We start from the raw sequence: 55,807 nt of genomic DNA, 5'->3' as shown, positions 1-55,807 counted from the left end.
GGCCTGCAGCTCGCGGTTCGAGCCGCGCCCGAAGGCGGCGTCGAGGTCGACGAGGTGCAGCCACTCCGAGCCGGCCTCCTGCCAGCGCAGGGCCGCGGCGATCGGGTCGCCGTAGGCCCGCTCGGAGCCGGCGACGCCCTGGGTGAGCTGGACGGCCTGGCCCTCGGTGATGTCGACGGCGGGCAGGAGCTGGAGGTAGGTCATCGCAAGGTCTTCCTAGGAGCGGCGGAACAGCACGGTGTACAGCATGGGGGCGGCGATCACGGAGACCGCCAGGGCGAGCGCCCGCGGCGCCCAGGTGACGGTGAACGCCACGACGAGCAGGTTGACCAGGACGAGGAGCACGACGAGCGCAGTGACCTGACGACGGCGACGCTGGGCGAGCAGACCCTGGGCCGGTCGGAGCGCCGGACGCGGGAGCACCCGGGCGACGGCGTCACGCCGGGCCTGACGACGCTCTCGTCGCTCGACCTCGGCCGCCCGCGCGGCGGCCAGCACGGCCGCCTGCTCCTCGCGCTCGGCCCGGCGTCGGGCCCGCTCCTTCGACATGGTCCGCGCCGCCGGTCAGAGGGTCGCGACCCAGTTGCGCAGCAGCGCCGCGCCGGCGTCGCCGGACTTCTCGGGGTGGAACTGGGTGGCCCACAGCGGGCCGTTCTCCACCGCCGCGACGAACCGGTCGGACGCGCCCGCGGGGCCGTGCTCGGCCCACACGACCTTGGGCGCCTCGGTGCGGTCGTTGGTGACCAGGGTCCACTCCCGCACGCCGTAGGAGTGCACGAAGTAGAACCGCTCGTGCTCGATGCCGGCGAGCATGCGGGTGCCCTCGGGCGCCTCGACGGTGTTCCAGCCCATGTGCGGCACGACCGGCGCCTGCAGCCGCTCGACGACGCCGGGCCACTCGTCGCAGCCCTCGGTCTCGACGCCGTGCTCGACGCCGCGGGCGAAGAGGATCTGCATGCCCACGCAGATGCCCAGCACCGGGCGTCCGCCGGCCAGGCGACGGCCGATGAGCCGCTCCCCCTTGACCGCGCGCAGCCCGGCCATGCAGGCGGCGTAGGCGCCCACGCCGGGCACGAGCAGGCCGTCGGCGGCGAGGCCGGCCTCGAAGTCGCTGGTCAGCTCGACCTCGGCGCCGGCGCGCTCGACGGCGCGCACGGCCGAGCGGAGGTTCCCGCTGCCGTAGTCGAGGACGACGACCCTCGGGGTGCTCAGAGCGTGCCCTTGGTCGATGGCACGCCGCTCTCGCGCGGGTCGATCGCGACGGCGTCGCGGAAGGCCCGCGCGAAGGCCTTGAACTGGGTCTCGACGATGTGGTGCGGCTCGCGGCCCGCGAGCACCCGCACGTGGAGCGCGAGGTGGGCGTGGAAGGCGATCGTCTCGAAGACGTGGCGCGTCAGGGAGCCGAGGTAGCCGACGCCGGAGCCGCCGAGCACGACGTACTGCTGGCCCTCGGGCTCGCCGGTGTGCACGCAGTAGGGCCGACCGGAGACGTCGACGACGGCCTGCACGAGCGCCTCGTCGAGCGGCACGGTGGCGTCGCCGAAGCGGCGCACGCCGGACTTGTCGCCCAAGGCCTCGCGCAGCGCCTGGCCGAGCACGATGGCGGTGTCCTCGACGGTGTGGTGGGCGTCGATGTGCACGTCGCCCTCGACCTGCACGGTGAGGTCGACCAGCGCGTGGCGGGAGAAGGAGGAGAGCATGTGGTCGTAGAAGCCGACCCCGGTGGACACCTGGTGCCGGCCGGTGCCGTCGAGGTTCACCTCGACGAGGACCTTCGACTCCTTGGTCTCACGCTCGATGCGGGCGGTACGGCTCACAGCTCTCTCCTCACCTCGACCAGCGCCTCACGGAACGCGGCCATCTCCTCCGGGGTGCCGATGGACACCCGGAGCCAACCGTCGGGGCCGACCTCGCGGATGAGCACTCCGCGGTCCAGCAGCCCCGACCACACAGCATGCCGGTCGGCGAAGGTGCCGAACAGCGCGAAGTTCGCGTCGGTGTCGGCCACCTGCAGTCCCTGCTCGCGCAGCCACGCGACGGTGCGGTCGCGCTCGACGCGCAGCGCGTCGACCTGGCTCAGCAGCTCGTCGGTGTGCCGCAGCGCGGCCAGCGCGGTGGCCTGGGTGACCGCCGAGAGGTGGTAGGGCAGGCGCACGACGCGGATGGCGTCGCAGATGGCGGGGGCGGCGGCGAGGTAGCCCAGCCGCAGGCCCGCGCCGGCGAACGCCTTGCTCATGGTGCGCGAGACCACCAGGTTGCGGTGCTCGGGCAGCAGCTCCAGGGCGCTCGGGGTGCCGGCGCGGCGGAACTCCCCGTACGCCTCGTCGACCACCAGGACGCCGTCGTCGCCGACGGCCGCGCACAGCCGGGCGACGGCCTCGGGCGGGAGCGCGGTGCCGGTGGGGTTGTTCGGGCTCGGCAGCAGGACGACGCTGGGCCGCTCGGTGCGCACGAGCGCCTCGGCGGCGTCGAGGTCGATCGCGAAGTCGTCGCTGCGGCGGCCCTGGACCCAGCGGGTGCTGGTGTCGCGGGCGTACTCGGGGTACATCGAGTAGGTCGGCGCGAAGCTGAGCGCCGTGCGGCCGGGACCGCCGAAGGCCTGCAGCAGCTGCAGCATGACCTCGTTGGAGCCGTTGGCGGCCCACACCTGCTCAGGGGTGATCGAGAACCCGCGGGTGGGCTGGGTGTCGCGGCTGAGGTAGGCGGCCAGGCCGGCGCGCAGCTCGACGAACTCGCGGTCGGGGTAGCGGTTGAGGGTCGCGGCGGCGCGCGAGACCGACGCGGCGATGTCGGCGATGCACGCCTCGGAGGGCCCGTACGGGTTCTCGTTGACGTTCAGCTGGACGGGGACGTCCAGCTGCGGCGCGCCGTACGGCTCCAGGCCGCGCAGCTCCTCGCGCAGCGGGGGGAAGACCATGACTCCCCCGCGCTCAGTCGGCGAAGCGGACGCGGACCGCCGCGCCGTGGCCCGGCAGGTCCTCGGCCTCGGCCAGCGTGACGACGTGGTCGGCGACGGCCGCGAGGCCCTCGCGGTCGTACTCGATGACGTGCACCGACTTGGTGAACGCGCGCACCGAGAGGCCCGAGGAGTGGCATGCGCAGCCCGCGGTGGGCAGCACGTGGTTGGAGCCGGCGCAGTAGTCGCCGAGGCTCACCGGGGCGTGGGGGCCGACGAAGATCGCACCGGCGTTGGTGACCCGCGCGGCCCAGGCGGCGGCATCGGCGGTCTGGATCTCGAGGTGCTCGGCGGCGTAGGCGTCGATGACGGCCAGCCCCTGCTCGAGGTCGTCGACGAGCACGATGCCCGACTGCACGCCGGTGAGGGCGGTGCGCACGCGCTCGACGTGCTTGGTGGCGGCCACCTGCGTGTCGAGCTCGGCGAGGACGGCGTCGGCGAGGGCCTCGCTCGGGGTCACCAGCACCGCGGCGGCGAGCGGATCGTGCTCGGCCTGGCTGATGAGGTCGGCGGCGACGTGGGCGGCGTCGGCGGTGTCGTCGGCGAGGATGCCGATCTCGGTGGGGCCGGCCTCGGAGTCGATGCCGACCAGGCCCTTGAGGATGCGCTTGGCGGTGACGACCCAGATGTTGCCGGGGCCGGTGACGAGGTCGACCTTGCGGCACGGCCCGGTGCCGTAGGCGAACATCGCGATGGCCTGGGCGCCGCCGACGGCGTAGACCTCCTCGACGCCCAGCAGCGCGCAGGCCGCGAGGATCGTGGGGTGCGGCAGGCCGCCGAACTCCTTCTGCGGCGGGCTGGCCAGCGCGATCGAGCCGACGCCGGCGGTCTGCGCCGGCACGGTGTTCATGACGACGCTGCTCACCAGCGGCGCGAGGCCGCCGGGCACGTAGAGGCCGACGCGGTTCATCGGCACCTTGCGGTGGGTGACGCGGGCCCCGGGGCCGAGGTCGGTGACGGCGTCGGTCTCGAGCTCGGCGGCGCAGGTCAGGCGCAGGCGGGCGATCGACTCCTCGAGGCCGGCGCGGATGGCCGGGTCGAGCTCGGCGAGAGCCTGCTGCAGGGCCTCGGCGGGCACCCGGACGTCGTCGATGCGGACGCCGTCGAAGCGCTCGTTGAACTCCAGGATCGCCTCGACGCCGCGCTCGCGCACGGCCTCGCAGATCGCGTGCACCGCCGGGACCGCGGCCTCGACGTCGAAGTCGGCACGGGGCACGGCTGCGCGGTAGTCGGTCTCGGGACCGGCCCCTCGCAGGTCGATGCGTCGGATCATGGGGCCAGTCTACGAAGGCGCCGACGCCGCACGAATGCCGGTTCCGTGGGGTGGGAACCCCGTGTCGGACGGGCCACACCGCTGGCGGTGCGCCGGGCGGGCGCTAGGTTGGTGCGGTGATCGCGCGGCTGCCGATGTTCCCCCTCAACTCCGTGCTCTTCCCGGGCATGAGCATCCCGCTGCACGTGTTCGAGGACCGCTATCGCGCGCTCGTGCACCACCTGCTGCGCATCGAGGACCCCACCGACCGCGTCTTCGGCAGCGTCGGCATCCGCGAGGGCTACGAGGTCGGCGACCACGGCGGCCAGTCGGTCTACCGCACGGGCGTGCGGGTGCGACTCACCGAGGTGGAGTCCCACCCCGACGGCACCTTCTCGGTCGTCGGCGTCGGGCTCGACCGCATCGAGATCGAGCGGGTCGACCCCTCGGGTCCCTTCCCCGTCGCCGACGCGCGCGAGATGCCCGAGGCGACCTCCCAGGTCTCCCCCGAGGTGCTCGAGCAGGCGCGGGCCACCTTCACCGCCTACCGCGTCGCGATGGCCGAGCTGGCCGCCGATCCGTTCTCCGGCACCCTCCCGCAGGACCCCGGCGTGCTGTCGTGGGCCCTCGCGGCCTGCGCTCCCCTGCCGATGTCGGAGCGCCAGTCGCTGCTCGAGGCCGAGGACGCCGGCGACCGGCTGGCGCTGGTGACGCAGCTGCTGCGCACCGAGCTGCGCGCGATGAACGTCATCCCCTCGCTGCCGGCCACGCAGGTGGCCCGCACCCGCTGGTCGCCGAACTAGCCCGATGGCCCGACGACGCGAGGCCGGCGGCACCCCGGCCACCGTGCTGCTCGAGCGCGCCGGCGTGGCGTTCACGCTGCACCCCTACGAGCACGATCCCCGCGCGGCCGCGGCCGGCGGCGGCTACGGCCTGGAGGCGGCGGCCGCGCTCGGCGTCGAGCCGGAGCGGGTCTTCAAGACGCTCCTGGCCGCCGTCGACGGCGCGCTCACCGTGGCCGTCGTGCCCGTCACCGGCCAGCTCGACCTCAAGGCGCTCGCCCGCGCCCGGGGCGGCTCGAAGGCGGCGCTCGCCGACCCGGCGGCCGCCGAGCGGTCCACCGGGTACGTCGTCGGCGGCATCTCCCCGCTGGGCCAGCGCCGCCCGCTGCCCACCGTCGTCGACGCCTCGGCGCTCGACCACGCCACCATCCTGGTCTCCGGCGGCCGACGCGGCCTGGACGTGGAGCTGGCCCCGGCGGATCTCGTCGATCTCACCGGGGCCAGCGTGGCCGTCATCGGCCGCTGAGGCCTGCCCGCCCGTGGCGGGCGGGGCTCACTTCGTCGTCAGGCGCAGCCGCAGGTGCACGGTGCCGTCGTCGTCGGTCGTGGTGCCGAGTCCGACGCGGTCGAGCGCGCCGAGCGTGTCGTCCTGGTCGAAGGAGGCCAGGATCGGACCGAGGTCGCCGTAGAGGCCGCCGACCAGGTCGCCCTCGGGGACGACCTTCTTGAAGCCGGCGGCGGAGCCGAGGTCGCCGCCGTCGAGGATCGCGTCGTTGAAGGTCTCGTCCGCGCCGATCACGGTGCGGCCGTCGCGGGTCTCCTGGCGCACCAGCTCGTCGACGGGCACGCCGAACATCGAGCCGACCTGCTTGAGCAGCGCCGCTGCTCCGCTGCCGTCGCCGGGCACCACGAGGGCGATCGGCAGGGTGTCGCCCTGGGTGTCGAAGAACGAGCGTCCGACGGCGAGGGCGAAGCCGCCGCGCAGCAGGTCGAGCACGTCGACGTAGGACGGGCCCTCGGCGACCATGCGGCGGGCCAGGTCCCGCTCGGAGCCGGTCAGGCCGGAGGTGCCGAGGCTGCTCTCCACGCCCTTGCGGTAGGCGCCCTCGACGGCGGCGCGGTCCTCCTCGCTCAGCGGGGGCTGGGCGCCGACCGCGAGGGCGACGGCGGTGTCGTCAGGCAGCCTGCGGAGCAGGTCCGTGGCCCGGACGCCGTCCTCGGGTCGCTTGCTCGTCTCCGTGCCGAACCCGCCCGCGGTGGTGAGCGTGAGCGCGTCGCCGTCGAAGCCGGCCTGGAGGCCGGCGCCCTCGAAGGCCTTCACGGCCCTGCGGACCGGCTCGAGCTCGGTGTCGCCGAGGCTGACGCCGGTGGTGTCGCTGAGGAGGTCGGTGAACGCCGACTCCAGGTAGGTGGCCGCCCGGGGCGCGACGTAGGCGGTGAGCACGCCCTGGTCGCCGGCCTCGGAGGTCCACCGCTGGAAGTCGTCGTCCTCGGCCAGCGAGGAGGACGACGCGTCGGCCAGCGCCTCGCGGGCGTGGGCGTCGGAGTCACTGATGGCCGCCCAGCCATCGGACACGGCGGCACCGAGCTGATCGTCGCCGGAGCAGGCGATGAGGTCCTTCAGGTCGCGGGCGGCGTCGTCGTCGTTGGTGACCTCGAGGGTCAGCAGCGGCGTGACGTCGTCCTTGGAGTCGGCCGGCAGCGCGGCCAGGCCGGCCCGCTCGCCGAGCCAGCCGTCGACGTCGTCGAGGCTGACCTGCGGGCAGTCGAGGTCGCCGAGCACGAGCTTGGCGAGGGTCCGGTTCAGGTCGACGTCGCCGAGGTCCTTGCCGAGGTCGAGCTGGTCGCGCAGCTCGGGAAACCGCTTGAACGCCCGCAGCGCGTCGAGCTTCTGCTCGCCGCTGGGGTCGAGGGTCAGACCGGCGTAGGCGATGGCGTTCGCGGGCACCGCCTCGGCGGCCTGGGCGCCGTCGGACTTGTACCAGGTGACGCCCCAGGCCACGCCGCCCGCGGCGAGGGCGGTGACGAGCGCGCCACCGATCAGCCAGGGGCCACGACGGCCGCCGCGGCGGGCGGGGGTCGGACCGAGGATGTCGACGGTCGGGGTGCCGGGCTCGCCAGCAGCGGTGGGGTCGGTCATGAGGGGAGCCTCCGAGTGGGCCCGGCCCGGAGGCATCGACGTCGACGTCGAGCTGCGCGGCGGGGTCGTGGATGTGGGGTTGGCCCGACGCGATGCGACGAGCAGGCAGAAGCACACCACATCCGCGCGCTCGGCGCAGCCGCTCCTCGCGCCGAGGTGCTCAGTCGAGCCGGACGTCGGCCTGCAGCCGCAGGACGCCGTCCTCGGTGGTGCCGCGCACCGACGCGGCGCTGAGCGCTCCCAGCCCGGCGCTGCGGCCCAGCGCGTCGATGATCGAGGAGAGGTCGGCGACGCCCAGCACCCGGGCCGTGCGGTCATCGAGGACGCCGCGCATGAGCGCGGAGTCGGCGAGGGCACCACCGGCGACCAGCAGCTGCATCCACGACGGCGCGGTGGTCAGCATGGTGCGGCCGTCGACGGTGGCGACCAGCGTGCGGTCATCCGGAGCGCCGAGGGCTCTCGCGGTCGTGAGGAGCACGGTGCGCACCGACGGCTCGGTGGAGCCGACGACCACCGCGACCGGCGGCGTCGTGCCGGTGTCCGGCCCGACGCCGATCGCCACGCCGGAGGTGAGCATCCTCAGCAGGTCGACGGCGTCGGGGAGGGCGCCGAGGCCGGGGAGGGTCCGCAGGAAGGCCAGTGGACGGTCCAGTCGCTGCGCGGCCGCGCTCAGGCGCGCGGCGGACACCCGGCTCGCACCGAGCGCCAGCGCCACACGGGTGTCGACCGGCAGCCGTCGCAGGAGGTCGGAGGCCCCCGGGCCGGCGCGGTCCTCAGGCGTCCCGTGCGGCGGCGCGGTGGCCGCCTCCGCCTGCAGGCCGGAGCCGGAGAAGCGCACCTGCAGACCCACCGCGGGGAGGCGACGCAGGACCGCGAGCGCGTCGTCGTCGGCCGCGCGGCCGACCGGGTCGAGCGCGAGCAGACGACCCGGCGCCCCCGGTGCGAGGTAGCCCGTCAGGACGCCGCGCTCCCCCGCGGCCGTGGTCCAGCGCTGGAAGTCGGGGTCGTCGGCCAGGGAGGAGCGCGCCGCGTCGGCCAGCGAGGCCCGGGCGGTGGCGGCGTCGGCGGCGAGCGCCGCCCACCCGTCGGCGACGTCCACGCCCACCGGATGACCGGCCTCGCGCAGGCACCCGGCGAGCGTGCTCAGGTCCGCGCGAGCCGCGGCGTCGTCGCGCACCTGGAGGGTCAGCACGGTGCGCGCGGTGCCGTCCCGCGGCATCAGTGACACTGCCGCACGGTCGCCCAGCCAGGCGTCGACCTCCGAGGCGGACAGCGCCGGACAGTCCGCCGGCGCGAGCAGCGCGGCGGCGAGCCGCTCGCGCAGGTCCTGGGCGCCGACGTCGCCACCGAGGCCGAGGGGCCGGGTGAGATCGGGGAGTCGACGCAGCGCGCGCACGGCGTCCAGCTTCTGCTCTCCGCTGGGATCGAGGGTGAGGCCGACGTAGGCCAGGGCGTCGGCCGGCACGGCCTGCGCCGCCTGCGGTCCGTCGGAGCGGAACCAGGTCACACCCCAGGCGATGCCGCCGATCGCGAGCGCGAGGACCAGTCCGGCGGGGAGCAGCCAGGGGCGTACGCGGCGGCGGGCCGAGGACGTCGACCAGCGGGGCCTCGAGGAACCGATCGCTCATCGCACCCCCTCGGCGGGACCGCCTGGGCCGTCAGCCCCGGCGGCGCCGGGGCAGGAAGAAGAACACCAGCATCGCACCCAGGCTGGCCGCGGCCGGCCAGAGCAGGCCGACGGCAGGCGAGCCGAGGGTGAGGTCACCGGGGATCTTGGTGCCGTCCTTGGCGGTGCGGGCGACGACGTCGGGGTCGGGGTTGCCCAGGTGCTCCCCGAGCAGGGTCATGATCCAGGCGGCCAGGAGCGCGCCGACCACGAGCGCGGCGAGGGTGATCAGCTCGTCGCGGTCGAGGAGCACCGCGAGCAGCACGCCGAGCACGAGCCCGCCGACGCCGGCGATGAGGGCGAAGAGCGCCGTGCCGCCGAAGAGATCGCGGTAGTCGGTCTCGTCGAGGCCGATCCACTGCTGGCGGATCGCGACGCCCTGGGGGACGTCGTAGAGGTGGTGCCACAGCCATCCGCCCAGCGCCCCGGCCGCGGCGAGCACGACGACGACGATCGCCGCCTGCACCAGGCTCGGCACCCAGCGCTCCCGGAAGGACGGGGCGTCCGGGCGGTCCGCGTCGGCCGGCTCGGTGGGCTCCGGCGTGGTGGCCGGCTGCGCGCTCAGCTCAGACATCCCGGCCCCAGGAGCTGCTTGAGGTCGGCGAACAGCGCCGGCGTGGGCGTGACCCGCAGCCGGTCGTCGAGTCTCATCACCTTGGTGGCCTCCCGTGTGAGCAGCCGCAGCCGCACCTCGGTCAGGCCCGGGTGCGTGATGAGCACGTCACGCAGCTGTTCGACCATGGGACCAGTACACCGGGTGGACGGTAGCGAGATGACCACCGGACCCGATGGGCCGTCGCTGAGGTCGGGGACCGAGACCTCCTGGCCGTGCAGCTCGGGCTGGTCCTTGCTGCGCGAGACCCGGCCCTTGACGGTGATGATGGCGTCCTGGACGAGGTGGATCGAGGCCAGCTGGTAGGCACTGGGGAAGAACAGCACGTCGATGGCGCCGTCGAGGTCCTCGAGGGTGACCATCGCCCACGGGTCGCCCTTCTTGGTGATCTTGCGCTGCACCGAGGTGACCAGGCCGCACAGGACGATGGGGCTGCCGTCGGCGCGCTCCTCGTCGAGCAGCAGCTGGCCGATGGTGCAGTCGGTGCCCTGGGCCAGCACGTGCTCGAGGCCGAGCAGCGGGTGGTCGGAGACGTAGAGCCCGAGCATGTCGCGCTCGTGGGCGAGCAGGGTGGTCTTGTCCCACTCGTCGATGTCGGGCAGGTTCACGGTGACGCCGAAGGAGCCACCGGAGTCGAGGTCGTCGAGGCCCCCGAAGAGGGAGTCCTGGCCGATCGCCTCGTTCTTCTTGATGTCGACGTACTGGTCGACGGCCGTCTCGTGGACCGCGACGAGCGCGCGCCGTCGGTGGCCGAGGTCGTCGAAGGCGCCGGCCTTGACCAGCGACTCCAGGACCCGCTTGTTGCAGGCCTGCAACGGGATCTTGGCCATGAAGTCGTTGAAGTCGGTGAACCGGCCCTTCTCGCGCCGGGCCGCGACGATGTGGTCGACGACGTTCGCGCCCACGTTGCGCACGGCGGTCATGCCGAAGCGGATGTCGGTGCCGACGGGGGTGAAGTCGTGGGAGGACTCGTTCACGTCGGGCGGGAGCACCTGGATCTTCATCCGGCGGCACTCGTTGAGGTAGACCGCCATCTTGTCCTTGTCGTCCTTCACCGAGGTGAGGAGCGCGGCCATGTACTCGGTGGGGTAGTTGGCCTTGAGGTAGGCGGTCCAGTAGGTGATGACGCCGTAGGCGGCGGAGTGGGACTTGTTGAAGGCGTAGTCGGAGAACGGGAGCAGGATCTCCCAGAGCGTGTCGATCGCCTTCTGCGGGTAGCCGCGGTCGAGCATGCCCTGCTGGAACCCGGCGTACTGCTTGTCGAGCTCCTCCTTCTTCTTCTTGCCCATCGCGCGACGCAGGTTGTCGGCGGCGCCCAGGGTGAAGCCGGCGAGCACCTGCGCGATCGCCATCACCTGCTCCTGGTAGACGATCAGGCCGTAGGTCTCCCCCAGCACCGGCTCGAGGGCCTCGGCCAGCGCCGGGTGGATCGGCTCGATCGGCTCGCGGCCGTTCTTGCGGCGGGCGTACTTGTTGTGTGAGTCCGCGCCCATCGGACCCGGACGGTAGAGCGCGGAGACGGCCGTGATGTCGGCGAACTGGTCGGGCTGCATCGAGCGCAGCAGCGCGCGCATGCCGCCGCCATCGAGCTGGAAGACGCCGAGGGTGTCGCCGCGGCCCATCAGCTCGTAGGTGGCGCGATCGTCGAAGGCGACCTCCTCGAGCACGACCTTCTCGCCCCGGTTGGCCTCGATGTTGGCCAGGGCGTCGTCGAGGATGTGGAGGTTGGACAGGCCCAGGAAGTCCATCTTGACCAGGCCCAGCGACTCGCACATGGGGTAGTCGAACTGGGTGATGACCGCGCCGTCCTGGGGCCGGGCCATGATCGGGACGATGTCGATGAGCGGCTTGCTGGACATGATGACGCCCGCCGCGTGGACGCCCCAGTTGCGGATCTGGCCCTCGAGGCCGACGGCGGTCTCGTAGATCTTGCGGACGTCGGGGTCGGCGGCGTGGAGGGCCCGGAACTCCTGGCCGTCGTTGTAGCGCTTGTGCTCGGAGTTGAAGAGCTCCTTGAGCGGGACGCCCTTGCCCATGACGTCGGCGGGCATCGCCTTGGTGATGCGGTCGGAGATCGCGAAGCCGTGGTCGAGGACGCGCGCGGCGTCCTTGATGGCGGCCTTGGACTTCAGCCGGCCGAAGGTGGCGATGTAGGCGACCTTGTCGCTGCCGTACTTGTCGGCGACGTACTGGATGACCTCGGCGCGGCGCTGGTCGTCGAAGTCGATGTCGAAGTCGGGCATCGAGGGACGCTCGGGGTTGAGGAACCGCTCGAAGAACAGGCCGTGCTCCAGCGGGCACAGGTCGGTGATGCGCAGGGCGTAGGCGGCGATCGAGCCCGCACCGGAGCCACGGCCCGGACCGACGCGGATGCCGTTGTCCTTGGCCCACTGGATGAAGTCGGCGACCACGAGGTAGTAGCCGCAGTAGCCCTTCTGGGAGATGACGCCGAGCTCCATCTCGACGCGGTCGCGCACGGCCTGGTCGAGGCGCTCGCCGGGGTAGCGGTGCTCGATGCCGCGCCAGACCTCCTTGGCGAACCAGCTCTCCTCGGTCTCCCCCGCCGGGATGTCGGCGCGGGCCATGTAGCCGCCGGTGGACTCGGTGAACTCCACCTCGCAGCGCTCGGCGATGGCCAGGGTGTTGTCGCACGCCTCGGGCATGCCGAGCTCGTCGGCCCACAGGGCGCGCATCTCGGCGGCCGACTTGATGTAGTAGCCACCGCCGTCGAACTTCAGGCGGTTGGGATCGGAGAGCCGCTTGCCGGAGGCCACGCAGATGAGGGCGTCCTGGGCGTCGGCGTCCTCGGGGTTGTTGTAGTGGGAGTCGTTGGTGGCCAGCGGCGGGATGCCGAGCTCGCGGCCGAGCCGGAGGAGGTCGTCGCGGACCCGCTTCTCGATCGAGATGCCGTGGTCCATCAGCTCGAGGAAGACGCTGTCGCGGCCGAACATGTCCTGCAGCTCGCCGGCCTCGCGGACGGCCTCGTCGTACTGGCCCAGGCGCAGGCGGGTCTGGATGGCGCCGCTGGGGCAGCCGGTGGAGACGATCAGGCCCTTGCTGTGCTCGGCCAGGATCTCCTTGTCCATGCGCGGCTTGTAGAAGAAGCCCTCGAGGCTGGCGCGCGAGGAGAGCCGGAAGAGGTTGTGCATGCCCTCCGTGCTCTCGGCCCACATCGTCATGTGCGTGTAGGCGCCGCCGCCGGCGACGTCGTCGCCGCCCTCCTCGGCGAGGTCGCCCTTGCCCCAGCGCACCCGGCGGCGCTCGCCGCGCGGGGTGCCGGGGGTGATGTAGGCCTCGATGCCGATGATCGGCTTCACGCCGGCCCGCCGCGCCTTGGAGTAGAAGTCGTAGGCCCCGTGCAGGTTGCCGTGGTCGGTCATCGCGATGGCCGGCATCTCGAGGTCGACCACGCGGGAGAACAGGCCGTCGAGCAACGACGCGCCGTCGAGCATGGAGTACTCGGTGTGGACGTGCAGGTGGACGAACGAGTCTCCGGTCGCCATGGGTCGGACGCGCTCCCGCAGGGTGAGGTGGGTGGACAGGGTCGGGTGGCAGCGGCCGCCGCGACCGGGCTCGGGGAAGGACCTGAGTCTAGGCGACCGTCGACCCGGATCGTGTCAGGGGCCGCCGACAGTCCGGGTGTCGGCGAGGGCCGCGAGGCTCTCGGTGATGATGGCGTCGAGGATCCGCGCGACGCCCTCGCCGGGGAGCCCGGGGACCCGCGCCGCCACGCCGGCCGCGCAGGCGGCCTCGCGGTGCGGATCGCGCCCGGCGCCGGGCGCCTTGAGCGGCTGGATCGCGGCCGTGAGCGCCACCCGGCGGGCCAGGAGGTCCCCGAGCAGGGCGTCGACGTCGTCGATGCGCCGGCGCAGGAAGGCCAGCGGATCGGCGCCCGGCCAGGCCATCCGGACGTCGGGGGCGCCCTCCTCGTTGCCCGACCCGTCCGTGGTCTCGAGCTCGACGAGGCCGTGCCGGGCGTAGAACGCCCGGGCGGTCTCGTTGGAGGCGAAGACCCACAGCTCGAAGCCGTCGGGTCGCAGGCTCCGCGCGAGCTCCAGCAGCGCCGTGCCGACGCCGTCGCCCTGGTGGGCGGGGTCGACGTAGAGGTCGTCGAGCCAGGCGCCGACGACGACCAGGAAGCCCGTCAGCGCGCCCGCGGACTCGGCCACCCAGATCTCCCGGGCGGGGTCGTCGAGGAGGCCGGAGAAGTGCCGGAGCACGGAGTCGTGGTCGTGGACGACCGCCGGCATCGCCGGCACCGCCGCCGCGCGGGTGCGCCAGAAGAGCTCTCCGACGCCCGGCAGGTCGGCCGGAGTGGCCGGCCGCAGCAGCAGGTCAGTCGGAGCCACGGATCACCTCGAGCGCGCGGGCGAGGTCGTCGGGGTAGGTCGACTCGTAGCTCACCTGCTCGCCGGTGTCCGGGTGCTCGAAGCCCAGCCTCACGGCGTGCAGCCACTGCCGCTCCAGCCCCACGCGCCGTGCCAGGGTGGGGTCGGCGCCGTAGGTGAGGTCGCCGACGCAGGGGTGCTTGAGCGCCGCCATGTGCACCCGGATCTGGTGGGTGCGGCCGGTCTCGAGGTGGATCTGCAGGAGGCTGGCGAAGCGGTGCGCCTCGAGGGTCTCGTAGTGGGTGACGCTGGGCCGGCCGTCGGCCATGACGGCGAACTTGTAGTCGGCCTTCGGATGGCGGCCGATGGGGGCGTCGACGGTGCCCTCGAGTGGGTCGGGATGGCCCTGCACCAGCGCGTGGTAGGTCTTGTCGACCGTGCGGTGCCGGAAGGCGTTCTTCAGCACCGAGTAGGCGTGCTCGGACTTCGTGATGACCATGACGCCGGAGGTGCCGACGTCGAGGCGCTGGACGATGCCCTGCCGCTCCGAGGCCCCGCTCGTGGCGATGCGGAAGCCGGCGCCGGCCAGGTGGCCGACGACCGTCGGGCCGCTCCAGCCCGGCGAGGGGTGCACGGCGACGCCGACGGGCTTGTCGATCACGACGATGGAGTCGTCGTCGTGGATGATCTTGATGCCCTCGACGATCTCGGGCACCACCTCGAGCGGGTCGACCATGCTCGGGATCGACACCTCGAGCATCGAGCCGGGCACGACGCGGTCGCTCTTGCCGACGCGCGCGCCGTCGATGAGGACGTGGCCCTCGACGATGAGGTCGGCCGCGCGGGTGCGGGAGAGCCCGAACATGCGCGCGATGGCGGCGTCGACGCGCTCGCCGGCCAGTCCGTCGGGCACCGGGAGGGTGCGGTGGTCGGCGTTCACGGGCGCTCCTCCCCCGCGGCGTGCTTGCGGGTGTGGGCCACGGCGGGCGCCGGCTCCTCGGCCTCGATGCGACGGCCGTCGAGGCGGATGCCGCGGAAGGTCTGCAGCAGGATCACCGCGGCCGCGGCGTTGATGCAGATGTCGGCGACGTTGAAGATCGGCCAGTTCGGCAGCATGAGGAAGTCGACGACGTGCCCGCGCAGCGGCCCGGGGGCGCGCACGAGCCGGTCGGTGAGGTTGCCGGCGACGCCGGCCAGCAGCAGGCCGAGACCGACGGCCCACAGCGGCGTGGCCAGGCGCCGGGCGAAGAACAGCACGACGCCCACGGCGACGATGGCCAGCACGCTGAGCCCGGCGGTGAAGCCGGTGCCGGTGCTGAACGCCGCGCCGGGATTGCGCGTCAGGTGCAGCTGGAGGAGGTCGCCGATCACGCGGACGTCGGGCCGGCCCTCGAGGTGCTCGACCGCCAGGACCTTGGTGACCAGGTCGACGGCGTACGCGACGAGCGCGACCGTCGCGAACAGGAGGCGGGCGCGACTGCGGCGCTCGACGGCGTCCGGCGACGCGGGTGCGGCTTCACTCATGTCGTCGACGAGTCTCCCACACCGCTGGCGCGGGAGCCGCCTCGGCGAGAGCCGTCAGCGACGCTCCTCGCGCTGCTTGCAGGTCATGCACAGCGTCGCGCGCGGGAAGGCCATGAGGCGCAGCTTGCCGATCGGGCCGCTGCACGACTCGCACACCCCGTAGGTGCCGTCGTCGATGCGGCCCAGGGCCCGCTCGATCTGGGCGAGCTTCTCCAGCTCGTTGTTCAGCACGCTCAGCTCGTGGTCGCGCTCGAAGCTCGAGGAGCCGACGTCGGCCTGGTCGTGGCCGGCGCCGTCGCCGGAGTCGCGCATGAGATGCGAGAGCTCCTGCTCGAGCCCGGCCACCACCTCGCGGCTGTGGGTCTGCTGCTCACGGAGCTCGGTGAGGACCTCGTCGAGCTCGGCCTTGCTCCAGGCCTCCTCGCCCTCCTTGACGACGAGGGTGGCGGCGGACGCCTTGCGGGCGGTGCGGGTCTCTGCCTGCGACACGGCGGGCGTCTTCTTCCTGGGAGTGGTCGAGGGGCTGGCTTCGCGCCCCGAGATGCGAGCGCTCCGGCCAGTAGTGTTCCCGGTCGCTCCAACTCCGCCCGCCCCAGGGGCCTTCGCCGCGGGCGCGGCCTTCTTCGCGGGGGCCGCCTTGGTCGCGGTCCTCTTCGCGGGAGCGGCCTTCTTCGCCGGTGCGGCGGCCTGGGTCGCGGCCTTCTTCGCGCGCGCGGTCTTCTTCGCGGGAGCGGCCTTCTTGGTCGGTGCGGCGGCCTGGGTCGCGGTCTTCTTCGCGGGCGCGGTCTTCTTCGCAGGCGCGGTCTTCTTCGCAGGCGCGGTCTTCTTCGCCGGTGCGGTCTTCTTCGCGGGAGCGGCCTTCTTGGTCGATGCGGCGGCCTTGGTCGCGGCCTTCTTCGCGGGGGCCGCCTTCTTCGCAGGCGCGGCCTTCGACGCCGCCTCCTTCACGGGCGCGGCGTTCTTCGCCGGAGCGGCGGCCTTGGTCGCGATCTTCTTCGCCGGAGCGGCCTTCTTCGACGCCGCCTTCTTCGCGGGAGCCGCCTCCGCGACCGGGTCCGCGGCCTTCTCCCCGCGGCGCAGGGCCTTGCGGGCGGCGGTGGCGGCCTGGCCGGCGAGTCGGCGGGGCGTGCGTGCCATGGGGAGCTCCCTCTCCTCAGCACGGGCCGTGCGGGCCCGCGCGGTGCCCGGAGGCTAATGCCTGGCCGGGTTCGGCTTCAACGAACGCGCCGGAGGGATGAGCGGCCGATCGGGGGCCGCGACGACGCACGAGCCCCCCGGCCGATCGGCCGGGGGGCTCGTGGACGTGCGGGAGGGCTCAGCCCTCGTCGTCGCCGAGGATCGAGCGCAGACGCTTCGGCGCGCGGGTCTCGTCGACCGAGCCGGCCTCGCCGGAGCTGGCCAGGGCCTCCAGCTGCTGGCTGAAGTAGCTCTTGAGGCGGGAGCGGTACTCGCGCTCGAAGGAGCGCAGGTTCTCCACCTCGGTGCTGAGCTTGTCGCGCTCGCGCTCGAGGTCGCCGAACATCTGCTGGCGACGCTCGGAGGTCTCGGAGTCGAGCATCTGGGCCCGGGTGTGGGCGTCGGTCTCGAGACGCTCGGCACGGGTCTTGGCCTCGCCCTCGAGGCGCTCGGCCTTGGTGCGAGCCTCGCCGATGATCTTGTCGGCCTGGTTCTTGGCGTCCTCGACCAGCTCGTCGGCGTTGCGGGTGGCGATCTCGAGCAGGCGGGCCGCGGCGTTGGAGGCCTCGGGGACCGTCTCGACGCGGATCGTCTGCACGCCGGCCTCGGCAGCGGGAGCCGCAGCGGGCGCAGCGGGAGCCGGGGCGGGCGTCGGCACCGGAGCGGGCACCGGAGCCGGGGCCGCGACGGGCTGGGGCTTCTCGACGGGGGCGGCCGTGCCGCTCTGCACGCTGGAGAGCTTGGCCCGCAGGTCGTCGTTCTCCTTCGTCAGGCGGGCCAGCTCGGCCTCCACCTCGTCGAGGAACTGGTCGACCTCACCCATGTCGTAGCCCTCGCGCAGCCGGACCGGCGTAAAGCGCTTGTTGGACACGTCCTCAGGCGTCAGCGGCATGACCTCACCTATCTCATCGGGGAACACTCGGGAACCGGCCGAGCGCGGCGACCGGGGTGCTCCCGGATGCGCGTCAGCGACGTCTCGAGTACGTCGGATCGAACAATAGCCCCATCTGTGGGGCTGGTGTGATCTGCGGGGGCATGTGGACGACTCGGGGCCGTCCCCGACCTCACCCCTGCAGCAGCAGTCGGTTGTTCACGCTGAGCAGCACGTAGGCGATCACCATCACCAGCAGGAAGCCCAGGTCGAGCGCGAAGCCGCCCAGCCGCAGCGGCGGGATGACGCGTCGCACGGCCTTGATGGGCGGGTCGGTGACCGAGTAGACGGCCTCCAGCAGGACCAGCAGGATCCCGGTGGGCGACCACGAGCGGGCGAAGACCATCACCCAGTCGACGACGAAGCGCACCCACATGAACGCCAGGAAGACGATCAGGACGACGTAGATGATGGTGCCGGCGATCTCCACGTCGGTCGGGTCCTCCTGCTGGGGGTCGAGGCAGCGGGCCTCGGGCCCGCCGCGTCAGCTCTGGTTGAAGAAGTCGCCTTCGGCGATCCGCTCGCGGTCCTCGGCCGTCACGGTGACGTTCGGGGGCGAGAGCAGGAACACCTTGTTGGTGACGCGCTCGATCGTGCCACGCGTGGCAAAGACGAGGCCGGCGGCGAAGTCGACCAGGCGCTTGGCGTCGGCGTCGCCCATCTCGGTGAGGTTCATGATCACCGGGGTGCCGTCGCGGAAGTGCTCCCCGATCGTGCGGGCCTCGTTGTACGTGGTGGGGTGCACGGTGATGATGCGGCTCAACTCGGCCACCGCGGCGATCGGGCCGCTCGCCGGTCGGCGGCGCTCGGCGAGGTCGGAGACCGACGCGCGGGGCTCGCGCACGGCCGTGGGACGCGGCGTGCGTGCCACCGCGACGGCCTGCGTCTCCTGGGTGTAGTCGTCCTCACCGTCGAAGTCGTCGTATCGGCCGGTGTCCTCGAGCAGGCCGAGGTACTCCCCGATCCTGCGCATCGCGCCACTCATGACCTACCGTCCTTCGCGGGTAGCAGCGCGCCCTGCGGGCGCTGTTGGATGTGAACCTAACGGACTCATGGCCTCGGACCGAGGATTGCCGAGCCGACGCGCACGTGTGTCGCGCCGCGGGCGATCGCCTGCTCGAGGTCGCCGCTCATGCCGGCCGAGAGGAGACCCGCCTCGGGATGCTCGGCGAGGAAGGCGGTGCGGACCTCGGCGAGCCGCGCGAAGGCGGCCGCGGGGTCCTCCCCCAGGGGCGCCACGGCCATCAGACCGGCCAGGCGCAGCCCGTCGGTCGAGGCGGCGCGAGCGGCCAGCTCGACGAGGGCGTCGGGGGCGACGCCGGCGCGGTGGTCGGCGTCGGGCGGGTCGAGGCTGACCTGCAGCAGCACCTCGACGGGGCGACCTGCGGGACGCTCGGCGGCACCGCGGGCGAGCGGCCCGAGGAGCTTGGCGCGGTCGACGGACTCCACGACGTCGGCGTAGCGGGCCACGGCCGCGGCCTTGTTGCTCTGCAGGCCGCCGATGAAGTGCCAGCGCAGGCCGAGGTCGGCGCAGTCGGCGGCCTTCTGCTCGGCCTCCTGGTGCCGGTTCTCCCCGACGTCGGTGACGCCGAGGTCGGCGAGCAGCCGCACGTCGGAGGCCGGGAAGAACTTGGTGACGACCACGAGCCCGACGTCGGCGGGGTCGCGGTCGGCCGCCTCGGCGGCCCGGGCGATCCGCTCGCGGACCGTGCGCAGCCCGGTGCCGAGCTGCTCGGCGCGCTCGGCGGTGCTCACGATCCCTCCGGTGCGATCCGCACGAGGGCCCCGAGACGGCCGGCCTCGGCGCCGTCGCGGCGGTGGGAGTAGAGGTCGGCGCGCTGCTTGGTGCACGCCTCGAGGCGGGTGACCTCGGCGCCCGCCTCCGTGAGCTGGGCGGCGACGGCGGCGCCGAGGTCGAGCGACGGCGTGCCCGACCAGGTCGTGGAGACGGCCTCGGGGTGCGCCGCGCCGACCTCCTCGCGCATCGCGAAGGGCACCTCGTAGCAGTGGCCGCAGACGTGAGGGCCGATCCAGGCCCGCACGCGCCGGGCTCCGAGCCGCTCGAGCTCGGTCAGCGCGGCCGGGACGACCCCGGCCATGAGGCCCTCGCGCCCGGCATGGACCGCGCCGACGACGCGGGCGTCGGGGTCGGCCAGCAGGATCGGGACGCAGTCGGCCACCCGCACCAGCAGCGTGACGCCGGGGCGGGCGGTGACGATGGCGTCGGCCTCGGGCCGCTCGTAGGCGTCGCCGAGCGGGGTGGCGTCGTCGACCACGGCCACCCCCCGGCCGTGCACCTGTCGCAGGTCGGCGAGGGCGTCGTCGGGGCCGAGCTCGCGTTGGACGAGCGCGAGGTTCCGGGCGACGGCCTCGGGGTCGTCACCGCCCTCCAGCGCGAGGTTGAGCTGGTCGTACGGGTACGCGCTGACCCCGCCGAGCCGGTCGGTGAAGGCCAGCTCGACGGGGCCGAGACGCTCGCGGGTCAGGAACACGCGCTCACTTCAGGAAGTCGGGGACGTCGAGCTCGTCGTCGTCGAACTGGACCGGACGCGGGGCCGGACGCGGGGTCGCGGGGGCCGACTGGGTCGGCGCCGGGGCGGCCGGGCGGCTCGGGGCCACCGCGGCGCGCTCCTCGACCGGGGCGGACGCGGACTGGCCGAGGGCGGCGCCGACGGCGGCGCGGGTCTCCTCGGGGGTGGCCTGCGCCGGCGCGGTGGTCGCCTTGGGCTCGCGACGCAGGACGGTGCCCTCGTCGCGGCGCTTCGGGGTGCCGCCGTCGAAGCCGGCCGCGATGACGGTGACGCGCACCTCGTCGCCGAGGGCGTCGTCGATCGTGGCGCCGAAGATGATGTTCGCCTCGGCGTGCACGGCCTGGGCGACGAGCGCGGCGGCCTCGTTGATCTCGAAGAGGCCGAGGTCGGAGCCGCCGGCGATGGAGAGCAGGACGCCGTGGGCGCCGTCGATGCTGGCCTCGAGCAGCGGGCTGGAGACGGCCATCTCGGCGGCGGCCACCGAGCGGTCCTCGCCGCGGGCCGAGCCGATGCCCATGAGCGCGGAGCCGGCGTTGGCCATGACCGACTTCACGTCGGCGAAGTCGAGGTTGATCAGGCCCGGGGTGGTGATGAGGTCGGTGATGCCCGAGACGCCCTGCAGCAGCACCTGGTCGGCCTGCTTGAAGGCGTCGAGCACCGAGACGTTGCGGTCGCTGATCGAGAGCAGGCGGTCGTTCGGGATGACGATCAGGGTGTCGACCTCCTCGCGGAGCCCGGCGATGCCCTCCTCGGCGGAGTTGGCGCGGCGACGGCCTTCGAAGGCGAAGGGACGGGTGACGACGCCGATGGTCAGCGCGCCCAGCGAGCGGGCGATGCGCGCGACGACGGGCGCGCCGCCGGTGCCGGTGCCGCCGCCCTCGCCGGCGGTGACGAAGACCATGTCGGCGCCCTTGAGCACCTCCTCGATCTCGTCGGCGTGGTCCTCGGCGGCCCGGGCGCCCACGTCGGGGTTGGCGCCGGCGCCGAGACCGCGGGTGAGCTCGCGGCCGATGTCGAGCTTGACGTCGGCGTCGCTCATCAGCAGAGCCTGCGCGTCGGTGTTGATGGCGATGAACTCCACGCCCTTCAGACCGACCTCGATCATGCGGTTGACGGCGTTGACGCCGCCGCCGCCGATGCCGACGACCTTGATGATGGCCAGGTAGTTCTGTGCTGCGCCCATGGCGGCTCGCCTCTCGCTGGGTGGTGGAGCTGGGTTCTGGAAGGGTCGTCCGGCGGGGCCGTTCCCTAACTCTGACCCTCTGGTAGAGGGTTATAGTTATGTCAACCTCGTCGTGGGCACGACAGTAGGTTCGCGCGTGCGTCGGACCGCGCAGGCGCGCCGCGTGTCGCGGCATTTCGGGACGGATCCCGGTCCAGCGCAGTGGTTCAGCGGGTCGTCGGCCGCGAGGGCACCGAGACGTCGTAGACCTTCGCCTTCTGGCGCAGCAGGACGGCGAGCACCTCGGCCTTCTGGTCCGAGGACGCGCTGCTCCCCCACTCGACCGTGCGGCCGTCGCGCAGGGCCAGGGAGATGCGGTCGATGGTGGCGACGCCGACGTGGTCGACCTTCGCGGCCAGCGCGGGGTCCAGCGAGGTGACGACCTTCGCGGCCTCGGCCAGGGCGCGCGCGGTGGTGCCGGCCGCGCTCTGGATCAGCGGCAGCCCCGCGGGCGCCTTGCTGAAGGAGCGGAACACCGAGCCGTCCTCGTCGAGGCCGCGCAGCAGCCCTCCGATGCGCACCACCGCGACGACCTGGCGCTCGGTGACCGCGATGCGCACGCTGTGCGGCCAGGAGCGGGTGACGTCGGCCGAGGCGACGCCGGCCAGGGCCTGCACCCGGGCGCGGATGCGGTCGAGGTCGACCTCGGCGAGCGGCTCGCCGCGCGGCACCTGGGCGGCCGCCTCGACGGCGGACGCCTTCAGCTGGCTGGTGCCGGTGACCTCGACGTCGCGCACCGAGAGCCACGAGGAGAACCACACCGCCCACGCCGAGCCCGCGACCAGCACGATCACGACCGCGAGCGCCACCAGCCAGCGCAGGGTGAGGCGACGGCGCGCCCACTGGCGCCGGGCGAACGCGCGGCGGGCGCGCTCGTCGGCGTCGAGGGGACGGCGTCGCAGCTCCATGGCTCAGGCGTCCCCGAGCGCGGCGAGGACCTGGGGACCGAGCGCGGTGACGTCGCCGGCGCCCAGGGTGAGCACGAGGTCGCCGGGGCGGGCGCGCTCGAGCAGGGCGTCGACGACGCGGGCGCGGTCGGGCTCGAACAGCACCCGGCCGGCCGGCAGCGGCACGGCGTCGGCGACCAGCGCGCCGGTGACGGCGGGGTCGGCCGGCTCCCGCGCGAGGTAGACGTCGAGGACGACGACCTCGTCGGCCGCGCCGAGCGCGACGCCCATCTGGTCGGCGAAGATGCGGGTGCGCGAGACCAGATGCGGCTGGAAGGCGACGACGACGCGCCCCTCCCCCGCGATCGCCCGGGCGGCCTCGAGGTCGCCGACGATCTCGGTGGGGTGGTGGGCGTAGGAGTCGTAGACGCGCACGCCGGCGGCCTCGCCCTTGCGCTCCATGCGGCGCTTGGTGCCGGTGTAGGACGCGAGGCCGCGCAGCAGGGCGTCGCGGTCGTGGCCGAGCTCGAGCGCGGCGGCGAGCGCGGCCAGCGCGTCGGCGCGGTAGTGCTCGCCGGGCGACCACAGCGTGACGCCGTCGAGCGCCGCCGGGCCGAGGTCGACGCCGTCGTCGGTGCGGGCCGAGACCCGCAGGACCCGTCCGCCGGCGGCCTCGTGGCGAGCGCCGAGGGCGGCCGCGCCGGGGTCGTCGGCGACCACCACGAGGAAGCCGTCGGGGTCCAGGGTGGCGATGAAGTCGTCGAAGGCCGCGGCGTACGCCTCCGGCGTGCCCCAGGTGTCGAGGTGGTCGGCGTCGACGTTGGTGACGATCGCGGCGTGCGGGCGGTAGTGGAGGAAGGCGCCGTCGCTCTCGTCGGACTCCGCGACGAACAGCGGCCCGGTGCCGTCGGCGGCGTTGACGCCGGTGGCCGCGAGGTCGCCGCCGATGGCGTAGGCCGGGTCGGCGCCCGCCTCCTGCAGCGCGACGGTGAGCAGCGAGGTGGTGGTGGTCTTGCCGTGGGTGCCGGCCACCGCGACGACGGTGCGGCCGAGCATCACCGAGACCAGCGCCGTGGAGCGCGGCCACAGCCGCAGACCGCGACGCACGGCCTCCTGGTACTCCGGGTTGTCCTCGTGCACCGCGGTGGAGACCACGACGACGTCGCCGTCGCGCAGGTGGTCGAGGTGACGGGCGTCGTGACCGTGGTGGGCGGTGGCGCCCAGGGCGCGCAGCGCCGCCAGGGTGGGCGAGTCGACGCCGTCGCTGCCGCTGACCTCGACCCCGCGGGCCAGCATGATGCGGGCGATGCCGGAGAGCCCGGCGCCGCCGAGGCCGATGAGGTGGACGCGCTCGAGCTCCTCGGCGGGGATCCGCTCCTCGGGGACGGGCAGCCTCATGCGCCGGCCACCTCGAGCACGATGCGGGCCAGCCGCTCGTCGGCGTCGCGCGGGATGAGGGCCGAGGCCGCCGCCCCCATCGCGGTGAGGCGGTCGGGGTCGGTGAGCAGGGCCGGCACGTGCTCGAGCACCCAGGCGGTCGTGAGCTCGGCGTCGCGGACCATGAGCGCCCCGCCGGCCTCGACGACCGGCAGCGCGTTGCGGTACTGCTCGCCGTTGCCGATCTCGAGGGGCACGAGCACCGCGGGCAGGCCCACGGCGGCCGCCTCGGTGACGCTGTTGGCGCCCGCCCGGCAGACGGTGAGGTCGGCGGCGGCGTAGGCGAGGTCCATGCGGTCGACGTAGTCGACGACGACGTACGGGACCGGGGAGCCGGACGGGTCAGCCGGTGCCGGCGGCTCGGCGCCGCCGTGCTTGCCCTGGACGTGCAGCACCTGGACGCCGGCGGCGGCGAGGGCGGGCGCGGCGGCGGAGATCTGCTGGTTGAGGCGGCGGGCGCCCTGGGAGCCGCCGGTGACCAGCAGCGTCGGGCGATCGGCGTCGAGGCCGAAGGACGCGCGGGCCTCGGCCCGCAGCGCGGGCCGGTCGAGCCCGGAGATCATCGTGCGGATCGGCAGGCCGACGTGCTCGGCGTGCCGCAGCGGGGTGCCGGGGAAGCTGACCGCGACCCGGCGCGCCAGGCGGGCGCCGAGCTTGTTCGCGATGCCGGGGACGGTGTTCTGCTCGTGCACCACCAGCGGCAGGTGCCGGCGCCGTGCGGCGAGGTAGGCCGGCACGGCGACGTAGCCGCCGTAGCCGACGACGACGTCGGGCCGCACGCGGTCGATGACGGCCTCGGTGGCGCGGATCGCGCCGCGCAGGCGGCCGGGGACCCGGGCGAGGTCGGCGCCGGGGCGCCGCGGCAGCGGCACCGGCGGCACGAGCTCGAGCGGGTAGCCGGCGGCCGGGACGACGGTGGTCTCCAGGCCCCGCTCGGTGCCGAGGCAGGTGATCTCGACGTCGGGTCGGAGCCGGCGCAGGGCGTCGGCGGTGGCGATCAGGGGCGAGGTGTGGCCGGCGGTTCCACCGCCGGCGAGCAGGACGCGCATCGGTCGTACAACCTAGCCGGAGCGCGGCCCGATCAGCGACGCCGGGCTGCGGAGGCGGCGATCCCGGTGCTCCGGCTGCGCTTGCGCTGCGCGAGCGCGCGGGCGGCCTCGGGCTCGCGCCGGGCGAACCCGATCACCAGCCCCAGCGCCACCAGCGAGGGCACCAGCGCGGAGCCGCCGTAGGAGACGAGCGGGAGCGGGATGCCGATGACCGGCAGCATCGCCAGGACCATGCCGATGTTGATGATCATCTGGCCCAGCAGCCACACCACGATGCCGAAGGTGACGTAGCGGACGAAGGTGTCCTGGGTCTGACGCGCGACGCGGATCGCGGCGTAGGCGATGGTGAGGAACAGCCCGATCACCAGGAGCGTGCCGACCAGGCCGAGCTCCTCGCCGAGCACGGCGAAGATGAAGTCGGTGTGGGCCTCGGGCAGCTGACCCCACTTCTGGCGCGAGGCGCCGATGCCCTCGCCGAAGAAGCCGCCGGTGGCCAGGGCGAACAGGCCGTGGGCCGGCTGCCAGCCGGCGTCGTGGTAGTCCTTCATCGGGTCGGCGAAGTTCATCAGGCGCGTGACGCGCTCCTGGTCGGTGCCGGCCAGGCCGAAGGCCAGCACGGTGACGGCGAGGATGGCGAAGCCGAAGAGCTTGCCGGGTGCGCCGACCACCCAGAGCATCCCGACCATGATGGCGAAGAAGACCAGCGCGGTGCCGAGGTCGCGGCCGAGGATGACCGGCAGGGTCAGCAGGACGACGCCGGGGACGACCGGGACGACGAACTCGTGAAGGCGCACCAGGCGCCGCTCCTTGTTCGCGTAGATGTGGGCGACCCACAGGACGATCGCGAGCTTGGCGACCTCGGCCGGCTGGATCTGCACCGGGCCGACGGCCAGCCAGTTCTGGTTGCCGTTGATGCGCTCGCCGACGAACATCGTCGCGACCAGCAGCAGGAGCGAGAGGCCGAAGGCCGGCATCGCCAAGGCGCGGATGACGCGCTGCGGCATCCGGCTGGCGATGAAGGCGCACGGGAGGCCGATGCAGACCCACATCAGCTGGCGCAGGACGACGGCGTAGGAGTTGCCGTCGTTCATCTCGTAGGAGTACACGCTCGAGGCGCTCATCACCATGATCAGGCCGATGAGCAGCAGGAGCCCGGAGGCGCCCAGCAGCAGGTAGTAGGCGGTGAGCGGCCGATCGAGCGCCTCGCGGGCGGACTCCACCAGGGCACGGACGGAGCCGCGCCGGGCGGGCGGGGCGAGGTACTGGGTGTCCTCGGGATTCGCGGTCGTCATGACCTCCGCCCTTCCTGCGTGAGTGCTCCGGGGTGCTCAGCCTCCGGCGCCGCCGAGTCGGCTCCGGACCGCCGCCGCGAAGGCGTCCCCGCGGGCGGCGTAGCTGGTGAACATGTCCATCGACGCGCATCCCGGCGCGAGCAGCACGGTGTCGCCCGGCTGGGCGAGCTCGGCGGCCGCGGCCACGACCCGCGTCATGGGGTCATCCTCATCAGTCACACCAGTCTCACGTGCCCCAGTGTCGATCACCGGCACATCCGGCGCGTGTCGCGCCAGAGCCTCGGCGACGACGTCGCGATCGGCACCGAGGAGCACGACGCCGCGCAGTCGTCCCCGCACCGCCTCGACCAGCTCCTCGAAGCGGGCGCCCTTGGCCAGGCCGCCGGCGATCCAGACGACCGGCTCGTAGGCCCGCAGCGACGCGAGGGCGGCGTGCGGGTTGGTGGCCTTGGAGTCGTCGACCCACGTGACGCCGTCGGCGACGGCCACGGTCTCGATCCGGTGGCCGTCGGGCCGGAAGCCGGTGAGCCCCTGCTGCACCGCGCGCTGGCTGACGCCGTGCGCCCGCGCGAGCGCCGCGGCGGCCAGGGCGTTGGCGACGTAGTGGGGCGCGTCGGAGGCGAGGTCCCCGATCGTGCACAGCTCGGCGGCGCTGGTGGCGCGCTCCTCGATGAAGGCACGGTCGACCAGGATGTCCTCGACCAGGCCGACCTGGCCGATGCTCGGCATGCCGAGGGTGAAGCCGATGGCCCGCGCGCCCTCGACGACCTCGGCCTCGCGCACCAGGCGCTCGGTGACGGGGTCGGCCACGTTGTAGACGCAGGCCCGCTGGACGCGCTCGTAGATGCGGCCCTTGTCGGCGGCGTAGGCGGCCATGTCGGGGTACCAGTCGAGGTGGTCCTCGGCGAGGTTGAGCACCGCGGCGGCCTGGGCCGACATCGAGTCGGTGTAGTGCAGCTGGAAGCTGGAGAGCTCGACGGCCAGCACGTCGTAGGGCGTGGGGTCCATGACCGCCTCGACGATCGGCAGGCCGACGTTGCCCACGGCCACCGTGCGCAGGCCCTCGGCGCGCAGGATCGCCTCGAGCATCTGGACGGTGGTGGTCTTGCCGTTGGTGCCGGTGATGGCCAGCCACGGCGCCGCGGCCTCGGGGTCGCGCAGCCGCCAGGCCAGCTCGACCTCGCCCCAGATCGGGATGCCGCGCGCGCGGGCCTGGGCCAGCAGCGGCGTGTCGGGGCGCCAGCCCGGCGAGGTCACCAGGACGTCGACGTCGTCGGGCAGCGTGGCGGTGGCGCCCTCGCCCAGGCGGATGTCGGCGCCGAGCACCTCGAGGAGCTCGGCCCGCTCCTCCTTGCCGGCCGACGACTCGTCGAGCGCGGTGACCGAGGCGCCGAGGTGGAGGAGGTTGTCGGCGGCGGCGAAGCCGGACACGCCGAAGCCGGCGACGACCGCGCGGACCGGCTGCCAGTCGCTGGTGCGGGACAGGCCCGAGACGTCGCTCACGTGCCCGCGACCCACTCGGCGTAGAAGATGCCGAGGCCGGCGGCGACGCAGATGCCGGTGATGATCCAGAACCGGATCACCACGGTGACCTGCTCCCAGCCGAGCATCTCGAAGTGGTGGTGGATCGGCGTCATGCGGAAGACGCGGCGCCCGGTGCCGGTGAGGCGCCGGGTGATCTTGAAGGTGCCCACCTGCAGCATCACCGAGACGGTCTCGAGCAGGAACAGGCCGCCGAGCACGATGAGCAGCAGCTCGGTGCGAGTGAGGATCGCCAGGCCCGCGACGGCGCCGCCGAGCGCGAGGGAGCCGGTGTCGCCCATGAAGATCTGCGCCGGGGAGGCGTTCCACCACAGGAAGCCGAAGCAGGCGCCGGTGATCGCGGCCGCGACGACCGCGAGGTCGAGCGGGTCGCGGACGTCGTAGCACCTGCCGTAGGTGATGTCCTGCTGGCCGCACCACTGGTTGTTCTGCCAGATGTTCACCAGCGTGTAGGCGCCGAAGACCATCATCGAGGAGCCCGCGGCGAGGCCGTCGAGGCCGTCGGTGAGGTTCACCGCGTTCGAGGTGGCGGTGACGATCAGCCAGATCAGCACCATGACGAGCACCACCGGCAGCGTCAGCCACTCGATGTCGCGGATGAAGGACACGGCACTGGAGGCCGGGGTCTGACCGCGGTCGTCCTCGAGCATCGGGCTGAGCGCGAGACCGCCGAAGACCAGCGCGATGACCGTCTGGCCGATGAACTTGGCCTTGCTGCGCAGGCCGAGGCTGCGCTGCTTGTAGATCTTGATGAAGTCGTCGATGAACCCGACCATGCCCATGCCGACGAACAGGAAGAGCAGCAGCATCGCCGACGCGCTCGGCACGTCCTGGGTGATCAGCTTGGCCAGGAAGTAGCCCAGCACCGCCGACAGCACGATCGCGACGCCGCCCATCGTGGGGGTGCCGCGCTTGGTGTGGTGGCTGGTGGGGCCGTCGTCGCGGATCTCCTGGCCGTAGCCGATGCGCGTGAACTGCGTGATGGCCACACGGGTGCCCAGGAGGGAGAAGAGCAGCGCGAAGCCGCCGCCCAGGAGGATCGCTCTCATCGGCGGCGATTCTCCACCACGGCCCGGCGTTCCACACCATGCCCCGCCGCGGGGGTGGGATTGCTCACGAGGGCTCCCCCGCCCCGAGCAGGGCCCGGACGACCTCCCGATCGTCGAACGGGGTGACGACGCCGTGCGCCTCCTGGCCGGTCTCGTGGCCCTTGCCGGCCACCAGGACGATGTCGCCGGGCGCGGCCATCGCGAGCGCGCGGGCGATCGCGGCCCGGCGGTCGCCCTCCTCCAGCACCTCGGCGCGGTCGGCGTCGGGCACCTCGAGGGCGCCGGCGAGCATCGCGGCGCGGATCGTCGCGGGCTCCTCGGTGCGCGGGTTGTCGTCGGTGACGATGAGGACGTCGGCCAGGCGGGCGGCGATCTCGCCCATGAGGGGTCGCTTGCCCGGGTCGCGGTCGCCGCCGGCGCCGATCACGGTGATGACGCGGCCCTCGGTCAGGGGCCGCAGCGTCGAGATCGCGGCCTCGACGGCGTCGGGCTTGTGGGCGTAGTCGACGACGACGGTGAAGGACTGTCCGGCCTCGACCCGCTCGAGCCGACCGGGGACGCCCGGCCCCTCGGCGATGCCGCGGGCGACGGCGGCGGCGTCGAGCCCGGCCTCCGCGCAGGCCGCGAGCGCGGCGAGGGTGTTGGCGACGTTGTACTCCCCCGCCAGCGGGCAGCGGGCCGCGATCTCGACGCCGCCGGGCCCGCGCACGGTGAAGGTGGAGCCGTCGGGGCCGGACTCGACGTCGACCGCGCGCCAGGCGGCGTCGCGGTGCAGCGCCATCGTGCGCACCGGCAGCCCGCCGGCCCGGGCCTGCTCGACGAGGCGGCGGCCGTGCTCGTCGTCGACGTCGATCAGGCCCAGCCGCGCCCGCTCGGGGGTGAACAGGGAGGCCTTGGCCTGGAAGTACTCCTCGACGTCGGCGTGGAAGTCGAGGTGGTCGCGGCCGAGGTTGAGGAACACCGCGACGTCGAAGACCACGCCGTCGACGCGACCCATGACCAGGGCGTGGCTGGAGACCTCCATCGCGCACGCCTCGACCCCGCGCTCGCGCATGACCGCGAACAGGCCGTGCAGGTCGGGCGCCTCGGGCGTCGTGAGGCTGGTGCGGACGTCGCGACCGGCGATGCGGGTGCCGACCGTGCCGACGACGGCGGCGACGATGCCGCCGTGCTCCATGCCGCCCTCGGCCAGCCGGGTCGTGGTGGTCTTGCCCTGGGTGCCGGTGACCCCGATCATCCGCAGACCCGCGGCCGGCTCGCCGTACAGGCGCGCCGCGAGGCGTCCGAGCATCCGACGGGGCTCGGCGTGCACCAGCACCGGGACCTCGCCGACGGAGGTCTCGGCCAGCACCGCGGCGCCGACGGGGTCGGTGAGCACGGCCACCGCGCCCGCCGCGACGGCGTCCGAGGCGTACGCGGCCCCGTGCACGCGGGCGCCCGGGAGCGCGGCGTAGAGGTCGCCGGGCTCGACGCGCTGCGAGCCGAGGCTCACGCCGGTGACGACGACGTCCGCGCCCGGGGTCGGCGCCGCCAGGCCCAGCCAGGCGGCGACCTCGGCGAGCGGGGTGCGGGGCGGTCGGGAGGGTCGGAGGTCGCTCACCACGTGACGGGCAGGGTGGAGGCGGGCGTGCCGGTCGGCGGGACCGCGTAGCGGCGCAGGGCGTAGCTCATGATCTCGGAGAATGCCGGTCCGGCGACCGAACCGCCACCTCCGCCGTTGCGCGGGTTCTGCACGACGACGTAGACGGTGAAGCGCGGGTCGTCGGCCGGGGCGAAGCCGGCGAAGGAGACGGTGAAGGTGCCGTCGTAGCAGCCGCAGTCGGGGTTGGCCCGCTGGGCGGTGCCGGTCTTGCCGGCCACGCGGTACCCGGGCACCCGGGCTCCGGGGGCGACGCCGACCTCCGGGTCGACGACGCGCTCCATCATCGCGGTGGTCTCGCGGGCGGCCTGGCTGCTGACGACGCGACGCGTGGTGGCGTCGTCGGAGCCGACGGTCTGGCCGCTGTCGGTGGTGGCGTGGCCCAGCACCAGGCTCGGGTCCACCCGCACGCCGCCGTTCGCGACGGTGTTGACCGCCGCGGCCATCTGCAGGGCGTTGACGGAGACCGACTGGCCGAAGGCGATGCGGTCCTGCACCTGGGGGGTCCAGGCGGCGCCGGAGGGCAGGATGCCCGGCGCCTCGCCGCGCACGCCGACGCCGGTCAGGCGGCCCAGGCCGAAGCGGTCCAGGTAGGAGCGCAGCTGGCCCTGCTCGAACCGGTCGGCGGCGAGCACGGTGCCGATGTTGGAGGACTTCGCGATCACGCCGGCCAGCGTCAGCCGGATGGTGTCGTGCGGGAACCAGTCGTGGATGACGCGGTCCTGCCGTGCCAGCGAGCCCGGGACGGTGAGGCGGGTGCGATCGGTGACCTTGCCGGCGTCGATGAGCGAGGACATCGTCAGGACCTTCTCGACCGAGCCGGGCTCGTAGACGTCGCTGAGCGAGCGGGCGCCGAGGTCGGCCTTCGGGGAGTCGAGCGGGTCGTTGGCGTCGTAGGTCGGGTAGTCGGCCAGGGAGAGGACCTGCCCGGTGCGGGTGTCCATCACCACCGCGACGCCCGACTCGGCCCGCGACTGGTCGACGGTGGTGCGCAGCACGCGCTGGACGTACCACTGCAGGTCGCGGTCGAGGGTGGTGCTGAGGTCCTGCCCGTCCTTGGCGGGGACGACGGTGCTCTGGCCGAGCGGGATCCGGTTGCCGTTGGCACGGCTGTCGACGCTGTAGCGCGCCGAGCCGTCCTTGCCGGCCAGCAGCGAGTCGAAGGTGCGCTCGAACCCGGCGAGCGGTCGCGCGGTGCCGTCCTCGTGCGGGGTGCCGAGGAAGCCGATGAGGTTGGCGGCGACGTCCTTGGCCGGGTAGACGCGGATCGGGTCGCGCTCGGTGCTGAGGCCGTCGAAGCCCCGGTTCTTGGCGAGCTGGACGACCTCGGTGGCGAGGTCGGCGGGCACCTGCCGGGCGATGTACTGGAACTGCGTGCCGGTCGCGCGCAGCCGCGGCAGGATCGTGAAGTAGTCCAGGTGCAGGCGGGTGGCGAGGAGCTTGGCGAGCTCGGGCGCCCGGTCGACGGGCCTGCCGGACCTGTCGCTGTTCACCAGCTGCGGGTCGGCGATGATCATCAGGCCGGCCGAGGACTCCGCCAGCGCCTCGCCGTTGCGGTCGAGGATGCGACCGCGGTCGGCGGGCAGCACGACGTCGACGGTGCCCTCGCTCGCGGCGAGCTTGGCGTAGGCGCCGGGGTCGACGGCCTGGAGCTGCACGAGCCGGCCGCCGTAGATCGAGAGCAGGACGGCGATCGCGAGGAACCCGGCGCGCAGGCGCAGGCCGGCGCGTCCGCGGCGCACCGGCGTGCCTCCGCGCGGGGCGGTGCGTCGCAGGCCCTGCTGCGGCCGCTGCGGATCCTGCTGCGAGCCGGTCATCGGGCGCTCCCACCGGTGCGCTCACGGGTGGTGCCGCGGGAGGTGGCCTCCTGCGGGAGGGTGCCCTCCGGCGGCACGACGACGACCTTCGGCCGCGGGGCGAGCGAGGCCGGGAGCGGCGGCGGCACGGGATCGAGCTGCACCTTCTGGCCCGGCGCGGACTCGCGGGAGCCGAGGACCTTGTCGTTCGCGAGGTCGAGGAAGAGCGGCGCCGCGGGGACGGTCATCCCCATCGCCTGGGCGCGGCGAGCGATGGTCTGGGGGTCCTGGAGGCGCTGGAGGTCCATCTCGAGGCCCTCCTGCTGCGCGTCGAGCACCGTGGCCTGCTGCTGGAGCCGGCTGATGGTGAAGGACGTCTGCTGCATGGAGGTGTTGAAGAACAGCAGGCCCAGCACGCCGCCGAGGAGCACGACGGTGACCAGGCTGACGAACGGCACCCGGGTGGTGCGGCGGCGGGTGCGCGGCACCACCCGCAGGCGGGCGCGCTCGACGGCGGCCTCCGCCACGCGGGGCAGTGCCCGCACGAGTCCTGCCGAGGTCCGTGCCGGTTCGCTCATCTCGCCGCTCCCTTGCGTCCGTGGGCCCTGCTGGTGCCGCCGTGTCCGGCGGCGCGTCCTGCGCGCGCGTCCTGCGCGTGCGGCACGGGTCCGTCGTGGACCCGCTCCACCGCCCGCAGCCGCACCGAGGCGGCCCGGGGGTTGTCCGAGATCTCGCCCTCGTCGGCCTTCTCCGCGCCGCGCGTGACCGCCGTGAAGGGCGGGGCCGCGCCGTCGGGCACGAAGGGCAGGTCGGGCGGGACGTCGAGGCGGGTCGCGGCCGTGAAGGCCTGCTTGACCAGCCGGTCCTCCAGCGAGTGGTAGGACTCGACGACCACGCGCCCGCCGACGCCGACGGCGTCGAGGGCAGCGGGCATCGCCCGGCGCAGCACCGCGAGCTCGTCGTTGACCTCGATGCGCAGGGCCTGGAAGGTCCGCTTGGCCGGGTGGCCGCCGGTGCGACGGGCCGGAGCCGGGATCGTGGCGTAGAGCAGCTCGACGAGGCGGGCGCTGGTGGTGAAGGGCTCCTTCTCCCGCTCGCGCTCGACGGCCTCGGCGATCCGCTTGGCGAACCGCTCCTCGCCGTAGTCGCGCAGGATCGCGGTGAGCTCGGGCACCGACGCCTGGTTGAGGACGTCGGCGGCGGTGCGGCCGCGGCTGCCGTCCATGCGCATGTCCAGCGGCGCGTCCTCGGCGTAGGCGAAGCCGCGCTCGCGCAGGTCCAGCTGCATGGAGGAGACGCCGAGGTCGAAGAGGAGGCCGGAGACCTCGCCGGCGGCGAGCCCGACGTCCTCGAGCACCCGCGGGATCTCGTCGTAGACCGCGTGGACGCCGACGAACCGCTCGCCGAAGGGCGCGAGGCGCTCCCCCGCCCGACGCAGCGCCTCGGGGTCGCGGTCGACGCCGATCACCCGTGCCTCGGGGCAGCGCTGGAGGACGGCCTCGCTGTGGCCGCCGAGGCCGAGGGTGCAGTCGATCAGCACCGAGCCGGGGCGGGCCAGCGCAGGGGCGAGGAGACCGACGACCCGGTCGAGCAGCACCGGGACGTGGAGCGGGCGGGGCATCGCGCTCAGCCCGCCACGAGGCTGGTCAGGGCCAGCAGGAGTCCGGCGCAGCCGAGCGCGAGCCCGGCGGAGAAGCCCATGAGCAGCGCGGCGTCGCGCACCTGCTGGCGCACGCGGCGCGCGGGCCGCGAGGCCGCGGGAGGCGCGGTGTCGCTGATCGTCCTGCTCATCGGTGTCGACCCCAGGTGAGTGCGTGGCGAGTGTGGCGGTGCTGCGGTGGTGCTGCGGTGGTGCGGTGGCGCTGGTGCGACGAGCCGCAGGGCCAGGTCCCCGCCCGCTCCGGATCGGGGAAGACGTCGTGGTTCTGATGCCGGGGAAGGTGCCTCAGAAGCACAGGAGCGGGCTGAGACCTGGCCCTGCGGATCGCTGGTGGAGTTGTGGTGGAGGAGGGTGGAGCGAGGGTCAGACCGGGGCCTGCTGCTCGTCGAGGTCGGCGAACTTCTCCGAGGCCCCCGAGGAGTAGTCGGCCCAGCGCTGGGGATCCCAGATCTCGACGCGGTCCATGACGCCGATGACGACGACGTCGCGCTGGAGCGCGGCGTAGGTGCGCAGGTGGAGCGGGATGCCCACCCGGCCCTGCTTGTCGGGCGTGCCCTGCTCCGCGGAGGCGAAGAGCACGCGGGCGTAGTCGCGGGCGTCGCGGTTGGTCATCGGCGTGGACTGGGCTCGCGACGCCTCCTGCATGAAGACGTCCTCGGGCCACACGACCAGGCACTTCTCCTGCCCCTGCGTGATCACGAGCCCCTCCGCGAGTCGATCCCTGAACTTCGCCGGCAGGAAGAGCCGGCCCTTCTCGTCGAGCTTCGGCGTGTACGTGCCCATGAAGAACACGTCGCACCTCCGGTGACGGGAGGAGCATGGTCGTCTCCTCCACTACGCACCACCCTACTCCACTTCGCTCCACCGTCAACCACAAATCACCCCCTTCGCTCCCCCGTTCCTCCCTGCGACGGCGGCACCGCGCTCCACCGGGCGTCCGCACCGGGACTCCCCTGCGGTTGAGCGGGGGCAATACGGTGGACACTCCGGACCGCAGCGGCATTGGGACCGCGACGGCCGCGAGCAGGAGGACCCCCGTGGAGGCCCAGGTGACCAGCCAGATCCCGCCCGCCGACCCGCTGGCCGGCGCGCCCACGCCCGGCGGCGCCGACGTCGAGACCATCGCCCGGGTCGCCGGTCGGATCCGGACGAACGTCGAGCGGGTCATCGAGGGCAAGCCCGACGTCGTCACCGCGGCGCTGGTCGTGCTGCTCAGCGAGGGCCACCTGCTGCTCGAGGACGTCCCCGGCGTCGGCAAGACGATGCTCAGCAAGGCGCTGGCGCGCAGCATCGACTGCACGGTGCGACGCATCCAGTTCACGCCGGACCTGCTGCCCTCCGACATCACGGGCGTCTCGGTGTTCAACCAGGACACCCGCGAGTTCGAGTTCCGCCCCGGCGGCGTGTTCGCCAACATCGTCGTCGGCGACGAGATCAACCGCGCCTCGCCCAAGACCCAGTCCGCGCTCCTGGAGTGCATGGAGGAGCGTCAGGTCACCGTCGACAACGCCACCTACGAGCTGGAGTCGCCGTTCCTGGTGATCGCCACCCAGAACCCCGTCGAGATGGAGGGCACCTACACCCTCCCCGAGGCCCAGCGCGACCGCTTCATGGCGCGGGTCTCGATGGGCTACCCCGTCGAGAGCGCCGAGCTCGCGATGCTCGCCCACCACACCGCCGCCACGCCGCTCGACGACCTCGAGCCGGTCACCGACGCCGCCGAGATCCGCAAGCTCATCGCCTCGGTGGGTCGCGTGCACGTGGCCGAGTCGGTGCTGCGCTACGTGCTGGGCATCACCGGCGCCACCCGATCGAGCAGCGAGCTGACGCTCGGCGCCTCGCCGCGCGCCAGCCTCCACCTCGTGCGGGCGGCCAAGGCCTACGCCGCGCTGGAGGGCCGCGACTACGTCATCCCCGACGACGTCACGGTGCTCGCGCCCTCCGTGCTCACCCACCGCCTCATCCCCGGACCCGAGGCCGCCATGTCGGGCCGCTCGGCGGCCGCGATCCTGCGCGACCTGCTGGCGGTCGTCCCCGTTGCGTGACGCGCTCGCCGGCCTGACCCTGCGCGGCCGCGCCCTGCTGGGCGCCGGCCTCGCCGCGATGGTCTGCGCGCTGCTGCTCGACCAGACGACGTTCGTGCGCGCCGGCGTCCTGGTGATCGCGCTGCCGCTGATCGCCGCCGTCGTCCTCGCCCGCAGCCAGTACCGCCTGGCGCTCGGCCGCGTGCTGACGCCCGCGACGGTGCCGGCCGGCTCCCAGGCCGAGGTGCGGCTCACCTTCACCAACGAGGGCCGCACGCCCACGGGCATCCTGCGCCTGGAGGAGCAGCTGCCCTACGCCCTCGGGCCGCGTCCGCGCTTCGTGCTCGACGGCGTCGGCCGCGGCTGGCGCCGCCAGGTGCGCTACCAGGTGCGCTGCGAGCAGCGCGGCCGGTTCACCATCGGCCCGATGCGGGTGCAGGTCGGCGACCCCTTCGGCCTGGTCGCCCTCCAGCGCGAGTTCAGCAGCACCGCCACCCTCCTCGTCACGCCGCGCACCGTCGACCTGCCCCCGGCCATGCTGCCGTCGGCGTGGTCGGGCTCGGGCGAGGAGCGGCCGCGCTCCTTCGCCACCGGGTCCGCCGAGGACGTCACGGTGCGCTCCTACCGCCGCGGCGACGACCTGCGTCGGGTGCACTGGCGCTCCTCGGCCCGCTCCGGCGAGCTCATGGTCCGGCGCGAGGAGCAGCCCTGGCAGGCCCGGGCGACGCTGCTGCTCGACGACCGGGCCGCCGCCCACCGCGGCAGCGGGGCGTCGTCGTCGTGGGAGGCCGCCGTCACGGCCACCGCGTCGATCGGCCTGCACCTGATCCGGCAGGGCTACGCGGTGCACCTGGTCACCGCGACCCAGCCCGCCTCCGCCGAGTCGCCCTGGCACGGGCAGGTCGCCGCGACCGCCGCGACCGCGCTCATCGAGTCCCTCGCCGTCGTCGAGACCCACGAGGCCGGCACCGTCTCCGCCGGCGCCGCCGAGCAGGTCCAGGGCGGCCTGGTCATCGCGGTGCTCGGCGCCGTCGGCGAGCCCGACGTCCCGGCGCTGCGCCGCCTCCAGCAGCGCGGCGGCACCGCCGTCGCGCTGACCCTCGACGTCGACACCTGGGCCGGCGCCCCCGCCGAGCCCCTCGCCGGCGCGCTGCTCGGGGGCCTGGGCTGGCGCTCGGCCCGGTGGGGTGCCGGCGAGCCGCTCGACCGCGCCTGGCTCGGCCTGACCACCTCTCCCCGCCGCGACGCCGCCCCTGCCGGAGGACCACGATGAGACGCGATCCCGCCGCCCTGCCCGGACTCCTCGGCCGCGCACTGCTGGCCGGCCTCACCACCTGGGTCGCGCTGCTGTCGTGGCGCGACTTCGCCGTCGTCTCCTCGGGCTACCTGCGTCCGCTGCTGTGGCTCGCAGTGCTCGTCGCGCTGCTCGGCACGCTCGGCCGCTGGCTGCGGCTCAAGGCCCCGATCGTCCTGCTGGCCCAGGTCGTCGCAGGCTTCCTCGGCGCCAGCCTCGCCATCGTCGGAGGCCTGCCGCTGGGCTCGGACCTCACCCGCCTGCGGATGGCGGTCTCCACCGCCGAGGAGTCCGCCCAGACGTTCGCCTCGCCCCTGGGACGCAGCGTCCCGCCGATCGACCCGCTGCTGATCCTGGCCGGCCTGGCCATCATCGTGCTGGTCGATCTGCTGGCCTGCGGGCTGCGCCGGGCGCCGCTGGCCGGCGCCCCCCTGCTCGCCGCCCTCGCGGTGCCGGTCGGCATCCTCGGCGACCTCGTGCCGTGGTGGACCTTCACGCTCGTCGCCGTCGGGTACGTCGTCCTGCTCTTCACCCACGAGCGCGACTCCGCGGGCCGCTGGGGCCACCGCGTCGACGACTCCGCCCCCGGCAGCGGCGGACGGCGCGCCGCGGTCGGCTCGAGCGCGGTGCTCGTCGGCGCGAGCGCCACCGCCGTCGCGGTGCTGCTCCCTCTCGCCCTGCCCGGCATCGGGCTGCGCGCCTTCGACCTCGGCAGCGGCTCGGGCCCGGGCGGGTCCGGCGTCTCGGTGACCAACCCGATGACCGACCTGCAGCGCGACCTGCGGCGCGGTGCCGACGTCCCGGTGCTGCGGGTGCGCACCGACCAGCCCGACCCCTCCTACCTGCGCATCGCGGTGCTCACGACCTTCAACGGCCAGCGCTGGACCGCGGGCGACCGCTCCATCCCCAGCGACCAGCGGGCCGACGGCTCCGCGGTGCCGCTCACGGGGGTCTCCCCCGACGTGCCCCGCACCGTGCACCGCTGGGACGTCAGCGTCTCCGACCTCGACTCCACCTGGCTGCCCACCCTCGACGACACCACCCGGGCCGACGCGCGCGGCGACTGGCGCTACGACACCGACACCGGCGACTTCATCGCCGCCGACGACGACCTGGACACCCGCGACCTGAGCTACTCCTTCGACGCCGCCGCCCTCGACATCACCGGCCGGGACCTCGAGGAGGCCGGCCCGTCCACCGGCGCGGTGCCGCTCTCCTACACCCGGCTGCCCGACGACCTGCCCCCGATCGTCACGCAGCTCACCGACCAGATCACCGCGGGTCGGGCCACCGACTACGCCGCCGCCGCCGCGCTCCAGGACTTCTTCCAGAACGACTTCACCTACGACCTCAGCCGCGCGCCGGTCGGCAACGGCAACGACGCCCTGGCGGCGTTCCTCGACCCGGGCGGCGACCGACGGGGCTACTGCGAGCAGTTCGCCTCCGCGATGGCCGTGATGGCCCGCGAGGCCGGCATCCCGGCCCGGGTCGCGGTCGGCTTCCTGCGCCCGGAGCAGATCGGCCGCGGCGAGTACGAGTACTCCACCCACGACCTGCACGCCTGGCCCGAGCTCTTCTTCCGCGGCTACGGCTGGGTGCGCTTCGAGCCGACCCCGACCACCCGCACCGACTCCGTGCCCGGCTACAGCCGCGCCGAGACCGCGAACCCGCAGGACGGCGCCAGCCAGGCCCCGTCGGCCGAGCCGTCCACCGCCCCGAGCTCGCAGCCGAGCGCCGCGCCGTCGCGCGACCCGCGCCAGGCCACCCCGGACGTCGGCGACCTCGCCGCGCCTCAGGACGACTCCATCCTCCCGACCGTGCTGAGCGTCCTCGGCGTCCTGGTGCTGCTCGTCGTCCTGGCGCTGCTGCCCGGTGTCGTGCGTCGACGCCGCCGCGTCCGGCGCCTGGCCGGCGACGTCGAGGCCCAGTGGAGCGAGGTGCGCGCCACGGCCCTGGACCTCGCGGCCCCCTGGCCGGCCGACCGCTCCCCCCGCGACACCGCGGACGAGCTCGTCGCGCACCTGCGGCGGGCCGTCAGCCGGATCTCCGACGACGACCGCGACGCCCTCACCTCGCTGGCGCGGGCCGTCGAGGAGCACCGGTACGCCCCGCCCGGACGGGCCCGCAGCGACGAGCGCACGCGCGTCTGGACCGAGCGGGTGCTCGACGCCCTCCACACCGCCGCCCCACCGCGGGCCGCACGTCGGGCGCGCTGGCTGCCGCGCACGCTGCTGGAGCGGAGCACGGCCCCCGCGACCGGCGCGGACGATCGGGAGCTCGTGAGCCGCTGAGCTGCTGAGCTGCTGAGCCGCTGAACGGGGTGAGCCGGCGGTTGACGCCGGCGCGATCTGCGCCGTGGCGACCGACCCGGCAGCACGGCCGGACCTCGTCGAGGCACTGCACCTGGCGAGCCGCGCTGGGCGAAGGGCCCCAGAACGAGAACGGCCCGACCAGAGTCGGGGTCTGGTCGGGCCGTGGAGCGAGGGGCGTCAGAAGCCGCCGGACTCCCGACGACGACGCCACCGCTCCTCGACGCGCTCCATGAAGGAGCCGGAGGAGCGGGACGAGCCGCGCGACGGGCCGCGGCCGGTGCGGCGGGGGCGGCCGGCACGTCCGCCGTCGACGACGGAGAAGCCGCCGCGCGAGGCCGGACGCGGGCCGGCCGGCTCGGCGGAGCCGCCCTGGCGCACGGCGTTGAGGCCAAGGGTGGCCGAGCCGAGCATGATGACGAAGCCGACGACGCCGACGGCCCACAGCTTGGTGGTCACGCCGGCCATCAGGACGGCGATGCCGACCACGAAGACCACACCGGCGAGGATCGCGCGACGCCGAGCCGAGCGCCGGGCGGTGGTGCCGCGCAGCGTCGAGACGAACTTCGGATCCTCCTCGGTGAGGGCACGCTCCATCTGCTCGAGCGCTCGCAGCTCCTCTTCCGAGAGTGGCACGTCAGCCTCCGGGTCGATCGGGTCAGCAGCAGCCACCGGCGACACCGGGGCCCCTCCAGGATAGGCAGGGTCGTCGCGCCACGGTAGGCGGTCCCGGGAATTTGTCCGACGGACGCCGCCCGCGCCGCAGCGCGCGACCCGCGGTCAGGTCGAGCGGCGCCCGAGGGCGTGCAGCTGGGCGGCCAGCGGCAGGTACTCCGGGCGCGTGGACACCGCGCGCTCGAGGTCGAGGAGCGCGGCGCTGGCGCCGGGCTCGAGGTCGAGGAGCGAGCCGGGGACCAGGTCGGCGAAGACCCGCACGCCCTGGACGCCCTGGGGCTCCAGGCCGGCGTCGCGCAGGAGACCCGCGAGCTCCTCGGCGGTGAACCGGCGTCCGCCGCGGGAGACCGGGCCGCCACCGTCGAGCAGCTCGCGGGCCTGCTGGAAGTGGCCGGCCATCGCCCGGGCGATGACGGCGGCGTGGCGCTGGGCGACGAGCAGGCTCAGGACGCCGTCGGGCCGGAGCGCGCCGGCGAGGTCGGCCAGCGCGGAGGCGGCGTCGCCGGCCAGCTCGAGGACGCCGTGGCACAGCAGCAGGTCGACGCTGGCCGGGCGGCCGGCGAGCGTGGCGAGGTCGCCCTGCTCGCTGGCCACCGCGACACCGGCCTCGCGGGCGCGCCGGTCGAGCGCGGCGAGGGCGTCAGGGCTGGGGTCGATGACGGTGACCCGGTGTCCGGCCTCGGCGATGCGGACGGCCAGTCCGCCGGTGCCGCCTCCGATGTCGAGCACGCCGAGCGGGCAGGTGGCGGCTGCGAGCAGCGGCTCGAGCGCGCTCCACACGACGCCGGTGCGCGCGGCCTGGCGGCGCTCGGAGGGACGGTCGCCTGCGGTGGTTCCGGGCATGGCCCCGACCCTACTGTCGCGGACCCGGCGCCGCGCACCCCGGCGGGGCGCTCAGCCCGCGCGCAGCCGGGTGGCGACGCCCTCGCGCGGGGCGGTGGCCCGGGGCGCGAGGCCCAGGGTCTGCTCGACGAGCGCGAGGAACCGCTCGGCGTCGCGCAGGAGGTCGTCGGCCTCGCGAGGGGTGACGGCGCGTCGGGAGCCGGCCGCGGCGGCCGCGCGCTTGGCGGCGCCGGCGGCGAAGAGGCCGGCCCACTCCTCCAGCTCCGGTGCGAGCCGGGCGAGGAGGGTCCAGGCAGTGGTGCGCCCGCGAGAGCGGGCGGCCTGCGGCCGCGCCCGGGCCGCGACGACGGCGGCCGCGGCCTGGAGCGCGGCGACGTGGGCGGTGGCGTAGCGGGCCGGGACGTCGGGCTGCGCGGCGGCCTCGGCCAGCGACGCGGCGGAGCGCGCCAGGTAGGCGTGGGTCTCGGCGGGCAGCAGGGCCGGGTGCGTGAGCACCGGGGCGTCGGTGCCCCGATCGGGGTGGGCGACTGCGTGCATGGCGACCTCTCCTCGACCCCGACCCCCGGGGCGACGCGACGCCGGACGGCGTCTCCCTCGGCGGACCGGGGGTCGAGGTCGGCCCGCCGAGGGTGTCGTCGGCGCCTCGTCCCTCGCAGTGGATTCGAACGCCTGTTCGACATGTTCGAGTGTGCCCCAGCTCGCGAGCCCGGTCAAGGGGTCGCGCACGGGTCGCGCACGGGGTCGCGCGGGCGGGCTCCTGGAGGAAGCCGGGGAGGGCTCAGTCGCGGGCGGCGACGAAGGCGTGCACCGAGGGACGGAACAGCGTCACGAGGATGGCGACGTCGAGGACGAGGGAGGCCCAGAGCAGCACCTCGAACGCCGTGGGCGCGCCGACCCGGATGCCCGCGCCGGTGCAGATGGCGACCACCAGGATCAGCCCGGCCAGCGACCAGCGCGCCCAGGCCAGGCCGATGCGGAACAGCGCGAGCAGCACGCCGACGATGGACGCGACCACGACGGCCAGCACGATCGCCACGGGCACGAACTGCGGGATCGCGATCGGCTGCTCGTCGATGAGGTACTGCAGGCCCTGGCGGGCGACGATCTCGCGGGCCTCGCGATGGCCCTCGGCCCAGTTGCGGATCAGCGCGTCGCGCTGGACGACGGTGAGCAGCACCGTGACCGCGCCGAGGCCCAGGAGCGCCAGCAGCAGGCCCGTCGCGACCTCGACCGACCGCGGACGGGGCCGGCGCGCGAGGGCGCCCGGAGCGTCGGCGGTGCCGGGAGCGGTGGCTCCGGGGGTGCTGGGCATGGGTCCTCCGTACGAACGGCTGCGGGGGGCGACAGCCCAGAGCCTAAGGTCTCCCCCATGAGCGAGGAGCACCCCGGCATCGCGCGCTTCCGCGAGGAGCACCGGGCCCGAGGCGGGCGCGGGCGCATCGTCGTCCTGCCCGACGGCGTCCACACCGCCGCGCTGGCGGCGCAGGCGCTGGGCTGCGCGGTGGGCGCCATTGCCAACAGCCTGCTCTTCGAGGACGACGGGCGTCCGGTGCTGCTGCTGACCTCCGGCGCGCACCGCGTCGACCTCGTCGCCACCGCCGCGCGCCTGGGCGTGCCCGCCCTGCGTCGCGCGAGCGCCGACGCCGTGCGCACCCACACCGGGCAGGTCATCGGCGGCGTCTCCCCCTTCTCCCACCCCGCGCCCCTGCCCACCTGGATCGACCCGACGCTGGCCTCCTACCCCGAGGTGTGGGCCGCGGCCGGGCACCCGGCGGCGGTCTTCTCCACCACCTACGACGAGCTGCGCGCGCTCACCGGCGCCACGCCGGTCGACGTCGGCCCGGCCCAGGACGGCGCCTGAGATGGCGCGGGTCGTCGTCATCGGCGGCGGGCTGGCAGGCATGGCCTCCGCGGCCCGCCTGGCCAAGACCGGGCACCGCGTCACGCTCGTCGAGGCCGACCGCGAGCTCGGCGGCGCGCTCCGCCCGGTGCGCGCGGAGGAGCACGGCGGCCCACCGGGGTTCTCCTGGGACGCCGCGGTCTCGACGGTGCTGCTGCCCGCCGTGCTGCGCGACCTGTTCCGCAAGACCGGCCGACCGCTGGAGCAGGAGCTCGAGCTCGTGCCCGAGCCGGTGCTGCGCGAGCACCGCTTCGAGGACGGCTCGCGCCTGGTGCTCGAGGGCGGCTCCCGCGCCCGCCAGATGGAGGCGATGGAGGGGCTCAAGCCCGGCCTGGGCCAGGGCTGGCAGGACTACGTCGACGCCGGCGGCGACGACTGGGAGGTGCTGCGACGCCACTACTTCGAGGTGCCGTGGACCCCGGACGCGCTGGCGGCCGAGGCCGTCGAGCGGCTCGACTCCCGCGAGACCCTCGAGCGCCGCATCAAGGGCGCCCTGCGCGACAAGCGGGCTCGGCTGCTGGCCGCCTACCCGGCGATGATCGACGGACAGGACCCCCGCACCACGCCCGGGTGGACCGCGCTCACGGCCTATCTGGAGCAGACCTTCGGCGGCTGGCGCTTCGAGGGCGGCCTGCCGACGCTGGCCGCCGGCCTCGGCGCCCGGCTGGCCACCCGCGGCGTCGAGGTGCTCCTCGGCACGCGCGCCGTCGACGTCGTCGTGCGGGAGGGCCGCGCGGTCGCCGTCACGATCGTCACCGCCGACGACCTGCCGCAGGACCTCGACGCCGACCACGTCGTCTGCGCCATCGACCCCCGCCGCCTGCCCGTCCTCGCCGACGCGGCCGCGCGCACCATGCCCGCGCTGCCGCCGGTGATCAGCCACCTCGCCCTGCGCGACGACGAGCCCGACGACCCGCTGCCCGACCTGCCGCCGGAGGTCGTCCTGCACGGGGATCCGCTCCTCGTGGTGCGCACCGGCGGCCGGGCGCCCGAGGGCCACCGCGCCTGGACGATCCTCGGCCGCGGACGCGTGGCCGAGCCGCTGCCGGTCGCGCTCGCCCGGGCCGGCCTCGACGTCCGCTCGCGCATCGTGCACCGCGTCGACCTCAGCCCGCGCGACCTCGTCGAGCAGTGGAACGGCTCGCCCTACGGCGTCCTGTGGCAGGGCCGCACGACCGTGCGCCGCCGCCTCGGGCCGCAGACCCCGGTGCCCGGCGTGCTCGCCGCCGGCGCCCACGCCACCCCGGGCGCGGGCCTGCACGCCGTCGGCCTCTCGGCGGCCCTCGTCTCCCAGGTGATCGGGCCGGCCTGAGAGAGGCTCGGACCGAGCGTCAGACCGTCACGTGCAGGCGCTCGAAGATCTCGAGCGTCGCCCGGGACTGGTTGAGCGTGTAGAAGTGCAGCCCCGGCGCGCCGGCGTCGAGGAGCTCCTCGCAGAGCTCGGCGGCGATCGCGATGCCCTCGGCCCGCATGGCGACGGGATCGCCCTCGTGCCGGGCGATGCGCGCGACGATCTCCGGGGGCACCTCGGTGCCGATCAGCTCGCCCTGACGCCGGATCGCGCTGAGGTTCAGGATCGGCATGATGCCCGGCAGGATCGGCAGGTCGACCCCGCGCGCCGCGACCCGCTCGACGAGCCCGACGTAGTCGGAGGCGCGGAAGAACATCTGGGTGACGGCGAACTCGGCGCCGGCGCGGGCCTTCGCGGCGAGCACGTCGGCGTCCTGGTCGAGCGAGGCCGAGGCGGGGTGCCGCTCGGGGAAGGCGGCGACGCCGATGCGGAAGGTGCCGCGGGCCGCGGCCATCTCGACGAGCTCGACGGCGTAGGAGAGCCCGCCCTCGGTGGGCGTCCACGGCGCCCGGGGGCCGTCGGCGGGGTCGCCGCGCAGCGCCATCACGTGGTGGACGCCCGCCTCCTCGTACTCGTCGAGGATCGCCTCGAGCTCGGTGCGGGTGTGGCCGACGCAGGTGAGGTGCGCCATCGGCACCAGCGAGGTCTCGCGCGCCATCCGGCCGGTGATGCGCACCGTGCTGCCGCGGCTGGAGCCGCCGGCGCCGTAGGTGACCGAGACGAACGTCGGCCGGTAGGGCTCCAGCGCGCGGACCGTGGCCCACAGCCGCTCCTCGCCCGCCTCGTCGCGCGGCGGGAAGAACTCGAAGCTGAAGGAGCGCTCCCCCGCCTGCGCGAGCTCGCGCAGCGAGCGTCCGCGACCGATCGTCATGCCGCGATCCTAGGTTCGCGCGGGTCACCGCCGGGGCGGACGTCCACGGGCGCGGGCCTGCGCCTACGCTCGGTCGACGTGAGCGACTCCCCCGGCACCGGCAGCCACACCCACCCGGCGACGGCCGACGACCCGGTGGGCGCCGAGCCGTTCCGCGCGGCCGTGCAGGAGGCGCTCGACGCGGTCGTCGACGCCCAGGCCGTGCGCCTCGCCCCCCTGGGGCCGGACGCCGAGCGGCTGGTCGCCGAGGTGCGGGCCCTGCTGGCCGGCGGCAAGCGCCTGCGGGCGCTGTTCTGCCGCTGGGGCCACCTCGCGGTGCTGCCCGACCCCGAGCCGGCCCGCGCGCAGGCGCTCGTGCGCGCCGCGGCGTCCCTGGAGCTGCTGCACGCCAGCGCGCTGGTGCACGACGACCTCATGGACGCCTCCGACACCCGGCGCGGACGCCCGTCCACGCACCGCGGGTTCGAGGCCGAGCACCGCACCGCCGGCTGGGGCGGCGACCCCGCCCAGTACGGCGCCGCCGCCGCGATCCTCACCGGCGACCTCCTCCTCGCCTGGGCCGATGAGGCGCTGCGGCGCTGCGGCCTCGCGCCCGACGACGTCGCACCGGCGCTCGAGGTCTTCGACGAGTGCCGCACCGAGGTGATCGCCGGGCAGTTCCTCGACGTCTCGGTGCAGGCACGCGCCCGCGCCGACGTCGACACCGCCATGACGGTGCTGCGCTACAAGTCGGCGAAGTACTCCGTCGAGCGGCCGCTGCACGTGGGCGCCGCGCTCGCCGGCGGTGACGCCGCCGCGCTCGCCGCGCTCAGCGCCTACGGCCTCCCGCTCGGGGAGGCCTTCCAGCTGCGCGACGACGTCCTGGGCGTCTTCGGCGATCCCGCCGTCACCGGCAAGCCCGCCGGCGACGACCTCGTCGAGGGCAAGCGCACCGTGCTGGTGGCCCTCGCGCTCGAGCACGCGCCGGCCGACCGGGCCGCCGACCTCGACGCCGCCCTGGGCGGCCCGCTCACCGAGCAGGACGTGCAGCGGCTGCGGGCCACCATCGAGGACTCCGGCGCCCTGGCCCGCGTCGAGGAGCTCATCGAGCGCCTCACCGCGCAGGCGCTCGACGCGCTCGACGCCGGCGGGTTCCCCGAGCCGGCCCGGGCCGCGCTGCGCGCGCTGGCGCTGGCCGCGACCCGGCGCCAGGTCTGACCCGCCTGCTGGGGATCTACCAGGCCATCGCCTGGGCGCGGCGCTTGACCTCCGAGCCCCGGTTCTCGCGCAGGGCGTCGATCGGGCGCCCCGGCAGGTCGAGGTCGAGGAAGAGCCACGCGATGATCTCGCGGTCGGTGTAGCCACCGTCGTGGAGCATCGTGATGAGGCCGCTGAGGCCCTTGGCCAGCTCGACGTCGTGCACGAACAGCTCGGGCACCAGCTGGCCGCGGCCCGGCGCGGGCACCGCGGCGGCGAGCAGGTGGTCCTGGATCATCGACTTCACGCGCGAGGTCGTGACGCCGATGCGGCGCCCCACCTCGGCCCAGTCGATCCAGTCCTCGACGAGCACCGCGAGGTCGTGGTCGGCGAGCGGGACGTCGGTGCGCCGAGCAGCCTCGGCGGCGGGGGTCGTCGGGGCGTCGGAGGAGGACTCGTGCTCGGCCATGGCGACATCGTCCCATGCGTGTCAGCGCAGGTCGCACGCGTGTCGCCCCGTACGATGACCGGGCCGGACGCCCTTCCCCGTCCGGAGCGCAGGGGGTCGTCGAGATGGAGCAGTCCACGCGGTCAGGTGCCGCCGGTGGCTCCTCCGACCCCTTGGTCGGACGCCTCCTCGACGGCCGGTACCGCATCGGTCGGCGCATCGCCCGCGGCGGCATGGCCGGCGTCTACGAGGCGCTGGACACCCGCCTGGACCGCACCGTCGCCGTCAAGGTCATGCACGCCGGGCTCGGCGACGACGAGCAGTTCGCGGCCCGCTTCGTCCGCGAGGCCCGCGCCGCCGCCCGCCTGAGCCACCCGCACATCGTGGCCGTCTACGACCAGGGCGACGACGACGGCACGGTCTTCCTGGCGATGGAGCTGGTGCCCGGCCACACCCTGCGCGACGTCATCGCCAAGGAGACCCCGATGCCGCCGGCCAAGGCGCTGGCGCTGCTGGAGCCGGTGGTCTCCGCGCTCGCCTCGGCCCACCGGGCCGGCCTCATGCACCGCGACGTCAAGCCGGAGAACGTCCTGATCGCCGACGACGGCCGGATCAAGGTCGCCGACTTCGGCCTGGCGAAGGCGATCAGCGCCGAGACCCAGCACACCGCCACGGGCGTGCTGATCGGCACCGTCTCCTACGTCGCCCCCGAGCTGGTCGTCGACGGCACCGGCGACGCCCGCGCCGACGTCTACGCCGTCGGCGTGATCCTCCACGAGCTGCTCACCGGCCGGAAGCCGCACCAGGGCGAGAGCCCGATCCAGGTGGCCTACAAGCACGTCCACGAGGACGTCCCGGCGCCGTCGCAGCTCGTGCCCGGCCTGCCGGCCTACGTCGACGCGCTGGTCGCCCGCGCCACCGCGCGCGAGGTGAGCCAACGTCCCTCCGACGCCGGCGTGCTGCTGCGCCACCTGCACCGCGTCCAGCAGGCCCTGCGCGAGGGCGTCGACGACCCCGACCTCACCCAGGACCTCACGCCGATCGTCGCGGGCCTGCGCGCGAGCACCGAGGAGATCGTCGGCGTCGAGGAGATCCGCGAGCGGCTCCACGAGCCCGCCGACGTCGAGCACACCACCGTCGCCCCGCTCGAGCCGATGCCCGCCGCGGTCGCACCGCGTCCGACTCCCGCGGGTCCCCCGGGTTCCGCAGCGCCCGCGCACGCCCGGGCCGACCGGCGGCGGCGCCGCGGACCGCTGCTCGTCCTGCTCGCCGTGCTGCTCGCGATCGCGCTGGCCGGCGGGGCCTACTGGTTCGGCTACGGCCGCTACGACTCCATGCCCAGCGTCATCGACCTCACCCGCGCCCAGGCCACCTCGCGCCTGGAGCAGGCCGGCTACGACGTCCGCGTCGGCACCTCGGTCTTCAGCGACGAGGTCGCCGAGGGCCACGTCGTCTCCACCGACCCCGGTCCCGGCGCCCGGGTGCTCGGCGGCGCGACGGTCACCCTCGTGCTGTCCAAGGGCGTCGAGCAGTACCCGGTGCCCGACGTCGTCGGCCAGACCCGTGCGGCGGCCGAGAAGGCGCTCACCGGCACGCGGCTCGAGGTCGGCCTGGTCTCCGGCGCCTACTCCGACACCGTGCCGAAGGGCCAGGTCATCTCCACCGACCCCAAGGCCGGCGTCCAGGTGCGCGCCGGCGGCGCCGTCGCCCTCGTGGTGAGCAAGGGCCTCGAGCCGGTGCGCGTCGGCAACTGGGTGGGCAAGCCCGCCGACCAGGCCCAGCAGGCGCTGGAGGCGCGCGGACTGAAGGTCGATCGCAGCCAGCAGGTCTTCGACGACACGGTGCCCGCCGGATCCGTCGTCTCCCAGGACCCCCGCGGCGGCACGCTGCTCAAGGGCGGCACGGTGACGCTGGTGGTCTCCAAGGGGCCCGAGCTCGTCGAGGTGCCCGGCGGCCTCATCGGCTCCGGCGTCGACGCCGCCACCTCCGCCCTGGAGGCCCAGGGCTTCAAGGTGAAGGTCGAGGAGTCCGGCGCCTACATCGGCCTGCGCTACGTGCTGCGGGCCTCCCCGGGCAGCGGCCAGAAGGTGCCGAAGGGCTCGACGATCACCCTCTTCCTCGTCTGAGCCACCCCGGCTCGTAGGCTTCGCCCGTGCCGAACCCCGCCCTGCTCCGTCCTGTCGGCACCCACGTCCAGGTGGGCAAGGGCCTGGTGCCCGGCGCCCTGGCCGCGGTCGACGAGCTGGGCATCGAGGCCGTGCAGGTCTTCCTCGGCAACCCCCGCGGCTGGGCGACCTCGCCGGGCCGCCCCGACGACGACGCCGGCTTCCGGGCGGGCGTGCGCGAGCGCGGTCTGCGGGCCTTCGTCCACGCGCCGTACCTGGTGAACCTCGGCTCGCCGACGCCGGCCACCTACGAGCGCAGCGTCGCCCTGGTGGCCCACAACCTGCGTCGTGCCGCCGAGATCGGCGCCGAGGGGCTCGTCGTCCACACCGGCTCGTTCGTCGCCCCCGCGGGCAGCGACGAGGAGGCCGCCGAGCGGTTCGCCGCGGCGATGACCCAGGTGCGCGAGGGCCTCCTGCCGATCCTCGAGACCCTCGACGACGACGCCCCCTGGCTGCTCCTCGAGCCCACCGCCGGGCAGGGCCGCTCGCTGTGCGCGGGCGTCGACGACCTGGCGGTCTACCTCGACGCGCTCGACCGCCACCCCCGCGCCGGGGTGTGCCTGGACACCTGCCACGTCTTCGCCGCCGGCGCCCCGCTCGACGAGCCGGGCGGCGTCGACGCCACCCTGCGCCGCCTCGAGGAGGTCGCCGGGGCCGGCCGGCTGCGCCTCGTCCACGCGAACGACTCCAAGGACCCCCGCGGCTCGCTGAAGGACCGCCACGAGCGACTCGGAGAAGGACACGTCGGCGTCGACGCCTTCGCCGCGCTCATGACCCACCCGCTCACCGAGGGCGTGCCGTTCGTGCTGGAGACCCCGGGCTCGCGCGAGCCTGGCAACGCCGACCTCGCCCTCCTGCGACGCCTGCGCGGCGATGCCGACTCCGACGCGGCGCTGGTGGAGGCCTCGTGAGCACCGCCACGGCGCCGGTCTCCCGGCGCATCAGCCTGCTGGCCACCGGCGCCCTCCTGGCGATGACGGCCTGCTGGGGCTCGACGTTCTTCCTCATCAAGGACCTCCTCGAGCGGGTGCCCACGCTCGACTTCCTGGCCGTGCGCTTCGCGATCGCCGCGGTGGTGATGGCTGCGGTCGCGCCGGGGGCGCTGCGTCGCCTGACCCCGGAGTCGCGCAAGCACGCCGTCGTCCTCGGCCTGGTCTACGGCGTCGCGCAGATCCTGCAGACCGCCGGGCTGGCGCACACCCCGGCGTCGGTCTCGGGGTTCATCACCGGCCTCTACGTCGTCAGCACCCCGCTGTTCGCGGCCGTGCTGCTGCGCACCCGCATCACCGGGCTCACCTGGGCGGCCGTCGCGCTCGCCATGGCCGGCCTCGGCGTCCTGACGCTCGACGGGCTGTCGGTGGGCTACGGCGAGGCGATCACCCTCGTCGCCGCGCTGCTCTACGCCCTCCACATCGTCGGCCTCGGCGCGTGGTCGGACCCGCGCCAGGCGCTGGGCATGTCGATCCTGCAGATCGTGGTCATCGCGGTCGTGTGCCTGGTGGCCACGGCCTGGGACGGCATCGTCCTGCCGCCCACCGCGGCCGACTGGGCCTCGGTGCTCTACATGGCGCTGGTGGCCGGGGCGCTGGCGATGCTCGCGCAGACCTGGGCGCAGGCCCATCTGCCGCCGACGCGCTGCGCGATCGTCATGTCGATGGAGCCGGTCTTCGCCGCCGGGTTCGCCGTCGCGCTGGGCGGCGAGAGCGCGACGCTGCGGATGGTGCTCGGCGGGCTCATGGTGCTGACCGCCATGATCGTCGTCGAGCTGCGTCCCGGCGGGGACGACGAGGACGAGCCGCTGGAGGGCGGCGTCCAGCATCTTGCCGTCTGAGACGTCCGTCCCACCCCTCGATCGGCCCGCCTAGGTTCGTCGCAGACGCCGTCCCCCGGGCGTCGGAGAGCGAGCGCAGCCCGATGGTCGTCGTCATGGCCCCCGACGCCACCGACGCCGACATCGCCCGCGTGGTCGAGCGCGTCGAGGGCGTGGGCGGCGAGGCGTTCGTGAGCCGCGGCCTGGTGCGCACCATCATCGGCCTGGTCGGCGACGTCGACTCCTTCCACCACCTCAACCTGCGCACCCTGCCCGGCGTCGCGGACGTGCACCGCATCTCCGACCCCTTCAAGCTCGTCAGCCGCCAGCACCACCCCCACCGCTCGACGGTGCACCTCGGCTGCGAGGCCACGCGCGTCGCCATCGGCCCCGACGGCCTCCTGCTCGGCGGCGGGCTCGGCTCGGCCGGCCAGCACGCGCAGGTGCTCGACGCCGCCCGCATGGCCGCCTCCGCCGGCGCCCGCCTGCTGGTCGGCGGGATCGTGCGCCCCCGCGGCACCACGCGCGTCCTGCCCGCCGGTCGCACCCTGGAGGCGCTCGCCGAGGCCCGGGCGGCCGCCGGGCTCCCGCTGGTCGTGGGCGTGGCCCATGCCGACGACGTCGAGGAGGCCGCGGCCGTCGCCGACGGGCTGCGCGTCGCGGGCCGTCACGCCGGCGACGAGGAGCTGCTCGCCGCCGTCGGCGAGCAGGACGCCCCGGTGCTGCTCGAGCGCCCGGTGGGCGCGACGGTCGAGGAGTGGCTGATGGCCGCCGAGCACATCGCCCAGCACGGCAACCTCGAGATCGTGCTGTGCGAACGCGGCGTCCCGAGCGCCGAGCCCACCGCGCGCACCACCCTCGACATCGCCGCCGTCCCGCTGCTCCAGGCCGCCAGCCATCTGCCGGTCGTCGTCGACGTCTCGCGCGCCGCCGGCCGGCCCGACCTCGTCGTCGCCCTCGCCCGCGCCGCGATCGCCGTGGGCGCCGACGGCGTCCTCGTCGACGTCCACCCGGCGCCGGAGACCGTGCCCGACGACGGCGTCTGGGCGCTGGCCGACACCGGGCTGCGCGACCTGGCCCAGGTGGTCCGGCGACTGCCCTCGGCGGTGGGCCGGGCAGAATCTCCCTCGTGACCACCTGCGCCCGCTGCTCCGCAGCGCTCGGCGTCGGCCGGTTCTGCACCAACTGCGGGCACCGGGTCGGCGCGGAGCTGCCCCCCGAGCCCACCCCCGCCGACCCGACGACGCCGCGTCCGGTCCACGAGGCTCCGCCGCCCGCGCGCTTCCCGCTGTGGGCCGACGCCACCGGCGAGACGCCGGCCGCCCCGACGCGCGCCGCCGCCGAGGAGGACCCGCCCACCGCGACGATCCCCGTCGTGCCGGCGAGCCCCGTGATCGCCTCGACGCGCTCGCCTCGTCCCGGCGGCTCCCAGACCGCGCTCGTGCTGGCCGTCGTGGCGGTGGTCGTCGTCCTGGCGCTGGTGGCCGGCGCGATCCTGCTGGTGCGCAGCGGCGGCTCGGACGAGGCCGCCACCGACCCGACGCCGAGCGACGCCGCCACCCCGCCGTCGCCCGCACCGTCCACACCGAGCGCCTCGAGCTCCCCGAGCCCGAGCGCGTCGAGCTCCCAGGAGCCCACGCGGCTGGCCGACATCGCCGGGATCAGCGCCCCGCAGGCGGGGCCCACGAGCGCCGACGTCGCCACCGGCCAGCCGATCACCTACGTCGCCGAGAACATGCTCGACGGCGATCCCACCACCTGCTGGCGCACGCCCGGGGACGCCGGTGGTCAGGAGATCGTGGTGCGGCTGCCCTCGGCCACCACGCTGGTGGAGGTCGGCCTGATCAACGGCTACGCCAAGACCAGCAAGGCCGACGGCCGCACGTACGACTGGTACCACGGCAACCGGCGGGTGCTCTCGGTGGAGTGGATCTTCGACGACGGCACGCGCCTGACGCAGGACCTGCGCGACACCCGCTCGCTCCAGCGGCTCGACGTCGAGGGCGTCAAGACCACCACCGTGCGGCTGCGGCTGCTCTCGGTGAGCCAGCCGGGCACCGGCCCGGCGGGCAAGGACAACACCGCGATCAGCGAGATCTCGCTGCTGGGCACCGCCCCGCGGGGCTGAGGACTCGAGTCAGACCGCGAACAGCGGACCGAGCACGTCCGCGGCCTGCTGGGCGGCGGCACGGTCGACGCCGAGGTGCGTCACCAGGCGCACCGCGCGCGGGCCGACCGCGGTGACGAGCACGCCCGCCTCGCGGGCCCGGGCCACCAGGCCCGGAGCGTCGTCGTGCGGCACGACGACGATGTTGGTGTCGACGCCGGCCGGATCGAGACCGCACGCCTCGGCGAGCAGCCGCGCGTGCTCGTGGTCCTCGGCCAGCCGCTCGACGTGGTGGTCGAGAGCGTGCAGCCCCGCAGCCGCCAGGATGCCGACCTGACGCATGCCGCCGCCCATCCGCTTGCGCCACACGCGGCTCTCGGCGATGGCGTCGGCGCTGCCGACCACCAGCGAGCCCACGGGCGCGCCGAGGCCCTTGGAGAGGCAGACGGCCATGACGTCGGCGACGGCGCCGTAGGCCTCCAGCGGCGTGCCGGTGGCGACGTGGGCGTTCCAGAGGCGGGCGCCGTCGAGGTGGATCGCGACGCCGACCTCGTCGGCCCAGGCGCGCAGCGCGCGGAGGTCGTCGATCGGGAGCACCGCTCCCCCGGCGAAGTTGTGGGTGCACTCCACGGAGACCGCGGCGGTCGCCACGAAGAACGGACCCATGTCGGGGGCGTGGAGCCCCTGGATCGCGGGGAGGTCGACCTGGCCGCGCGGGTGCGTCCAGGTGCGCATCGTCAGGCCCGTGTAGGCGCCGTGGGCGCCGAGCTCGGCCCGCGCGATGTGGGCCGAGGACTCGCACAGCACCTCGCGTCCGACGCCGACGACGGTGCGCACCGCCAGGACGTTGGCCATCGAGCCGGTGGGCGTGAACAGCGCCGCCTCGTGGCCCAGCAGGCCCGCCACCCGCTCCTCGAGGGCACGGACGGTGGGGTCCTCGCCGAAGACGTCGTCGCCCACCTCGGCGCGCGCCATGGCGGCGCGCATCGCCTCGGTGGGAACGGTCACGGTGTCCGAACGCAGGTCGACAGGGCTCACGGGGCTCACGTGGGCCGAGTCAACCATCGGCTCAGCGCTGGCGAAGCATCTCCGCGACGAGGAAGGCCATCTCGAGGGACTGCACGCGGTTCAGGCGCGGGTCGACGACCGACTCGTAGCGGTGCGCCAGGCCGGCCTCGTCGAGCTCCTCGCCGCCGCCGATGCACTCGGTGACGTCGTCGCCGGTCATCTCCACCAGGATCCCGCCGGGCACGGTTCCCAGGCCGCGGTGGACGTCGAAGAAGCCCTGGACCTCGTCGACGACGTCCTCGAAGCGGCGGGTCTTGTAGCCGGTGCTCGACTCGAAGGTGTTGCCGTGCATGGGGTCGCTGACCCACGCCACGGAGACGCCCTCGGCGGTGACCTTCTCGACCAGCGGCGGGAGGCCGTCGCGGATCTTGCCGGCGCCGAAGCGGGTGATGAAGGTGAGGCGGCCCGGGGTGTTCTCCGGGTTGAGCCGCTCGGCGAGCGCGAGGGCGTCGTCGGCGGTGGCCGTCGGGCCGAGCTTCACCCCGATCGGGTTGCGCAGGTGCCGGAAGTACTCGACGTGCGCGCCGTCGAGCTGCCGGGTGCGCTCGCCGATCCACACGAAGTGGCCCGAGACGTTGTAGGGCTGCTCGGTGCGGGAGTCGATGCGGGTCATCGCGTGCTCGTACTCCATGAGCAGCGCCTCGTGGCTGGAGTAGAAGTCGACGCGGCGCAGCTCCTCGGCGTCGGCGCCGATGGCGCTCATGAACGCCAGCGCCTTGTCGAGCTCGGCGGCGAGGGCCTCGTAGCGCTGACCGGCCGGCGAGGTGCGCACGAAGTCGGTGTTCCAGGTGTGCACCTGGCGCAGGTCGGCGTAGCCGCCGGTGACGAAGGCGCGCACGAGGTTCAGCGTCGCGGCCGAGGCGTTGTAGACGTCGAGGAGGCGCTGGGGGTCGGGGATGCGCGACTCGGGGGTGAAGTCGAAGCCGTTGACGGCGTCGCCCCGGTAGGCCGGCAGCGTCACGCCGTCGCGGGTCTCGGAGTCCGAGGAGCGCGGCTTGGCGTACTGGCCGGCCAGGCGGCCGAGCTTCACCACCGGCACCGAGCCGGCGTAGGTGAGGATGACGGCCATCTGCAGCAGCACCCGCAGCTTGTTGCGGACGTTGTCGGCCGTGACGCCCTCGAAGGTCTCGGCGCAGTCGCCGCCCTGCAGGAGGAACGCCTCGCCCCGGCTGACCGCCGCCATCTTGGCGGTGAGGTCGTCGCACTCGCCCGCGAACACCAGCGGCGGCATCGTGCGCAGCCGGCCGACGGCGGCGTCGACCGCCGCGGCGTCGGGATAGGTCGGCTGCTGCAGGGGCTTGAGGGCGTGCAGATCGGCGAGGGACGGCATGCTCACGCGCAAGAGCCTACGCGGGGAGCGCCCCGAGGCCCGCCTCGCCGTCTCCGCGTGGGACGAGACCCGCAGCCAGCTGCGGCGCGAGGGCCCGACGCGGCGTTTCGTGCGGTGCCCCTAGGGGTAGGCCGGACCCATGACCAGAACCCCCCTCTCGGGTCGCCGTCGCCTCGCCGCGACCGCGATGGCCCTCATGACCGCGACGGGCCTCGGCGTCGTCGCCACGCCCACGGCACAGGCCGACGTCGGCTCCACCCAGCAGATCCGCCTCGTCGGCGACCAGCCGGTCTCCGGCCGGTACAGCGCGACCTTCAAGAACTACTCCGAGGCCCAGTACGGCCACTGCGACTCAGCGGCCTGTCCTTTCCTTGGCTACCGCGTGTCGAAGGGGAAGCTCCAGACCAGGCTCAAGACATACCGGCTCTCCGAGGGCATCAAGGGATACGACTACTACCTGCTCGACGCCGACACGATCGTGACCTCCAAGAGCGGCCTGGGCAACCTCGCGCGAGCTCGCCTCGACGTCACCACCGGCGGCGCCACGATCGTCGACATGACCGAGACGAAGTCGATCTCCGGCCGAACCGGCTCGTGCACGACGATCGGGCTCAGCCTGACCGCCGCCTGGGGCATCGCAGGCGTCGAGGCCAGCGTCGGCAGCGTCAACATCTGCAGCAAGGGCGCGACGATCTCCCGGTCGACGGCTCCGGCCGGCAACACCACCGCCTACGTCGCCGACCGACTGCGCCACATCAACCGCGTCACGATCAACCGCTGGGTCAAGGTGAAGGCCGGCGAGCGGCCCCGCTTCCGTGTCGTCCTCACCTGGCCCACCGACACCTGCACCGAGGTGCGTGGCGACTGGTGCGCGCGCTTCAAGGAAGGCCGCCAGTCGACCAAGTACGCCGTCGCGACCACGGGCTGACCCGTCGTCAGCAGAGTCGAGGGCCCGCCCGCCGAG

At 74.3% G+C, this 55,807-nt stretch carries 54 protein-coding genes (1 of these 54 running past the window's edge); 14 read left to right on the top strand and 40 right to left on the bottom strand.

Going from position 1 to position 55,807, the window contains the following annotated elements; all coding sequences use genetic code 11:
* The 6 genes in view from priA to hisD are tightly spaced (at most 15 nt apart) and all read right to left on the bottom strand, a layout consistent with a single transcriptional unit that may run on beyond the window.
* Nucleotides 1-204, bottom strand: the 5' portion of a protein-coding gene (gene priA / locus ACZDWJ_RS08130; protein WP_463520435.1) for a bifunctional 1-(5-phosphoribosyl)-5-((5-phosphoribosylamino)methylideneamino)imidazole-4-carboxamide isomerase/phosphoribosylanthranilate isomerase PriA. It extends 525 nt beyond the left edge of the window; only the first 204 of its 729 coding nucleotides appear in the window; it begins with the start codon at nt 202-204; the stop codon falls past the left edge of the window.
* 12 nt (nt 205-216) lie between these two features.
* The gene (locus ACZDWJ_RS08125; protein ID WP_463520434.1) at nt 217-549 is read right to left on the bottom strand and encodes a hypothetical protein; all 333 of its coding nucleotides are present in this window, start codon (nt 547-549) and stop codon (nt 217-219) included.
* 15 nt (nt 550-564) lie between these two features.
* On the bottom strand, nt 565-1,212 hold the full coding sequence (hisH, locus tag ACZDWJ_RS08120) for an imidazole glycerol phosphate synthase subunit HisH (RefSeq protein WP_463520511.1): 648 nt from the start codon (nt 1,210-1,212) through the stop codon (nt 565-567).
* Entirely contained in the window at nt 1,209-1,817 is a 609-nt protein-coding gene (gene hisB, locus ACZDWJ_RS08115; protein WP_463520433.1) for an imidazoleglycerol-phosphate dehydratase HisB, read from the bottom strand. Before hisB ends, hisH begins: the two co-directional genes overlap by 4 nt.
* Nucleotides 1,814-2,917 (bottom strand): histidinol-phosphate transaminase, encoded by a 1,104-nt coding sequence (locus tag ACZDWJ_RS08110; RefSeq protein WP_463520432.1) that lies wholly within the window; start codon nt 2,915-2,917, stop codon nt 1,814-1,816. The genes hisB and ACZDWJ_RS08110 overlap by 4 nt, the downstream gene beginning before the upstream one ends.
* A 13-nt stretch (nt 2,918-2,930) precedes the next feature.
* Nucleotides 2,931-4,229 carry a histidinol dehydrogenase gene (gene hisD / locus ACZDWJ_RS08105; RefSeq protein WP_463520431.1) on the bottom strand — a complete coding sequence of 433 codons (1,299 nt, stop codon included), beginning with the start codon at nt 4,227-4,229 and terminating at the stop codon, nt 2,931-2,933.
* A gap of 116 nt (nt 4,230-4,345) precedes the next feature.
* Here hisD and ACZDWJ_RS08100 point away from each other — a divergent pair, with 116 nt between their 5' ends.
* Together ACZDWJ_RS08100 and ybaK are read left to right on the top strand one after the other, a co-directional pair.
* A complete protein-coding gene (locus ACZDWJ_RS08100) occupies nt 4,346-5,011 on the top strand; it encodes an LON peptidase substrate-binding domain-containing protein (protein ID WP_463520430.1) in 666 nt (221 codons plus the stop codon).
* 4 nt (nt 5,012-5,015) lie between these two features.
* The gene (ybaK, locus tag ACZDWJ_RS08095; RefSeq protein WP_463520429.1) at nt 5,016-5,516 is read left to right on the top strand and encodes a Cys-tRNA(Pro) deacylase; all 501 of its coding nucleotides are present in this window, start codon (nt 5,016-5,018) and stop codon (nt 5,514-5,516) included.
* Nucleotides 5,517-5,543: 27 nt separating this feature from the next.
* Here the strand turns inward: ybaK and ACZDWJ_RS08090 are convergent, their stop codons facing one another.
* The 26 genes from ACZDWJ_RS08090 to mraZ form a co-directional block, all read right to left on the bottom strand.
* On the bottom strand, nt 5,544-7,130 hold the full coding sequence (locus ACZDWJ_RS08090; RefSeq protein ID WP_463520428.1) for a hypothetical protein: 1,587 nt from the start codon (nt 7,128-7,130) through the stop codon (nt 5,544-5,546).
* A 160-nt stretch (nt 7,131-7,290) separates the two neighbouring features.
* Entirely contained in the window at nt 7,291-8,637 is a 1,347-nt protein-coding gene (locus ACZDWJ_RS08085) for a hypothetical protein (protein WP_463520427.1), read from the bottom strand.
* A gap of 151 nt (nt 8,638-8,788) precedes the next feature.
* A complete protein-coding gene (locus ACZDWJ_RS08080) occupies nt 8,789-9,370 on the bottom strand; it encodes a hypothetical protein (protein ID WP_463520426.1) in 582 nt (193 codons plus the stop codon).
* Nucleotides 9,358-12,912: a DNA polymerase III subunit alpha gene (gene dnaE, locus ACZDWJ_RS08075; protein WP_463520425.1), complete on the bottom strand. Its 3,555-nt coding sequence runs from the start codon at nt 12,910-12,912 to the stop codon at nt 9,358-9,360. Before dnaE ends, ACZDWJ_RS08080 begins: the two co-directional genes overlap by 13 nt.
* 114 nt (nt 12,913-13,026) lie before the next feature.
* Nucleotides 13,027-13,758 (bottom strand): GNAT family N-acetyltransferase, encoded by a 732-nt coding sequence (locus tag ACZDWJ_RS08070; protein WP_463520424.1) that lies wholly within the window; start codon nt 13,756-13,758, stop codon nt 13,027-13,029.
* A complete protein-coding gene (locus ACZDWJ_RS08065; protein WP_463520423.1) occupies nt 13,745-14,677 on the bottom strand; it encodes an RluA family pseudouridine synthase in 933 nt (310 codons plus the stop codon). Before ACZDWJ_RS08065 ends, ACZDWJ_RS08070 begins: the two co-directional genes overlap by 14 nt.
* On the bottom strand, nt 14,674-15,261 hold the full coding sequence (gene lspA, locus ACZDWJ_RS08060; protein ID WP_463520422.1) for a signal peptidase II: 588 nt from the start codon (nt 15,259-15,261) through the stop codon (nt 14,674-14,676). Before lspA ends, ACZDWJ_RS08065 begins: the two co-directional genes overlap by 4 nt.
* A 54-nt stretch (nt 15,262-15,315) precedes the next feature.
* On the bottom strand, nt 15,316-16,398 hold the full coding sequence (locus ACZDWJ_RS08055) for a TraR/DksA family transcriptional regulator (RefSeq protein ID WP_463520421.1): 1,083 nt from the start codon (nt 16,396-16,398) through the stop codon (nt 15,316-15,318).
* A gap of 178 nt (nt 16,399-16,576) precedes the next feature.
* A complete protein-coding gene (locus tag ACZDWJ_RS08050; protein ID WP_463520420.1) occupies nt 16,577-17,329 on the bottom strand; it encodes a DivIVA domain-containing protein in 753 nt (250 codons plus the stop codon).
* 172 nt (nt 17,330-17,501) lie between these two features.
* A complete protein-coding gene (locus tag ACZDWJ_RS08045; protein WP_463520419.1) occupies nt 17,502-17,798 on the bottom strand; it encodes a YggT family protein in 297 nt (98 codons plus the stop codon).
* A 54-nt stretch (nt 17,799-17,852) separates the two neighbouring features.
* Entirely contained in the window at nt 17,853-18,353 is a 501-nt protein-coding gene (locus ACZDWJ_RS08040) for a cell division protein SepF (RefSeq protein ID WP_463520418.1), read from the bottom strand.
* A gap of 65 nt (nt 18,354-18,418) precedes the next feature.
* Nucleotides 18,419-19,123, bottom strand: coding sequence for a YggS family pyridoxal phosphate-dependent enzyme (locus ACZDWJ_RS08035; RefSeq protein WP_463520417.1), 705 nt, complete (start codon nt 19,121-19,123; stop codon nt 18,419-18,421).
* Nucleotides 19,120-19,860: a peptidoglycan editing factor PgeF gene (gene pgeF, locus ACZDWJ_RS08030; RefSeq protein ID WP_463520416.1), complete on the bottom strand. Its 741-nt coding sequence runs from the start codon at nt 19,858-19,860 to the stop codon at nt 19,120-19,122. Before pgeF ends, ACZDWJ_RS08035 begins: the two co-directional genes overlap by 4 nt.
* A gap of 4 nt (nt 19,861-19,864) precedes the next feature.
* Nucleotides 19,865-21,082 (bottom strand): cell division protein FtsZ, encoded by a 1,218-nt coding sequence (gene ftsZ, locus ACZDWJ_RS08025; protein ID WP_463520415.1) that lies wholly within the window; start codon nt 21,080-21,082, stop codon nt 19,865-19,867.
* 206 nt (nt 21,083-21,288) lie between these two features.
* Entirely contained in the window at nt 21,289-22,029 is a 741-nt protein-coding gene (locus ACZDWJ_RS08020; RefSeq protein ID WP_463520414.1) for a cell division protein FtsQ/DivIB, read from the bottom strand.
* Nucleotides 22,030-22,032: 3 nt separating this feature from the next.
* The gene (murC, locus tag ACZDWJ_RS08015) at nt 22,033-23,406 is read right to left on the bottom strand and encodes a UDP-N-acetylmuramate--L-alanine ligase (protein WP_463520413.1); all 1,374 of its coding nucleotides are present in this window, start codon (nt 23,404-23,406) and stop codon (nt 22,033-22,035) included.
* A complete protein-coding gene (murG, locus tag ACZDWJ_RS08010; protein WP_463520412.1) occupies nt 23,403-24,494 on the bottom strand; it encodes an undecaprenyldiphospho-muramoylpentapeptide beta-N-acetylglucosaminyltransferase in 1,092 nt (363 codons plus the stop codon). Before murG ends, murC begins: the two co-directional genes overlap by 4 nt.
* A 32-nt stretch (nt 24,495-24,526) precedes the next feature.
* Nucleotides 24,527-25,786 (bottom strand): putative lipid II flippase FtsW, encoded by a 1,260-nt coding sequence (gene ftsW / locus ACZDWJ_RS08005; protein WP_463520411.1) that lies wholly within the window; start codon nt 25,784-25,786, stop codon nt 24,527-24,529.
* A gap of 36 nt (nt 25,787-25,822) precedes the next feature.
* A complete protein-coding gene (gene murD / locus ACZDWJ_RS08000; protein ID WP_463520410.1) occupies nt 25,823-27,289 on the bottom strand; it encodes a UDP-N-acetylmuramoyl-L-alanine--D-glutamate ligase in 1,467 nt (488 codons plus the stop codon).
* Nucleotides 27,286-28,377: a phospho-N-acetylmuramoyl-pentapeptide-transferase gene (gene mraY / locus ACZDWJ_RS07995; RefSeq protein ID WP_463520409.1), complete on the bottom strand. Its 1,092-nt coding sequence runs from the start codon at nt 28,375-28,377 to the stop codon at nt 27,286-27,288. Before mraY ends, murD begins: the two co-directional genes overlap by 4 nt.
* A gap of 64 nt (nt 28,378-28,441) precedes the next feature.
* Complete coding sequence (locus ACZDWJ_RS07990; protein WP_463520408.1) at nt 28,442-29,977, bottom strand: UDP-N-acetylmuramoyl-L-alanyl-D-glutamate--2,6-diaminopimelate ligase; 1,536 nt, start codon at nt 29,975-29,977, stop codon at nt 28,442-28,444.
* On the bottom strand, nt 29,974-31,833 hold the full coding sequence (locus ACZDWJ_RS07985) for a peptidoglycan D,D-transpeptidase FtsI family protein (protein WP_463520407.1): 1,860 nt from the start codon (nt 31,831-31,833) through the stop codon (nt 29,974-29,976). The genes ACZDWJ_RS07990 and ACZDWJ_RS07985 overlap by 4 nt, the downstream gene beginning before the upstream one ends.
* Nucleotides 31,830-32,357, bottom strand: a complete 528-nt coding sequence (gene ftsL / locus ACZDWJ_RS07980; RefSeq protein WP_463520406.1) for a cell division protein FtsL — start codon at nt 32,355-32,357, stop codon at nt 31,830-31,832. The genes ACZDWJ_RS07985 and ftsL overlap by 4 nt, the downstream gene beginning before the upstream one ends.
* A gap of 29 nt (nt 32,358-32,386) precedes the next feature.
* Nucleotides 32,387-33,433: a 16S rRNA (cytosine(1402)-N(4))-methyltransferase RsmH gene (gene rsmH, locus ACZDWJ_RS07975; protein ID WP_463520405.1), complete on the bottom strand. Its 1,047-nt coding sequence runs from the start codon at nt 33,431-33,433 to the stop codon at nt 32,387-32,389.
* A 5-nt stretch (nt 33,434-33,438) separates the two neighbouring features.
* On the bottom strand, nt 33,439-33,603 hold the full coding sequence (locus ACZDWJ_RS07970) for a hypothetical protein (protein WP_463520404.1): 165 nt from the start codon (nt 33,601-33,603) through the stop codon (nt 33,439-33,441).
* Nucleotides 33,604-33,835: 232 nt separating this feature from the next.
* Entirely contained in the window at nt 33,836-34,255 is a 420-nt protein-coding gene (gene mraZ / locus ACZDWJ_RS07965; RefSeq protein ID WP_463520403.1) for a division/cell wall cluster transcriptional repressor MraZ, read from the bottom strand.
* 296 nt (nt 34,256-34,551) lie between these two features.
* Between mraZ and ACZDWJ_RS07960 the strand changes: the two genes are divergently transcribed.
* The 3 genes from ACZDWJ_RS07960 to ACZDWJ_RS07950 are packed head-to-tail and all read left to right on the top strand — an operon-like array spanning nt 34,552 to nt 39,081.
* Nucleotides 34,552-35,517, top strand: coding sequence for an AAA family ATPase (locus ACZDWJ_RS07960; RefSeq protein ID WP_463520510.1), 966 nt, complete (start codon nt 34,552-34,554; stop codon nt 35,515-35,517).
* A complete protein-coding gene (locus ACZDWJ_RS07955) occupies nt 35,510-36,769 on the top strand; it encodes a DUF58 domain-containing protein (RefSeq protein ID WP_463520402.1) in 1,260 nt (419 codons plus the stop codon). Before ACZDWJ_RS07960 ends, ACZDWJ_RS07955 begins: the two co-directional genes overlap by 8 nt.
* Nucleotides 36,766-39,081, top strand: coding sequence for a transglutaminase TgpA family protein (locus ACZDWJ_RS07950; RefSeq protein ID WP_463520401.1), 2,316 nt, complete (start codon nt 36,766-36,768; stop codon nt 39,079-39,081). The genes ACZDWJ_RS07955 and ACZDWJ_RS07950 overlap by 4 nt, the downstream gene beginning before the upstream one ends.
* Nucleotides 39,082-39,279: 198 nt before the next feature.
* Here the strand turns inward: ACZDWJ_RS07950 and ACZDWJ_RS07945 are convergent, their stop codons facing one another.
* The 4 genes from ACZDWJ_RS07945 to ACZDWJ_RS07930 all read right to left on the bottom strand — a co-directional run bounded on the left by ACZDWJ_RS07945 (nt 39,280) and on the right by ACZDWJ_RS07930 (nt 41,929).
* Nucleotides 39,280-39,735 carry a DUF3040 domain-containing protein gene (locus ACZDWJ_RS07945; RefSeq protein WP_463520400.1) on the bottom strand — a complete coding sequence of 152 codons (456 nt, stop codon included), beginning with the start codon at nt 39,733-39,735 and terminating at the stop codon, nt 39,280-39,282.
* A 144-nt stretch (nt 39,736-39,879) separates the two neighbouring features.
* A complete protein-coding gene (locus ACZDWJ_RS07940; protein WP_463520399.1) occupies nt 39,880-40,617 on the bottom strand; it encodes a methyltransferase domain-containing protein in 738 nt (245 codons plus the stop codon).
* 51 nt (nt 40,618-40,668) lie between these two features.
* Nucleotides 40,669-41,154: an SAV_6107 family HEPN domain-containing protein gene (locus tag ACZDWJ_RS07935; RefSeq protein ID WP_463520398.1), complete on the bottom strand. Its 486-nt coding sequence runs from the start codon at nt 41,152-41,154 to the stop codon at nt 40,669-40,671.
* 241 nt (nt 41,155-41,395) lie between these two features.
* Nucleotides 41,396-41,929 (bottom strand): hypothetical protein, encoded by a 534-nt coding sequence (locus ACZDWJ_RS07930; RefSeq protein ID WP_463520397.1) that lies wholly within the window; start codon nt 41,927-41,929, stop codon nt 41,396-41,398.
* Nucleotides 41,930-41,986: 57 nt separating this feature from the next.
* Between ACZDWJ_RS07930 and ACZDWJ_RS07925 the strand changes: the two genes are divergently transcribed.
* Together ACZDWJ_RS07925 and ACZDWJ_RS07920 are read left to right on the top strand one after the other, a co-directional pair.
* On the top strand, nt 41,987-42,478 hold the full coding sequence (locus ACZDWJ_RS07925) for a YbaK/EbsC family protein (protein WP_463520396.1): 492 nt from the start codon (nt 41,987-41,989) through the stop codon (nt 42,476-42,478).
* Nucleotide 42,479: 1 nt separating this feature from the next.
* Nucleotides 42,480-43,829 carry a phytoene desaturase family protein gene (locus tag ACZDWJ_RS07920; protein WP_463520395.1) on the top strand — a complete coding sequence of 450 codons (1,350 nt, stop codon included), beginning with the start codon at nt 42,480-42,482 and terminating at the stop codon, nt 43,827-43,829.
* 19 nt (nt 43,830-43,848) lie between these two features.
* Here the strand turns inward: ACZDWJ_RS07920 and metF are convergent, their stop codons facing one another.
* Nucleotides 43,849-44,739 carry a methylenetetrahydrofolate reductase [NAD(P)H] gene (gene metF, locus ACZDWJ_RS07915; protein ID WP_463520394.1) on the bottom strand — a complete coding sequence of 297 codons (891 nt, stop codon included), beginning with the start codon at nt 44,737-44,739 and terminating at the stop codon, nt 43,849-43,851.
* Between the two features lie 78 nt (nt 44,740-44,817).
* On the opposite strand from metF, the gene ACZDWJ_RS07910 reads away from it, so the two are divergent.
* On the top strand, nt 44,818-45,936 hold the full coding sequence (locus ACZDWJ_RS07910) for a polyprenyl synthetase family protein (protein ID WP_463520393.1): 1,119 nt from the start codon (nt 44,818-44,820) through the stop codon (nt 45,934-45,936).
* A gap of 16 nt (nt 45,937-45,952) precedes the next feature.
* Here the strand turns inward: ACZDWJ_RS07910 and ACZDWJ_RS07905 are convergent, their stop codons facing one another.
* Nucleotides 45,953-46,384: an Rv2175c family DNA-binding protein gene (locus tag ACZDWJ_RS07905; RefSeq protein ID WP_463520392.1), complete on the bottom strand. Its 432-nt coding sequence runs from the start codon at nt 46,382-46,384 to the stop codon at nt 45,953-45,955.
* 104 nt (nt 46,385-46,488) lie between these two features.
* On the opposite strand from ACZDWJ_RS07905, the gene pknB reads away from it, so the two are divergent.
* From pknB to ACZDWJ_RS07880, 5 genes are all read left to right on the top strand, one after another.
* Entirely contained in the window at nt 46,489-48,489 is a 2,001-nt protein-coding gene (gene pknB, locus ACZDWJ_RS07900) for a Stk1 family PASTA domain-containing Ser/Thr kinase (protein WP_463520391.1), read from the top strand.
* A gap of 26 nt (nt 48,490-48,515) precedes the next feature.
* Nucleotides 48,516-49,439: a deoxyribonuclease IV gene (locus ACZDWJ_RS07895; RefSeq protein WP_463520390.1), complete on the top strand. Its 924-nt coding sequence runs from the start codon at nt 48,516-48,518 to the stop codon at nt 49,437-49,439.
* A complete protein-coding gene (locus ACZDWJ_RS07890; protein ID WP_463520389.1) occupies nt 49,436-50,359 on the top strand; it encodes a DMT family transporter in 924 nt (307 codons plus the stop codon). Before ACZDWJ_RS07895 ends, ACZDWJ_RS07890 begins: the two co-directional genes overlap by 4 nt.
* Nucleotides 50,360-50,454: 95 nt before the next feature.
* Nucleotides 50,455-51,471, top strand: coding sequence for a 3-deoxy-7-phosphoheptulonate synthase (locus tag ACZDWJ_RS07885; protein ID WP_463520388.1), 1,017 nt, complete (start codon nt 50,455-50,457; stop codon nt 51,469-51,471).
* Complete coding sequence (locus ACZDWJ_RS07880; protein ID WP_463520387.1) at nt 51,468-52,466, top strand: NADase-type glycan-binding domain-containing protein; 999 nt, start codon at nt 51,468-51,470, stop codon at nt 52,464-52,466. The genes ACZDWJ_RS07885 and ACZDWJ_RS07880 overlap by 4 nt, the downstream gene beginning before the upstream one ends.
* Nucleotides 52,467-52,475: 9 nt before the next feature.
* On the opposite strand, the gene ACZDWJ_RS07875 is transcribed toward ACZDWJ_RS07880, so the two are convergent.
* Both ACZDWJ_RS07875 and ACZDWJ_RS07870 read right to left on the bottom strand, forming a co-directional pair.
* Entirely contained in the window at nt 52,476-53,510 is a 1,035-nt protein-coding gene (locus ACZDWJ_RS07875; protein WP_463520386.1) for a threonine aldolase family protein, read from the bottom strand.
* A 4-nt stretch (nt 53,511-53,514) separates the two neighbouring features.
* Nucleotides 53,515-54,843 (bottom strand): class II 3-deoxy-7-phosphoheptulonate synthase, encoded by a 1,329-nt coding sequence (locus ACZDWJ_RS07870; protein ID WP_463520509.1) that lies wholly within the window; start codon nt 54,841-54,843, stop codon nt 53,515-53,517.
* 139 nt (nt 54,844-54,982) lie between these two features.
* Here ACZDWJ_RS07870 and ACZDWJ_RS07865 point away from each other — a divergent pair, with 139 nt between their 5' ends.
* On the top strand, nt 54,983-55,771 hold the full coding sequence (locus ACZDWJ_RS07865; protein ID WP_463520385.1) for a hypothetical protein: 789 nt from the start codon (nt 54,983-54,985) through the stop codon (nt 55,769-55,771).
* Nucleotides 55,772-55,807: the final 36 nt, after the last annotated feature.

Source organism: Nocardioides sp. B129/18, from assembly GCF_055282735.1.
The sequence above is the reverse complement of the archived record's forward strand: the minus strand, read 5'-3'. Positions and strand labels throughout refer to the sequence as shown.

Excerpts from the sequence above, each read along its gene's own strand:
- ACZDWJ_RS08125 (WP_463520434.1), bottom strand. The coding sequence starts at position 549 with ATGTCGAAGGAGCGGGCCCGACGCCGGGCCGAGCGCGAGGAGCAGGCG.
- ACZDWJ_RS08110 (WP_463520432.1), bottom strand. The coding sequence starts at position 2,917 with ATGGTCTTCCCCCCGCTGCGCGAGGAGCTGCGCGGCCTGGAGCCGTAC.
- hisD (WP_463520431.1), bottom strand. The coding sequence starts at position 4,229 with ATGATCCGACGCATCGACCTGCGAGGGGCCGGTCCCGAGACCGACTAC.
- ybaK (WP_463520429.1), top strand. The coding sequence starts at position 5,016 with ATGGCCCGACGACGCGAGGCCGGCGGCACCCCGGCCACCGTGCTGCTC.
- ACZDWJ_RS08090 (WP_463520428.1), bottom strand. The coding sequence starts at position 7,130 with ATGACCGACCCCACCGCTGCTGGCGAGCCCGGCACCCCGACCGTCGAC.
- ACZDWJ_RS08080 (WP_463520426.1), bottom strand. The coding sequence starts at position 9,370 with ATGTCTGAGCTGAGCGCGCAGCCGGCCACCACGCCGGAGCCCACCGAG.
- dnaE (WP_463520425.1), bottom strand. The coding sequence starts at position 12,912 with ATGGCGACCGGAGACTCGTTCGTCCACCTGCACGTCCACACCGAGTAC.
- lspA (WP_463520422.1), bottom strand. The coding sequence starts at position 15,261 with ATGAGTGAAGCCGCACCCGCGTCGCCGGACGCCGTCGAGCGCCGCAGT.
- ACZDWJ_RS08055 (WP_463520421.1), bottom strand. The coding sequence starts at position 16,398 with ATGGCACGCACGCCCCGCCGACTCGCCGGCCAGGCCGCCACCGCCGCC.
- ACZDWJ_RS08050 (WP_463520420.1), bottom strand. The coding sequence starts at position 17,329 with ATGCCGCTGACGCCTGAGGACGTGTCCAACAAGCGCTTTACGCCGGTC.
- ACZDWJ_RS08040 (WP_463520418.1), bottom strand. The coding sequence starts at position 18,353 with ATGAGTGGCGCGATGCGCAGGATCGGGGAGTACCTCGGCCTGCTCGAG.
- ftsZ (WP_463520415.1), bottom strand. The coding sequence starts at position 21,082 with ATGGGCGCAGCACAGAACTACCTGGCCATCATCAAGGTCGTCGGCATC.
- ACZDWJ_RS08020 (WP_463520414.1), bottom strand. The coding sequence starts at position 22,029 with ATGGAGCTGCGACGCCGTCCCCTCGACGCCGACGAGCGCGCCCGCCGC.
- murC (WP_463520413.1), bottom strand. The coding sequence starts at position 23,406 with ATGAGGCTGCCCGTCCCCGAGGAGCGGATCCCCGCCGAGGAGCTCGAG.
- murG (WP_463520412.1), bottom strand. The coding sequence starts at position 24,494 with ATGCGCGTCCTGCTCGCCGGCGGTGGAACCGCCGGCCACACCTCGCCC.
- ftsW (WP_463520411.1), bottom strand. The coding sequence starts at position 25,786 with ATGACGACCGCGAATCCCGAGGACACCCAGTACCTCGCCCCGCCCGCC.
- mraY (WP_463520409.1), bottom strand. The coding sequence starts at position 28,377 with ATGAGAGCGATCCTCCTGGGCGGCGGCTTCGCGCTGCTCTTCTCCCTC.
- ACZDWJ_RS07985 (WP_463520407.1), bottom strand. The coding sequence starts at position 31,833 with ATGACCGGCTCGCAGCAGGATCCGCAGCGGCCGCAGCAGGGCCTGCGA.
- rsmH (WP_463520405.1), bottom strand. The coding sequence starts at position 33,433 with ATGCCCCGCCCGCTCCACGTCCCGGTGCTGCTCGACCGGGTCGTCGGT.
- ACZDWJ_RS07970 (WP_463520404.1), bottom strand. The coding sequence starts at position 33,603 with ATGAGCAGGACGATCAGCGACACCGCGCCTCCCGCGGCCTCGCGGCCC.
- mraZ (WP_463520403.1), bottom strand. The coding sequence starts at position 34,255 with ATGGGCACGTACACGCCGAAGCTCGACGAGAAGGGCCGGCTCTTCCTG.
- ACZDWJ_RS07950 (WP_463520401.1), top strand. The coding sequence starts at position 36,766 with ATGAGACGCGATCCCGCCGCCCTGCCCGGACTCCTCGGCCGCGCACTG.
- ACZDWJ_RS07940 (WP_463520399.1), bottom strand. The coding sequence starts at position 40,617 with ATGCCCGGAACCACCGCAGGCGACCGTCCCTCCGAGCGCCGCCAGGCC.
- ACZDWJ_RS07935 (WP_463520398.1), bottom strand. The coding sequence starts at position 41,154 with ATGCACGCAGTCGCCCACCCCGATCGGGGCACCGACGCCCCGGTGCTC.
- ACZDWJ_RS07930 (WP_463520397.1), bottom strand. The coding sequence starts at position 41,929 with ATGCCCAGCACCCCCGGAGCCACCGCTCCCGGCACCGCCGACGCTCCG.
- ACZDWJ_RS07925 (WP_463520396.1), top strand. The coding sequence starts at position 41,987 with ATGAGCGAGGAGCACCCCGGCATCGCGCGCTTCCGCGAGGAGCACCGG.
- ACZDWJ_RS07920 (WP_463520395.1), top strand. The coding sequence starts at position 42,480 with ATGGCGCGGGTCGTCGTCATCGGCGGCGGGCTGGCAGGCATGGCCTCC.
- metF (WP_463520394.1), bottom strand. The coding sequence starts at position 44,739 with ATGACGATCGGTCGCGGACGCTCGCTGCGCGAGCTCGCGCAGGCGGGG.
- ACZDWJ_RS07905 (WP_463520392.1), bottom strand. The coding sequence starts at position 46,384 with ATGGCCGAGCACGAGTCCTCCTCCGACGCCCCGACGACCCCCGCCGCC.
- pknB (WP_463520391.1), top strand. The coding sequence starts at position 46,489 with ATGGAGCAGTCCACGCGGTCAGGTGCCGCCGGTGGCTCCTCCGACCCC.
- ACZDWJ_RS07885 (WP_463520388.1), top strand. The coding sequence starts at position 50,455 with ATGGCCCCCGACGCCACCGACGCCGACATCGCCCGCGTGGTCGAGCGC.
- ACZDWJ_RS07875 (WP_463520386.1), bottom strand. The coding sequence starts at position 53,510 with ATGGTTGACTCGGCCCACGTGAGCCCCGTGAGCCCTGTCGACCTGCGT.
- ACZDWJ_RS07870 (WP_463520509.1), bottom strand. The coding sequence starts at position 54,843 with ATGCCGTCCCTCGCCGATCTGCACGCCCTCAAGCCCCTGCAGCAGCCG.
- ACZDWJ_RS07865 (WP_463520385.1), top strand. The coding sequence starts at position 54,983 with ATGACCAGAACCCCCCTCTCGGGTCGCCGTCGCCTCGCCGCGACCGCG.